Here is a 56,077-nt window from a genome sequence, read left to right on the forward strand (position 1 = left end):
ATGCCCGCTGGTTTTCCACAGGTCGAGGCGAGCGGTATGGGGTGAGTACACCAAGTCGTACCCATCGCGAATATGCTGCTCTCGCCAAAAGTTTTCAATCAACAAACGCACGGCTGCGCCCTTGGGATGCCAGAGCACTAACCCTGGGCCGATGTCGTCCTGAATGCTGATCAAGTCCAATTCTTTTCCCACTTTTCTGTGGTCGCGCCCTTGATCTCCTCCAGCCTCGCGAGGTAGGCATCCACCTCAGCCTTGGTTGGGAAGGAGGTCCCATAGATGCGCTGCAACATGGGGTTGCGTTCATCGCCGCGCCAGTAGGCTCCGGCGGTGTTGAGCAGTTTAATTGCACCGACCGACCCGGTGGTGGGCAGGTGAGGCCCACGGCAGAGGTCCACGAAATCACCCTGAGAATAGGCAGTGATCGGTTCTCCATCGGGAAAACCTTGAATCAATTCAACCTTATACTGTTCGCCTCTGGCCTGAAAAAAATCGATGGCCTCTTGTTTGGAAAGTTCTCTGCGCGTAATCGTGAGATTCCGTGCGATGATCTCAGAGGCACGTGCTTCGATCTTCTCAAGGTCCTCAGGTGTAAAGGGGCGGTCGTAAGCGAAGTCATAGTAAAAACTATCTTCAAGCGCCGGACCGATCGTGAGCTGTGCAGTCGGAAACAGTTCCTTGACGGCTTGGGCCATGATATGCGTGCTGCTGTGGCGGTAGACCTCTCGACCTTCGGCGCTATTAAACCGAAGTGGTTCGACGGTTGAACTACCGGATAGAGGCCGTGACAGATCAACGACCGCTCCATCAACTTTGGCTGCCAAGACATCGTGGTCGGCAAGTCCCAGAGCGGACAGAGCAGCTTCTACCGTTTTCCCAACCGGCACATCGGCTGTTGGGCCGTCTTTGACCGAGATCTTCATCGCTGTTACGAGACTACGTCCACTGCACCAAAAACAAGAAAGGCACCGCGCCTCCGAGAGGCAAGCCAGTGCCTCGGATTCGATGGTAGGCGCGGACGGTCTTGAACCGTCGACCTCTACCGTGTCAAGGTAGCGCTCTCCCCCTGAGCTACGCGCCTATACGCAAGAGTGGCATGCTAATATAGCCTCAGGGACACTGTCAAGAAAGCGAAAGAGAAGACAGCGCTCCCTCAGTGAGCTGAAAGAGCGATGCTTCTTCCTTTGTTGCAGGCACTCGTGCAGTAGAAGACGACTACTTCACGGCAGAACGAAGTTCTTTCCCGGCTGAGAACTTGGGTACCTTGGCAGCCGGAATTCTGAGCGATTGGCCTGTTCTTGGGTTTCTTCCCATCCGGGCTTTCCGCTTAGAGATCGTAAACGTGCCGAAATTGACAAGGGAGACTCGTTGCCCCTTCTTGAGGGAGGACGTCACCGCTCCGGTAAACGCTTCAAGCGCAGTTCCTGCCGCGACCTTGGTGATTCCTGCCGAAGCGGCCATCTTCGCAATCAACTCTTCCTTGGTCATAATATCCCTCCTCCTTGAGTGTTGAGAGAAATGTGAACGGTGAGTTCAGTGGCACTTCGCGACACAAGAACCTACGCACTAGGACCCGCCTTTAGTTTTGGTGAGTTTTAAGGGAATGTGTAGGTCGACGATCTTTTTTCTCAGAGTGTTTCGGTTCAGCCCAAGAAGTTCAGCCGCCCGTATTTGGTTCCCTCGTGTCTCCTTTAATGCTGATGTGATGAGAGGGCGTTCGACTGCGGCAAGGAGGATCGAATGCAGATTCCTTGCCGATCCGTTCCTCATGCCTTTCACAAATTCTCCCATCTTAACCTCTAAGTAACTCTCCAGCGAGCCATCACGGCCTTTATTCGGATCGAGGAGGCTCTGTATATTCATCGCCTGAATCATCTTCAGTGTCTTCCTCAAGACAGCGCGTGAACCTTTGATGAACAATGTGCGAGATGGAACCAGATAGTGTTCAGGTCGGCCCCTCCTGCTCCCGGCTTATCCGTGATTCCACGACCACAATATCAAAATGCTGCTTGGACGATTCTTTTTGAAGGGCTGTCGTATCGTGAGCGATCGTAATCGAAGCATCCCCAAAGATCTGCCTAACGCGTTTCCGTATCGCTGTATCGGCTGTAAGCAAAAGAATACTGTATGCGGATGACGGCGCTGGCATGAATGCACCACAGGAAGAAGAGCTCGGATTATTGCTTAGGGCATACGCGATGTCAATCGGAATTATGCATCTAGTTAGCTGTCAAACAGCTCCATGTACCGATCGCATATGGGCATACAACGCCGAGTCAGCGGAGGGATTTCCTGGTGTAGTGCTCTGGCAATTGGGATCGATTGTCATGACCGCCGGCAAGATGAAGATTTTGGGAGCCAAATCTGGATAGCTCAAGTGAACGCCCATCAAACTTGACAGAAGGCACAAGAGGCGGTTATAGGTATTAACGTAATTCCTACCGGAATAATAAAGAATGAAAGTATCGAAGAGGGTAACCTACGGGGTCATGGCGGTTGTGGATCTCGCGATCAATGCGGCGGAGCTCCCTATTCAGGCGAGAGCCATCGCGAAGAGGCAAGGCATTCCGATTCGTTTTCTTGAGCAGGTTCTCCATGCGCTCAAGAATGCGGATTTGGTCGAAAGCCACCGAGGGGCACAAGGTGGGTATCTTCTATCACGCGAATCGTCACGTATCTCCCTTGCGGACATACTTGAAGCGCTGGAGGGGCCGCTCTTCCATCGTACCGCCCTTCAACTGGGAACCCGCGATCGGCTTCCAGCCAAGCCCGATCTGCTTCTCAGTGAGGTTTGGGAGCAAGTGCAACAAGCAGAACGGAAAGTGCTCGAAGGCATTACGGTCGAACAGTTAGCGATTCAGCAACGGACGTTTGAAGCCCAACGAAACCCGATGTACCACATCTGACGAGAGCGTTGCTTTCCCGAAGAGAGAAGGAGTTAGCGATGAGCCAGGTCGAATCCACTACGATTCGGAAAATCGTGACCAATCCGATCCCGCCCGACATCCAGGAGGAAATCGAAACGTTTGAAACTGAGGCGCTCCGGACTTTGGCTGGGGAAATCTCGACTGATCTCTTCAAGCCGTTCCGTCTGCAGTACGGCATTTATGGTCAGCGGCAACCAGGTGTGCAGATGGTTCGTGTCAAGATTCCATTCGGCGGCATCACGGCAAATCAGCTTCGCCGCCTGGCGGAACTTGCCGATCGTTATGCGACCGGCGTCGGCCATGTCACGACAAGGCAAGACATTCAGATGCATTTTGTTGAATTAAAGGATGTGCCGACCATTATGCGGGGATTGGCGGACGTCGGCCTGACCACCAGGGAGGCATGCGCCAACACCGTTCGAAATGTGACGGCCTGCCATTTAGCGGGCGTATGCCAAGGCGAAGTGTTCGATGTCACCCCCTATGCGAAGACGGTGGCCTATCATCTCCTACGGAATCCCTTGAACCAAAGTCTGCCTCGGAAATTCAAGATCGCGTTTTCTGGCTGCGCGCACGACTGCGCGCTGACGCCGATCCATGATATCGGGCTCCTAGCCGTGAAACGGGCCGACGGCGTGATCGGATTCCGCATGGTGGCGGGTGGTGGATTGGGCTCGGCTCCACGCGTCGCACAACTTCTTCGGGAATTCACTCCGATGGAAGAACTGATCCCCAGTATCGAGGCGGTGATCAAGGTCTTCGATACCCTTGGGAACAGAAAGAATCGTAACAAGGCCCGCATGAAGTTCGTGATCGACAAGCTTGGGTTTGACGAATTCAAACGTCGGTGGGAAGCCGCCTACGTGGCGATGGGTCATGCCCTTCCACAAGAACGGGCCGTTGACACTCCTCCAGCATCAAGATGAACCCACACCACTGATCATGCCGAAGCGGAACGATGCCGCACATGGAAACGGGAACGGCAATGGCGTGTCCGTCGTTGGTCGCGAAACGCCGTATGAGATGTGGAAACGAACGAATGTGGTGAAACAAAAGCAGGAAGGCTATGTGACGGCCGCCATCAAGCTGTTCATGGGAGATATTACTCGTGAGCAGATGTTGTTTGTGGCAGATCTTGCCGAGCGCTATTCGAACGGGAATCTTCGCACCACCATCAACCAGAACATAGTGATCCGGTGGATTCCCGCCGATCAGGTTCCCCAGCTTTATGAGGATCTGGCCTCACAGGGGTTGGCCGATCCTGGGGCGGAACTGGTCGAGGATATTATCGCCTGCCCAGGCACCGATACCTGCGGCTTGGGTATCACGTCATCAAAGGGGCTCGCGCGGGCCTTGGCCGAAGTCTTTCCTGCTGGGCGGGTGCCTGACGACCTGGCCGGGGTCGATGTCAAAATCAGCGGGTGTCATAACTCTTGCGCACAACACCATATCTCGACGATCGGGTTGCACGGGGTTGGAAAGCGCCTGGGTGAGCATGTCGCGCCACACTACGAACTGCATCTCGGTGGGTCGGTCAACGGCACGGCCAAGATTGGGCAGATGACGGTGAAGTTGCCTGCGAAAGCGGTTCCGGCGGCGATCTCCCATTTGATCGATGTATACCGGCGTGATCGTCAACCGAACGAAAACCTCTCGAAGTTCATCGCCAGAATGGGCAAGAGTAAACTGAAAGATGAACTGATCCCCTACACGATCGTGCCGTCGTTTCAAGAGGACTCGACGTTCTACTACGACTGGGAAGGCGAAGAAGAGTTCATTCTTGAAGATCTCGGTCCCGGCGAATGCGCCGGCGGTGCGCTCGAGATGATCGAAAATGGCATTCTTGAGGCAGACCAAGAGCTCTATCAAGCCAGGTTGCTGGTTGAGAAGCATCAATACTCCGTATCGGTGAACAAATCCTATCGCGCCGTTTTGGCCGCGGCCAAGGCATTGTTAGTGACCGAAGGGCTGGAGCCGTCGACGGACTCCGAGACGTTTCTTGAGTTCGACAGCCGGATCGCTCAGAAGGGAATCGTGCCGCCTCTTTATCAGGACCTCAACGCAATGGTCGGCGATCTGGGCCCCAAGAAACATCAGCCGAATCAGCACGTGAGAAGATGGCCTTTGCCAAAGGATTTGTCGACGCTTGCCGGACGGCAACGGACCAGATGGGGAAGGATCTCAAGCTCTCGGCGGTAAAGGAAGAACCACTGCCGGTCGTGCCTGCACCAGTCGAACCCAAACCGGCCGCACCAGCTCCGACTGGAGCTCCAGTCTATGATCTGCGAGGCGTGGCCTGTCCCATGAACTATGTGAAGACGAAGTTGAAGCTGGAAATGATGGACGCCGGTGAGAAGCTGGAAGTCTGGCTGGATGCGGGCGAGCCGATCAAGAATGTGCCCATGAGTCTGAAGAATGATGGGCATAAGTTGCTGATCCAAGAAGCGCTTGAGCCGGAAGCGACCCATTATCGGATACTGGTGGAAAAGGTCGAAGGGTAAGGAAAGCGTAGTTGCTATGACGGTAGAAGACCGATCGGGACTCATTCAGGAGCTTAAATCCTGGGGTGAATCTTTTGAAACGAAGCAGCCTCAGGATATGGTGTACGGCGGCCATTGAGCGCTATCGAGGAAAGATCGTGTTGGCCTGCAGTTTTGGAGCGGAGGATGTCGTCTTGGTCGACATGGTGCATCGCGTCGATCCGTCTGTGCCGTTGTTCTATCTCGACACGAGTTTTTATTTCCTGAAACCTATGCCACGCGGGATCGAGTGATTGAGCGGTATGGCCTCAAGCCGGCCCAGGTCATCAAGTGAAATCAATGCTCACCGCGCAGCAACAGGCTGAGGAGCATGGCGATGCCTTGTGGTCGCGGGAGCCGGATCGGTGCTGCCAGCTGCGCAAGGTTGAGCCATTAACGCGGGTGTTGCGAGGATACGAGGCGTGGATCACAGGAATCAGGCGCGATCAGGCACCGTCACGCGCGAATGCCGGGATCGTGGAATGGGATCAGAAATTCGACCTGGTGAAAATCAATCCCCTGGCTCGATGGACGTGGACCGACGTTTGGACCTACATGAAGGTCTACGAGGTTCCCTACAACCCTCTGCACGATCAGAATTATCCGAGCATTGGATGCATACACTGCACCGCTCCCGTGGTACCTGGTGAGGATCCTCGAGCTGGTCGCTGGAAGAATTTTGCCAAGACCGAGTGCGGACTCCATAAGTCATAACATGCCGATTCACGATATTCTTGCAAAGATTGCGAAAGGGCCAAAGGCCTCCAAGGACCTCACCTGGGATGAGTGTAAGCAGGCCATGAAGGCTCTGATTGAAGGTGAAGCCAGTCCGGCACAGGTCGGCGCCTTTCTCATCGCCATGCGATTCAAGACTGAGTCAGTGACGGAATTGGCTGGGCTCACGGCTGCGGCACGGCAGTATGTCCCTCCACTTGCCGTCTCGCGGGGCTTGGCTTTGGTCGATGTGCCCAGCTATGCCGGGAAACAGGATACGTTTCACGCAATCGTTGCGGCGTCCATTGTCGCCGTGGCGGCTGGGGCTGCGGTCTTGATGCATGGCTACGATGGCATTCCGGGTCGGCCCGGCAGCGCCGGGGTTTTGAAAGCGTTGAGCATCCCGGTCGATGCCGATCCCAAAATGGTCGCAGAGGACGTGAATCAGAAGGGGTTCGGGTATTTGGATATCGGGCTGTATCATCCCCCTGTCTTCCGATTTTTGGAGATGCGGCAAGCGTTTGGTGTCAGAAACGTCTTTCATCCCATCGCCAGACTGCTCAACCCGGCTCGGGCCTCAGTGCAAGTCGTCGGGTTGTCGCACCCTCCGCACTTCGAAAAAACCGCAGAGGCCTTACGCATCCTAGGTTGTCCACGGGCGCTCGTGATTCGCGGGGTCGAAGGCGATCCGGAGCTTTCTGCCTCGATGGAAACTCGAGTGCTCGAATTGCGAGATGAACGCATTACGCCGCTCGGAGTGTCGCCAAAAGATTTTAAGCTGGCGTTCGTTTCCTTCACGTGAGATGGCCGGATTTCCGCCCGATCAGCGAGACAAGAGGCCGACCTGTTACGCCGGATTCTACAGAATCGGGCGCAAGGTGGTCCAAAAGAATGGGTACTCATGAATGCGGCGATGTTGCTCTATGCCGCCGGCAAAGGGTCGTCGTTGGCTGCAAGTTTCCCGGCTGTACGTGCGGCGCTTGAGGGAGCGGCGGCGCGAAAACTGGACGAATTGGTGCGAACCTCGGTAGCGGCCTAGGTCTAAGAGGATGACGAGTCATGAAACACCTTCGGCAACTTGAAGATCAAAGCGTCTATATCTTTCGAGAAGCGTATAAGCATTTCGATAATCTCGCCATGCTCTGGTCGATGGGGAAAGATTCGACGGTGTTGCTTTGGTTGGCCCGCAAGGCGTTCTTTGGGCATGTGCCCTTTCCGCTCCTGCACGTCGATACCAGCTATAAGATCCCGGCCATGATCGAGTACCGCGATCGGCTGGCGCGAGAATGGCGGTTGAATCTGGTCGTCGGCCAGAACAAGGAAGCCTTGGCTGCCGGCATGAATCACGAGATGGGCCGCGTGGTGTGTTGTACCGCTTTGAAGACGAACGGCCTCAAGCAATTGCTGGAAACCAAAGGGTATACCGGCGTCATCCTTGGCGTCCGGGCGGACGAAGAGGGGACTAGGGCCAAGGAGCGCTATTTTTCTCCGCGAGATAAACACGGTGACTGGGATTTCCGGGATCAGCCGCCTGAGCTGTGGGATCAGTACAAGACGACGTTCCCTCCCGGGACACATATTCGCATTCACCCGCTGTTGGATTGGACCGAGATCAACATTTGGGAGTACATCAAGCTCGAGAATATTCCGTTCATCGACTTGTATCTCGACAAGGGCGAAGGGACGCGCTACCGCAGCCTGGGCTGTGCGCCTTGCACGACACCGATTCAATCAACCGCGAAGAACGTGGATGACATCATTGAAGAACTCCGCCATACCACGGTAGCTGAACGGTCAGGCCGTGCGCAGGACGAAGGGCGTGGGATGGAGTTGCTGCGTAAAGACGGGTACATGTAAGCAGAATGCTGACAATCTCCTCGTGCGAGCATTCTGTGGGATGAATGAAAATGACACAGACCGATACCAAGCCTTCTGAGAATTTGAACATCGTGATCGTTGGGCATGTGGATCATGGCAAGTCCACCCTGCTGGGAAGACTCTATGCCGATACGGGGTCACTGCCGGACGGGAAACTGGAAAAAGTCCAGGCGATCTGCAAACAGCAGGGGAAAGAATTCGAATACGCATTCCTCTTTGATGCGTTTCTTGAGGAACAGGAGCAGGGAATTACGATCGATACGGCCCGCACGTTTTTCATGTGGAAAGGCCGTCAATATATCATCATCGATGCGCCGGGCCACAAAGAATTTCTCAAGAATATGATCTCCGGAGCCGCGCGTGCCGAAGCGGCGTTGCTCTTGATCGATGCCTTGGAAGGTGTCAAAGAGCAATCGAAGAAGCATGGCTATCTCTTGTCGCTCCTAGGCGTCAGACAGTTTGCGGTCGTGGTCAACAAGATGGATCTGGTTGGGTACCGCCAGGATGTGTTTGACGGGATAGAAAAAGAGTATCGGGAGTTTCTGGGGCAGTTCAAAGCTGTGCCGTCGCAATTTATTCCGGTCAGCGCCAAGCTCGGCGACAATATTGCGAATCGCAGTGCAACCATGTCGTGGTACAGCGGGCCGACCGTCCTTGAGACGCTCGGTGGGTTTGGCAAAGAAGCGGCTCGCTCGGAACAGCCGCTGCGATTGCCCGTGCAGGACGTCTATAAGTTCGATGCGCGCCGCATCATTACTGGTCGGATTACCGCTGGGCGGCTCAAAGTCGGCGATCACCTGGTCTTTTCCCCGTCCAACAAGCGAGCCAACATCCGGACGGTAGAAGCCTTCAATGTTGAGCCGCAGCCGACGGAAGGTCAGGCGGGACAGTCGATTGGTGTGGCGCTTGATGAGCAGATTTTTGTGGAGCGTGGTGAGATTGCCTCCACACAAGACAATCTTCCTCAGGTTTCTACGGCCTTCCGGGCCAACGTCTTCTGGTTGGGGAAACGACCGTTGGAAAAGGGGCGGAAATATCTTTTACGCGTTGCCACAAAAGAGGTGGACTGCGAAGTCGCTTCGATCCATCGGATCATCGATACGATGGATTTGGCCCAGCAACAAGGCAGTAGCACGGTCAGTAAGAACCAGGTTGCTGAATTGACCTTGCGCACAAAAGTCCCGGTCGCGTTCGATCTCTCGGCCTCGTTCGAGGCGACCGGTCGTTTCGTCCTGGTTGATGAGTATGATATTGCGGGCGGTGGGATTATCACTGAACTGGTCCATGACGACCAGGAGTTTCTCCGCGAAGAAGCCAGACGACGGGATTTTGCGTGGATCAAGGGCGAAGTCACGATTGAAAATCGGGCGCAACAATATGGCCATCGTGCTGCCGTTGTCTTGATTACCGGAGGTCGGCACACCGGGAAATCATTCTTGGCCAGAAAGCTCGAGGGCCGTCTGGTAGCGGATGGGCGTCACGCCTACCTGTTGGATGGAGAAAATCTTCGACGTGGTCTTGATGCGGACCTAAGCGAAGCCGAGCGCGGACAAACGACAGAAATGGCTCGACGCTATGGTGAAGTGGCGCGGCTACTCACCGATACGGGCCTCATTGTGGTCTCCACGACTAATCCCTTCGGCCTGGCCTATCGCGAAGCCTCAGAAGCCATTAGGACACTTGTGCATCCCGTCCCAGTGATCGCCGTGCATATGAGCAAGGCCACTGAAGAGCTGCCGCCGAGCACCGACGTGATCCTCACCGGTCCCACCGATTTCGATGCGGCGACCGCCAGAGTTCTCGACGAACTGAAACGCCGTGGTGTTTTGGCCCAGGCGATCGGTGCGAAGCCGGTCTTCCAGTATTCGATCTAAAATCAAAGGACGACAGGGAAGGTGTGACAATCTCGCGTTCTTGAGCCTACGCAGCCGTCTGGCTGTCTTGGGATCCCCGCAAGATCCGGGTGATTGGTACCCCTTGTCCGTGACCGTGTTAGGCGGGTAAGGGAAAGACAGCAGGCGAGTTAATTCACAAACCGCTGACCATCCTCTAGCGGGACGGGAAACAACGAGACGTCGTGGTGAACGGACACGACGTCAGTGTGGTAACGCGTTCACCATGGTTAGAATTTGAATACCAGCTTCCGCAAGATTACAATTGCCGTCGGAACCGCCGCCCCAAGTCCAGCCCACTGCGCTTTCTCGTTCCACGCCAAGTCTTCTTTCCGCCTCCGCTCAGCGTCAAGCTGCTCTTGGAGCGCCGCGTTCTGTTCTTGCAACAATTCACTCTCCTGCTTCCGGTTCTCGTTCAGCCCCTCCAGCGTTTCCACGTAGGCTTTCTGTTTCTCAAACATCTCTTTGTATTCGGCGAGCAACTTTCCGGATTCACTCAGGAGCTGTTTGTTCTGCTTGACCTCGGCGAGCACCTTGACGAACTGATCACGAGGTACCGCAACGACTTTTTCTTCTGCCTGGGCAACTGCAGGGAATAAGAGCAGGGTAAGCAACAGGTAGATCATGGCCTTCGTTCCTCCACCTTGACATACCAATTCACATTTTCCTGAATTTGGGTCGATGCCTGCAAGCTGAATAGCCTGACGAGTCACGATGTCCGGCGAATGTTCAGTAGGAGGATAGAGTCCGATATCACTCATCGGCATTCCCTCACCTGTATATCGACTCCCAATGTTTCCTTCGCGAGCTTGACCAACCCCGCATCCGTTTCAGCTTGCTTCAGTACCGCCTGCTTAATAATCGGCGTCTGCACTCATCGCCTCCAAGACCTGCTCGTACTCAGCCAATTGCTGGTGCCGCAGCCCCAGCTCGCATCTGAGCGGCAGCCAGCTCATCCTTTTCCTTAATGACCTCTTGGAGCTGGGTGATCTGTTGGCGGAGCTGACCGTTCTGGTGACGAAGCTGACCGTTCTGTTGGCGGAGCTCGCCATTTTGGCCCTGAAGCTGTCCATTCTGTTCGTTGAGCTGGTCATTTTGTGCATAGAGCTCTTGGGTCCTCTGCTCGAGCCCCGAGACCCTTTCTATGGAAGCCCGGTCAACGGCAGCTTCAACCTGCTGTGGCTCGATCAGGTTCGTCTCGCTCTGCCAGGACCATATGACCGCCTGACCGGTGAAGAACATGACCACCACGCCGGCGAGGCTATAGGCCACGACATGGGATTTGAGATGGTTCAGCATGGATTAACCTCTTCGCCGCAAATTCCATCACATATAGGGCCGCGAAAAATTACTCATACATTGAATATGTTCTATCCAGCTTCAAGATCTTCACAAAGCGCAATTTCTGAATCATTTCTTGAATTGCGATCCTCCTCATCCTTCTCCTATCGTGGCCTAGTGAAGCGTAAAATGCAAGCGCTTCTGCATGAGAGTACGGTCAGCCGAATTCTACCTAGTACCCATGTCAACCTAATGGGACCAACGGATCGTGGTGATGCTATAAGTGGTATCATCAGGGACTTGTGGTGTCGTGCCTTTCTGGTCCACGCCATCGGAGTCAACCCGGTTTTCCAGTGCTCCGGTTCAATCTCATCGATCGATCAACTAAACCGAGCCTCAAGGTCCCTCACCTTTCAGAGGACGGGACAAAGGCCAACCCCTTGACGGATTTCTTCCACAGCAATATTCTGTTGTACCGTGCTCCGTTGCGTTCCTAAGCAGGGTGACCGTCATGCAGGGAAAAGACCCGTTCTTGGTACTTCTCGGGGTATTCATTCTGAGTATGACGTGGTTTTTCTGTGGCAAGGGGTCGGTGACGTCATCTTCTCCGGTTGCATTGGAACACCCGGCTGACATTCCTCCATCGGCTCAAAAAATCACGGCCCCACCGACATTGACTCCACCAGTACCGCTGGTGTCCGCACCGGCAGTATTGAAAAAAAAGATCGATGATCTGTTGAGAGAAGATACGATTCAATTCCGAATCAACAGCGCGACCCTTCTGCCGGATGGTAAAGCCGTGCTAAACCGTGTGGCTACCGTGTTACACGAGGACCCAACTGTGGCCTTTGAAGTCGGCGGTCATACAGACAACATTGGGCTGGAGCAGGCGAATTGGGTGCTTTCGGAACAGCGTGCCGAAACCGTCGTCGAGTATCTGATTGCGCAAGGAATCGCCGCTGAACGACTGACCCCGAAAGGGTATGGAGCGTCGCGCCCACTCGTTGAAAGTGCCGCTGCTGAGGGGCACTGGCAAAACCGTAGAATCGAATTTTCCGTCGGAGTAAGGGAGCGCAGCCATGATGTCTGCGCACTGGACCTGCTGGCTCTGGACGGTGTTGGGAGCCGGACTTCTTGGGTGGGGGATCAAGGGAGTGGTGCTGGGAACGGTGATCGACGACAAGCGTCGTGAGATGGAACGCCTCACGAGTAAGGTTGCCATGCTCACCAAGCTTGCCAATCAACCTCCGGAGGTTCGTACGGTTGAGAAGCGGGTAGAGGTGCCGGTCGAACGGGTGGTGATGAAGCGAGTGGAAGTCCCGGTGGAGAGGGTCGTGGATCGGCCGGTCGATAATCCGGAGCATCTCGCTCGGATCAAGGCATTGGAAGGCGAGGTTGCCATGATCGCCGGGTTGCTGGGGCAGATCGCTCAGCTCCAAACCACTTCTTCGCAGGCCGGGGGGGAGAAGAGAATTGAAGGGCGAGTCGTGGTGCCGGTCGACAATCCGGAGCACCTCGCCCGGATCAAGGCGTTAGAAGGCGAAGTGGCCGTCATCGATGATCTTCGTACGCAGATTGCTGAGATCCGGGCCGTGTCGTTGCAGGTCGGTGAGAAGATCGTCGAAAAGCCGATCGAGCCTTCCGCTGAAAAGATCGCCGAAAAGAATGGGCAAGTGTTGGTTAAGAAGATGAAGGAGCACACGGGGAACCTTGACCAAGCTGGTGTCGTGGAGCCGTCGGGTGAGGGAGAAGCCGTCGGTGAGTCGCCCGATGACCTGAAACTCATACGTGGGGTCGGGCCGGCGCTGGAGCGTTTCCTGCGCAAACGGGGCGTCCTCTGGTTCCGTCAGGTGGCGACCTGGAGCCAGGCGGATATCGACAAATTCGAGTTTCTGTTGCCCAACTTTGGGGGACGCATCCAACGAGAAAACTGGGTGCGGAGCGCGCAGGTTGCGCACTACAAGAAGTATAAGCAGTGGCTGGGTGACGGTGAACCCCGAATGAGAGCCTTGAGCCTTCTAGGCAGATCGCTGAGCTTCGGGCCGCATCTTCACCGGCCGGGAGGGGTCGCCAAGACGGGGACCGAGACTCTCACTGAGACGAATGGGGAAGAGTCAATTGAAATGATCAGCCAACCAGCCGGAAATCTTGACCAAGCTGATGTCGTGGAGCCGTCGGGTGAGGAGAAGCCGTCGGTGAGTCGCCTGATGACCTGAAACACATACGTGGGGTCGGGCCGGGATTAGAGCGGTTCTTGCACAAACGAGGCGTCTTCTGGTTCAGTCAGGTGGCGACCTGGAGCCAAGCGGACATCGACAAATTCGAGTTTCTGTTGCCCAACTTTGGGGGCCGCATCCAACGAGAAAACTGGGTGCATAGTGCCAGGGTCGAGTACTACAAGAAGTATCAGCAGTGGCTCGGCGACGGCGAGCCCCCGAGTGCAACGCCGGAGGCACAGTAGGTTTACCCGCCAATCCAAGCAAGTGGAAGAGGCTCAGCCTCCACCGCGAGTCTCGAGTCACTCCTCGACGAATTGAACGCCTGGGGGGTTCTGGGCCAGGCCATCGAGGCGAAGTCGGCCTTTCAGTACTCGGTCTAGGCACATATCTGCCTGAATATCATCCCGCCTGATATTCAGGTCTGCCAGGCTCCTATCTTCGTGCCTCTCTTGTGTCATTTCACAATCAAGCATTTGGTACGGCGTGATCTGTGGCAATGGTAAAATGCACTGAGCCAGGCTAACTCTCTCTTCTCATGGGCTGAGGGCGTCAGGATGAACATCCCAACAATCTGATCCAAAGTATTCATGAAAAATGCAAAGTTAAGCAACGACCTCAAATGATAAATAGGAGTGACCGCCCTTGACGCAGTCAAGTTGGCAGGATGTCCTCTCTCGAGGACTTGGCGAGGCTCTACTTACGCTGACCGTTCTGTTAATTGCATTTCTTGTCTGGCTGCTCCTGAAAAAACTTGGATTCATCGGTGAGTCTATTGTTGATGCGTGGTCACACTGGGATCGGTGGTCGCAGTCCTTATCGCATGGTGTCTTAATCTGGTTGTTAGCCGTAGTGGTCTTAGGTCTATTTGTAATTTTAGACTCTCGCTAAGTTAGTAAGGACCGATATAAAGATGGGAGAGCCAAAAGTAATGGCTTACTTACGATCACAATCGATCACAATGTGCCTGTCCATCAAATGGTGCTACATCCGTTGTTCAATCATGTCAGTTCCGTGAAACTAGGATGGGCAGATCTCTTCAATTTTCTATCCTCATGCCCGTTTGACTCCCTGAAAATCCTTGTGATAGCGTAGCTTATCGAAAATCTTGCGGAGCGACCGGAACAGGAGTCTTTATGAAATTTGTCTGTCTCAATTGCGAAACATACATGAGCCTCGAAAAGGTCGAAAAGCCGGAGGAGGGTTCGCTGGGGGTTTTCTTTGCTTGCCCATCCTGTAGCGCGAAGTTTTCGATGGTGACGAATGCCGGCGAAACGAACATGATGAATTCCTTGGGGTTGAAGCTGAGTCCGAAGGCCGCGCCCGCCGCCTCCATGGAAGGCTTGCAGGCCTGGGAGGAAACGGCCAAAGTGCTTCCACTCCGAAGCCAAGCCCTGCTTCGCCAGCGGTTGCTGCCACCGCGGCCTCACCGGCCAAGGCGCCTGAAAAGGCGAGTGGCTGTCCCTTTTCCGCCATGGTGGCTGAGATGGGCTTGACCAACTCGGGGAAGCCAACCAATGGTGGACCTGCTGAGTTCAGCTGGACTCCCGATGCCAAAGAAAAGCTTGATCGCCTTCCGGCCTTCGTGAAACCGATGGTCCAAAGTAGCGTGGAGGGGTACGCGCGGAAGCAAGGGTTTACCACGATCACCCTGCAAGTGATGGATGATTCCAAAAACTATTCGCCCGAAGGCATGAGCTGGTCACAGGAGGCGGAACAGCGGTTGGAAAATATTCCTGACTTCATCCGCCCGATGGCCCGGAAAGAGGTTGAACGTATGGCCAAGGAACGTGGCGCCTCGACGATTACAGCGCAGGTGATGGACGAGGCCAAAGACAAGTTCATGAAGTTCATGTGATTGCTACATCTTGCTAACGGAAATACACAAGGCCCATCCGGCTGTCTGGATGGGCCTTTCTTCTGTCTGCCCCATCCATGGTTCGTTGGTATGAAGCGGTGGAGTCTTCTGCTCGTTCTATCAATGTTCTCCGTAGCGCTGGTCACTGGGCCGTCCTATGTCGGTGCGCAACCACCCTCGGAACAGCCTCACGTCTTGGTCCCCCCCCCCACGACCGCGACGCATAATGAGCATGGTGAACGTGGTCGCGATGGATGGGAGGGATCAGCTGAAGGGAAGGCCTATTCGGAGTTTAATCATCATCTCGCTGGTATCTTCGACACCTTCTTGGGGCTCGCCGAGTTAGGCAATGCGCTCCAGTACCCGCTTCCCTTCTGGACTAGACTCGTTCTGCCTGCTGCCCTTGGGACCATGGGGGTGTATCTGTTCATCTGGAGCGACCACGATGCATGGCCGATCGGTACCCTCAGCTTTGCAGAATCATTTGGGGGGCAAGATCTGGAGATTATTCAGCACAAATTCTACGGGGTACTTGCGCTGCTCATGGCCGTCGTCGAAGCACTTCGTCGGACGGGCAGGCTTCAGCACCCGGCCTGGGCGGCTCCGTTGATTTTCTCAATTCTCATTGCCGCGCTGCTGTTATTTGTTCATTCGCATGGCGATCATCCAGGCACAGCGAAGATCGAGTTCCATCATGCTGTGTTAGGGACAGTCAGCATGGCTGCGGCATTATCGAAGGGGATGGCCTCCTGGTTCCCAGGTGCTTCCCCACGTACGGTCAAACGATGGGAGGTTGCCTGGGCGGCCTCGGTGACTCTCTTCGGTCTTCTGCTTCTCGTCTATTCTGAATAACGGTTGGTTCCCGTGCACGGGTGTCATTTGACACCTTTCCGAGGCCTGTGCTAGGTCTACCTCATCACGGTTATTACTGCTCTATTTCGCATCTCTAACCAGCCAGGAAAACCAGGTTGGGATAGAGGAGGGACGCATGGGTGGACATAGTCATTGGGCGACAATCAAACGGCACAAAGGGGCCCAAGATGCCAAGCGGGGGAAGATTTTTACCCGCATCATCAGAGAGCTGACGATCGCAGCTCGTGGAGGCGGTGATCCAGACGGCAATCCCCGGCTGCGCCTGGCCATCGCCAAGGCTAAGGAAGCCAATATGCCTGGCGATACGATGAAGAAAGCCATCCAGCGAGGCACAGGGGAACTGCCCGGCGTGGCCTATGAAGAGTTTTCCTTGGAAGGCTATGGCCCAGGAGGGACAGCCGTGCTACTCGAAATCACCAGTGATAACCGGAATCGGACGGTTGCGGAGATCCGAAGTCTGTTCACCAAGAACCATGGGAACATGGCTGAAGCCGGTGCCGTCGCGTGGCAGTTTCAGAAGAAGGGGCTTGTGACGATTGAAACGGGGAAGGTCGAGGAAGATGCCCTACTTTCACTCGCGCTCGACGCCGGAGCGGAAGACGTAAAGGTCGGTGAAAAGAGTTACGAGGTGCTCACGGGTCCGCAAGATTTTGAGGCGGTGAAGAAGGCCCTGGCAGATGCCAATATCGAGACGACGCTTGCTGAAATCACGTATGTCCCACAAAATACCATTCGGTTAGAAGAAAAATCCGCTGAGCAAATGTTGAAGTTGATGGAAATCATGGACGAACATGACGACGTGCAAAAAGTGCATGCCAATTTTGACATTCCAGATGACGTCATGGAAAAAGTCGCTGCGACCGCAGCAGGCTGATCCGCAATTGACTCTTACGATGAGATTTGTCCTCAGATAACGAGACAAGATGATCGCCTTTCTCACGGGGCGGTTGGCATTCAAAGCACCCACCCACCTCACGCTCGATGTGCAGGGGGTCGGGTATGAAGTCCATATTCCACTCAGCACCTATTACGCCCTGCCGAACCTCGGCGATGTCACCGCCCTAAACATTCATACGCATCTTCGTGAGGATGCAATCCAGCTGTTCGGGTTTCTCTCGCAAAGTGAAAAGGAATCGTTTTTGTTGCTGACGAGTGTGTCGGGCATCGGGCCAAAGCTCGCCCTGAGCGTGCTGTCCAGCCTGTCGATGATGGATTTGGTTCATGCCATTCGAACGGAGGATGTCGACAAGCTAGCCACTGTACCCGGTATCGGAAAGAAATCAGCCGGTCGGATTGCGCTGGAATTGAAGGACAAGGTTGACAAGATTCACGGTGCCTACCCCCAGTCTACCGCTGCAGACGCATCAGATGCGGAGGGACCCTATCAGGACGCGTTTTCCGCTCTGATAAACTTAGGCTATCGCGCCCAGGACGTCAAAGATGCCTTGAAGCGTGTGAGGAAGGCCACCGAAGGCCCTCTGGCGTTGAAAGAGCTCATACGCGAAGGCCTCAAGGAACTTTCAAGGGGGTAAGCATGATGCCATTGAACGTAGGAACTATCGCCAAACCTTTCATGTGTGTTCTGGTTGTCGGAGTGACGATCGTGATCACAGCTCCAGAAGGGAGTCTTGCGGAGGAGACTCCGCAACCCAAAAGCATCAGAATGACGTGCGGGAAGTGCCCGGATGGGTATGCGACTACCGGTGTCACGCAGTCTCCCGAGGTTTGCAAAGACGAAGATCCGACGTTGGTGCAATGTGTGCCCTTGGGAGCCAATATGTTGGCGGTCTGCGGGTCGTGCCCGGAGGGGTATGCGGAAATCGGCGGTTCATCAGTTCCTGCGCGCTGTGGAAGCCATGATGGCGGTCGGCTGAGTCAATGTCAGTCTCGTCAGATGGAAAGCAGTTTGCCCGATCCCAATCAAGGGTTTAAGACCTGTCCTCCGGATTGTGGTAGTACGGCTAAGCCTGGACAGGGTGCACTGCCACCTCCCCCAAAGTATCAGCAGATTCAAGAGACCAAAGAATGATGGGTGTGTGATGTCATGACCGATCGACTGGTGACCAGCCGTGCCACTGATGAAGAACGAGGCTTGGAGAATGTGCTCAGGCCTCAGACTCTCGATGAGTATGTGGGCCAAGAAAAAATGAAGGAGTCGCTTCGGATTTGTATCGAAGCAGCTACACAACGGGGCGAGGCGCTCGACCATGCGATCTTTTACGGCCCCCCCGGCCTTGGGAAGACGACCATCGCACACATTATTGCCCGGGAGATGGGAGCCACCTTACGGTCGACCTCCGGGTTGGTCCTCGCCCATGCAGGTGATCTCGCCGCAATTCTGACTAATCTCCAAGCGCATGATGTGCTCTTTATCGATGAGATTCACCGGTTGCCCGCGTCGGTTGAAGAAGCGTTGTATCCGGCGATGGAAGACTTTCAACTGGATTTGGTCATAGGTCAAGGTCCTGCCGCGAGGACGGTGAAGCTCGACCTTCCCCCTTTTACGCTGGTGGGAGCGACGACGCGGGCTGGGTCGCTCACCTCGCCTCTCCGAGATCGATTTGGGTTGGTGTATCGACTGGAATTTTATGAGCCGGCTGAGTTAGAGGCAATCGTCGTAAGATCTGCCGGTGTGCTTGGGGTGAGAATCAATCGCGACGGGGCGGCAGAGATCGCACATCGTGCACGGGGAACCCCACGGATCGTCAATCGGTTGATCAAGCGTATCCGAGACTATGCTCAGGTCAAGGCGGATGGACAGATTACCAAGCAGGTCGCGCAAGAAGGGCTGGCCTGGTTGGGGATCGATGAAGCCGGGTTTGATGACATGGATCGCAAAATTCTCCTGACGATCATAGAGAAGTTCAACGGGGGTCCGGTCGGTGTCGATTCTCTGGCAGCGACGGTCCAGGAAGATAAGGGCACGATCGAGGACGTCTACGAACCCTATCTGATCCAAGCTGGTTTCCTCGATCGGACTGGTCGTGGCCGTCAAGTTACTCGACTCGCCTATGACCATTTCAAACGGTCCTCTCCGTTCCTGATGTAAGCAGGTAGACGAACCGTTTGAACACTTCTCCTACCTAACCTCATCCTTGCCATTGGTTCCGTCGTTCCTGTAGAATTCACCACTTGTCCGTGCGGGACTCCCTTCTCTCGCGAGGGTGAAACTCATCCTCCCGGATCCGGTGCCCGAGTCTAGGATCACCATGCCAAGAGACATGTTGGAATACCGTAAGGAAATCGATAGGATCGATGATGAGATCCTTCGTTTGCTCAATGAGCGGTCAAAGAGTGTCATTGAGATCGGCAAGATCAAGAAAGAAAAGGATGCCGATGCCAATCTCCACATCGCCGGGCGAGAGGCCGAAATCGTTGACCGATTGACCAAACACAATACCGGGCCGTTCCCGAGTGAAGCTATTCGGTCGGTGTATCGAGAAATCATGTCGGCTTCTCTCTCACTGGAGTCGCCACAGAAGGTGGCTTACTTGGGGCCTCGAGCGACGTTTACGCACATGGCCGGCATGCAGAAGTTCGGTTCATCGGTTCAATACGTCCCGGTTCACAGCATCAAAGAAGTGTTCAGCGAGGTCGAGCGAGGTCGAGCCAACTTCGGAGTCGTACCGATCGAAAACACGACGGAAGGTGTCGTCAATCACACGCTCGACATGTTCGTTGATTCTAATTTGTTGATCTATGGTGAAATTCTTCAGGAGGTCTCCCATCACCTTTTGTCCAAGTCTGGGTTGATGGAGGACGTGAAGAAAATCTATTCTCATTCGCATGCCCTTGCCCAATGCCGGAATTGGCTTGAGACAAATCTTCGGCATGTGCCGGCGGTCGAAGTCGCCAGCACGGCACGGGCGGCCGAACTCTGCACCGATGAGCCTGCTTCGGCAGCCATTGCATCGGAATTGGCCGGGCAGCTGTATGGGCTCAAAGTGATTAAATCTCGCATCGAAGATAATCTCAATAATTTCACGCGCTTCCTCATCCTGTCGACGAAGCCTTCGGAACGGACCGGCAAGGATAAAACGTCGTTAATGTTATCGGTCAAGGATAAAGTGGGGGCGCTGTATGACTTACTTCGACCCTTTGCCTCGCATGGAATTAGCATGACCAAGATTGAATCCAGGCCGTCTCAACGAAAGGCATGGGAATACATTTTCTTCGTGGATGTCGAGGGTCATATCAATGAGGAGCGGGTCGGCAGGGCCGTGGAAGAAGTCAAGGGGCGCTGTCTGTTCATGAAAACACTCGGGTCGTACCCCGTTCACACCTGATTATGGGATTAGAGGTCCATCCAGACATCCAGTCGCTCAGTCCGTACGTTCCGGGAAAACCCGTCGAAGAGCTTCAACGGGAACTCGGTCTTACCCGCGTCATCAAGCTGGCCTCAAATGAGAATCCCTTGGGACCTTCACCAAAGGCGATGGCGGCGTTGGACGGTGCTCAAACTACGCTGCATCGATATCCCGACGGCGGGGGAACGCAACTGCGTCAGGCGATTGCCGACCGTTGGAAGGTGGCTGTCGACCAAATCATTTTAGGAAATGGGTCCGATGAGATTCTTGGCCTTTTAGCCAGAACATTTTTGACTCCCGGTGATGAAGCTATCATGGCTGATCACACCTTTGTGATCTACAAGATGGAAGTCACTGCCGTACACGGTAAGCCGGTGGTCGTGCCTCTTGTTGAGTGGACGCACGACCTTGAGTCGATGGCACGAGCCATCACACCTCGAACAAAGCTCCTGTTTCTCTGTAATCCCAACAATCCTACTGGGACGATGATCACGACCGAAGCCGTGGATCGGCTTATGGCTCGAGTGCCGGAGGATGTCATCGTCGTGTTCGATGAAGCCTACTTCGAGTATGTCCGCAATCCCCAATTTCCCGATGCGATGGCGTACGTGAAGCAGGGGCGGAACGTGATCGTGTTGCGGACGTTCTCCAAAATCTATGGGCTTGCAGGATTACGAATCGGCTATGGGGTCGGTACCCCGGAGATCATCGGCTTTCTAAATCGAGTTCGCCCACCGTTTAACGCCAACAGTTTGGCCCAGAAAGCGGCTCTGGCTGCCTTGGGTGATGATGGACATGTGGCCAAGAGCCGAATGGTCAATGCTGCGGGTATGGAGCAGCTGGAACAGGGATTGCGGGCATTGGGAATGACTCCGATTCCGAGCGAGACCAATTTTCTCTATTTTGACGCTCAACGGGACGGCCGATCGGTATTTGACGCCCTGCTTCGGGAAGGGATTATTGTGCGGCACATTGGAGGAACCATGATCCGTGTCACCATCGGTCTGGCTGACGAAAACGATGCCTTTCTCCAAGCATTCAGGAAAGTCTTGAACGGAGCAAGGTAAGCAATAGTGAGGGAATTATGATCATCGTGTTGAAACCGGAAGCCTCGGAAAGCGAGGTCGATCATATTATCGATCGGCTGCGCGATTTAGGGCTGAAATCGCAAATCTCCACTGGTCAGGAACGCACCATCATCGGTGTGATCGGAGACGATCGAATCCTGCACAACCAACCTTTGACCGCACTGCCCGGCGTAGAAAGTGTCCTGCCGATTCTCGCCCCATGGAAACTGGTGAGCCGCGAGTTTAAGAAAGAAGGAACCACGATCGATGTCGGTGGGGTTAAGATCGGAGGCAAGAAAATAGCCATCATGGCAGGGCCTTGTGCGGTCGAGCGTCTTGAGCTCACGGTGGGGATTGCCCACGAAGTGAAAGCTTCCGGAGCCACGATTCTTCGCGGCGGAGCGTATAAGCCCAGAACGTCCCCGTATTCGTTCCAAGGCTTGGGTCGTGAGGGACTCGACTATTTGGTCGAAGCGAAGAAACAGACCGGATTGCCGGTGGTGAGCGAGATTTTGGATACCAGGGACATCGAGCTCTTTCTCGAGAAGGCGGACATCATCCAGGTCGGCGCTCGAAACATGCAGAACTTCGAACTCCTCAAGGAAGTCGGGGCCTATGACAAGCCGGTCCTCCTGAAGCGTGGCCTATCGGCGACCATCAAGGAGTTTCTCCTGTCCGCTGAGTACATCATGTCGCGCGGAAACCAGAACGTCATGTTGTGCGAACGAGGCATCCGCACATTTGAAACGCAATATCGCAATACCCTGGATCTCGCCGCCATTCCGACCCTGAAAGAGCTCTCGCATCTTCCCGTCATCGTTGACCCGAGTCATGCCACCGGGAAGTGGGATCTTGTCGCACCGATGTCCAAAGCTGCGGTCGCGGCTGGGGCTGATGGGCTTCTGATCGAGGTACATTCCAATCCCGAATGTGCGTTGTGCGACGGTGAAGAGTCGATCAAGCCTTCCAAATTCAAAACTCTCATGGGTGACCTCAGAAATATAGCAAAGGCTGTGGGGAGAGAGCTCTAAAAGACGATGGCCGTTCATTTCAGACAGGTCGTGATCATCGGCGTGGGGTTGATCGGTGGATCGCTCGGCATGATCATCCGGCGACAAGGGCTGGCCGATCAGGTCGTCGGCGTCGGTCGGCGTGTTGAAAATTTGAAGACGGCCGTTGGGTTAGGTGCCATCGATCGATATACGGCCGATCCTCAAGAGGCGGTGCGCGGGGCGGATTTGGTCGTCTTAGCGACTCCGGTTGATACGTATGAGCGTCACCTCCAGCAGTGGGCACATTGTCTGAGCGCTGGCGCGATAGTCAGTGATGTTGGGAGCGTGAAGGGCACGCTGGTCGAACGGTCGGAGTCGGTGATGCCGTCGGGGGTGCACTTTGTCGGCGCCCATCCGATTGCTGGAAAAGAAAAGACCGGGGTTGCAGCTGGCTCAGATCAATTGTTCAGAGGCGCACGGTGCATCCTGACCCCCACGAAACGGACCGATCAGAACGCCTTAAGTTGCGTGAGGCAATTGTGGGAAGAGGCCGGCTCTATCGTCTTAACGATGGATCCCTATGTGCACGACCAAATTCTTGGAGCGGTCAGTCACTTGCCGCATGTGGCGGCATTTGCATTGATCAACACCTTGTCTACCCTACGTGATCAGCAGGTTCCTTCTCTGGACCTTGCTGGGCATTCCGGTGGGGGATTACGGGACACCACCAGGATTGCTGCCAGTTCTCCGGAAATGTGGCGAGACATTTTTCTGTGGAATCGAGACAATGTGGTGTCCTATATCGACCGATACACCAGAGCCTTGGAAGAGTTGAAACAACTGATCAAGGCTGGAGATGCAGCCGGGATCGAGAAGCTGCTCGAACGGGCGAAAGGCGAGCGTGAGAAATTGAACACCGCTTCACTGAGTCCTTCATGACATCTTTGACGATTACGCCGGGCAGACCGCTCAAAGGGACGATTTCGGTTCCCGGCGACAAGTCGCTGACCCATCGAGCCATTATGCTCACGGCGCTGGCAGAAGGGACGAGTACGATCTCGGGCTATTGTCAGGGTGAAGATTGTCTCAATACGATGCGGGCCTTTCAGAGTCTTGGGATTCCCATCACCCATACCCCAATGCAATTGACGATCCACGGGAAGGGATTCTGGGGGCTAGCCGAACCCAGCGCCCCGATCGATTGTGGGAATTCGGGAACTGGTATTCGGCTATTGACCGGTCTCTTGGCTGGGCAGGACTTTTTTTCAGTTCTTACAGGTGATGAGTCGATCAGACGGCGTCCGATGGGAAGGGTTGTCAAGCCGCTGCGTGAAATGGGAGCGGTCATTGGGGGCCGCAAGGGTGGGGAGCTGGCTCCGCTGGCCATTACCGGCTCGGGACTTCACGGGATCGACTACACGTCGGCGGTGGCGAGCGCACAGATGAAGTCGTCGATCCTTCTTGCCGGGCTTTATGCGGACGGGAAGACCCGCTACATGGAGCCGAGTTTGTCGAGAGATCATACGGAACGGATGTTCCAGTTCTTTGGGATTCCCCTCAGGAGAGAAGAAGAGACGTTGGTTCTGCAAGGGCGACCATCCGTCGGATGGCATGGTGTCGATATTACGATCCCTGGAGATTTTTCTGCCGCGGCCTTTTTCATCGTCGGCGCGACGATCGTGCCGGGTTCGGATGTCACTATTCGCCATGTTGGGATGAATCCCACTCGGACTGGATTGATGGACGTTATGAAAAAGATGGGCGCTGATATTGAGGTGCTGGCCCTGCGAGAAGAGGCAGGTGAGCCCGTCGGAGATCTTCGTATAAAATCTGCTCCGCTGAAGGGGGTGGTCATCGGGTCCGAACTGATTCCAAAAGCGATCGATGAATTTCCCGTGCTATGTGTGGCGGCAGCGGTGGCGGATGGAGAGACGGTGATTTCCGGAGCCGAAGAACTACGGGTGAAAGAGAGTGATCGGATCGCAACGATGAGCAGCGAACTGCGAGCCATGGGGGCTCAGATAGAAGAGCGTCCGGATGGCATGTTCATCCGAGGGGTGGGGCAAGGTGGAGAAAATGGCTGCCTCATGGCTACGAGCTCAGCGCAGAGCCATGGAGACCATCGAGTGGCCATGTCTCTTGCGATCGGCGGTCTTACAGCGGAGCGAAGCATGATGATTGACGACGCGGGTTGTGTGAACACGTCGTTTCCCAACTTTGAAGAGACTCTTGCTCAACTCGTGAGTGTGCGGTGACCGGTTGGTGTAGTGCGGACAAACGGGTGGTTTGTGATCGTCGCAATTGATGGACCAGCTGGGGTGGGTAAGAGTACGGTGGCCAAACTATTGGCGGCTCGTTTAGGGTGTCTCTATCTTGATACAGGGGCATTGTACCGTGCAGTCGCATGGAAAGTGTTGCAATCAGGCATCCACCCGACGGACCATGAACAGGTGGTGAAGCTCTTGCCGTCGACCTCGCTTCACATGGAATTCCAAGGGGGAATGGTGTACGTGCTGATCGATGGTAATCAGGTTGCGGAGGATCTCCGTACCCCAGGAGTGACCGCAGCGGCCTCTCTCGTATCCGCCATTCCGGGAGTCCGCGAGTGGTTGTTGCCGATTCAGCGCCAAATCGGTGAGCGAGGTTCCGTGGTTGCCGAGGGGCGCGATGTCGGTACGAGAGTATTCCCGACTGCGCCGTATAAGTTTTTCTTGGATGCGGATGCCACTGTTCGAGTGGAGAGACGGCATCGTGAACTTGTGGCTGCGGGTCGAGGAGGGGCGATTGAAACGACGCATCAGGATCTATCGGCCCGTGATCAGCGAGACCGGACTCGTCCGATTGACCCGCTCGTTCCAGCACCTGACGCACGCCTGATCGATACCTCTTTGCTGAGCCCTGAACAGGTTGTGGAGGAAATGATGGCAGTCGTGTCGACCGAGTTGTGAGCGGGATCATCTACGGATTCTTGTGGGTGTTGGTCAGGGTCATCGGATGGTTGTGCTTCCGGTATCGAGTTGAAGGGCAGGTTCCTCGCACCGGAGGGTTGCTGATCGCCGCGAATCATGCCAGCTACCTCGATATCCCCCTACTTGGATGTGGGTTGAATCGAAGAGCCTGGTACTTGGGACGGAATGATTTGTTTCCGATCCCAGTGTTGAACGGCGTAGTGCAGGCATTGGGATGGATTCCGGTTCGGCTCGGTCGTCTTGATCGAGAGGCGTTTGGCAAGGCGATTAACCTCATTCGGGCGGGAAAAGTCGTGGTCATTTTTCCTGAAGGTCGGCGTAGTCATGATGGTCACCTGCGAGAGCCAAAGGCGGGTATTGGAGTCATTGTGTCGCAGACCGGCTGCCCGGTCGTGCCGGTGTACCTGAAGGGGACGTTTGACGTTCTTCCGCCTGGTGCGTTCTGGCCGCGGTTACGTCCAGTGACGGTACGATTTGGAGATCCCATTCAGTTCAACGTGGAGAAACCACAAGAGAGGGCAGCCACTAAACAGTTTTATCAACAGGTCAGCCGGACGGTGATCGAACAGATTGCAGCCCTAGGTCAGGTTCCCGTTCCTAAAGGCAAGGACAATCTTGATGTCGGTCCGTCAGATAGGCAGACTGCCGAGGCTCACAATGCTGAGTGAGGTCGGCACTTTCACCATCAGCACCCGACAACAGTCGGAAGAGTAGGACGTTCATATGGGGACGGTATCCAACAGCAGTGACGCTCAGTTAGACCGTGACGCATTGGCCGCATTGTACGAGGAAACCTTCCGGAACTTAGAGGAAGGTACGATTACCGAGGGGCGTGTGGTAGCCCAGACCAAGGATAAGGTCGTCGTCGATATCGGCTACAAATCCGAGGGTATGATCCCTCGTGATCATTTTTCGTCTGAGGAACTTGAAAACCTTAAGATCGGTGATCGCCTGCAGGTCTATATCGAGGAATGTGAAGATGCGGACGGCAATCTCGTCCTTTCCAAAGAAAAAGCGGACAAGATGAAGATTTGGGAAGAACTCGAGACGCTCTATAAAGATGAAAAGAGCATCGAGGGAAAGATTGTGTCACGTATCAAGGGCGGCATGATGGTCGATATCGGTGTCAAAGCGTTCCTGCCGGGATCACAGATCGATTTGCATCCGGTGCGAGACTTAGATGGCCTTGTCGGAAAGGTCTTTCCCTTAAAGATTATCAAGATCAACCATCGGCGAGGAAATGTCGTGGTCTCGCGTCGGGTACTCCTTGAGGAAACAAGGGATAAAAAGCGGCAGACGACGTTGGCGACCCTGAAAGAAGGCCAGTTGATTCAAGGGACGGTCAAGAACATTACCGATTATGGGTCATTCATTGACCTGGGTGGGATCGACGGATTGCTGCACATCACCGACATGTCCTGGGGTCGAGTGGGCCATCCCTCAGAACTGTTTACGGTGGGAGACAAGGTTGAGGTAGCCGTCTTGAAGTACGATCGAGAAACAGGTCGAATTTCTCTAGGCCTCAAGCAAAAGACCGCAGATCCTTGGACAAATGTGGCCGGTAAATATCCTATAGGTACAAGGGTTCGCGGGCGTGTGGTCAGCTTGACGGATTATGGGGCATTTGTGGAGCTCGAACCAGGCGTCGAGGGGTTAGTGCATGTCTCGGAAATGTCATGGACACACGAGGTTCGACACCCGTCGAGAGTGGTGTCGGTTGGTGATCAGGTCGAAGCGGCGGTATTGAATGTCGATCCGGCCAGCCGGAAAATTTCATTGGGTATGAAACAAACGGCCCCCAATCCGTGGGATATGATCGAGAGCAAATATCCAACCGGAACGCGTATCGAAGGCAAGGTGAAGAGCTTGACGGACTTCGGTGCCTTTATAGGACTCGAAGAAGGCATCGACGGTCTTATCCATATCTCCGACATGTCCTGGACGAAGCACATCAAACATCCTTCGGAGCTCTTTAAAAAAGGGCAAAAAGTGGAAGCGATGGTGTTACGGATCGACAAAGAGAAAGAACGGCTGTCGCTCGGCTACAAGCAATTGGTGCGTGACCCATGGGATGAAGCGATTCCATCGCGATATCATATTGGCGATTCAGTGGTCGGCAAGGTGGCAAAGGTTGCCGATTTTGGGATTTTCATCGAGCTGGAAGGCGGAGTTGAGGGGTTGATTCATACGAGCGAATCCGGCCTGGAACCTTCCGCGAAGCTCGAAGAAAAGTTTAAGTTGCAAGACGATGTCACGGCGAAGATAATCAAAGTCGATCGAGAAGAACGCAAGATCGCCCTCAGTCTTCGGGATCATCAGCTTGATTCGGAGCGCAAGCAGGTCGAGGACTATCATTCATCTCAAGGGGAGCTTGATCAAAGCCTCGGCCGTGCCGTAAGGGAGAGTCGAAAACGAGCACAAGCGGAAGATCAAGACTAGCCGGGACCTGTCAGCCCAAACTGGTTGTGTGTCATGGTGGATAACGTAGCACAGGCCGAACGTCCTCAAAAACGCCACGTGTTTCGTAAGGTGCTGTGGCTGGTGGCAGGGATCATGGGGACTGTCATGTTGGTGAATCTCTTTTTCCCGGACGTCGATCTGTCCACGGAGGATCGGATCGCGTTGATTCGGATTGAGGGCGTGATTGTGGATTCACAGGCTACGGTCGGGGAGCTCAAGAAATTTGGTGAGAACCCTTCGATCAAGGCGATCGTCCTCCGTATCGATAGTCCGGGAGGCGGCGTGGTTCCGTCGCAAGAGATTCACGATGCGGTCAAGCGAGTACGGAACAAGAGCAATAAGGCGGTGATTGCCTCCATGGGGAGTGTCGCCGCCTCGGGAGGATATTATATTGCGGCCGCCACGGATCGAATCGTGGCGAATCCAGGAACCCTCACGGGGAGTATCGGGGTCATCATGGAAACGGCCAACCTGGAAGGTTTACTACAGAAAATCGGCGTCGAGGGTGTCATCATCAAAAGTGGGAAGTACAAGGATGTGGGCTCTCCTCTTCGAAAGATGAACGCGGAAGAAAGAGGGCTGCTACAAGCCGTGATGGATGACGTTCATAAACAGTTTATCGAGGCTGTGGCTGAAGGCCGCTCGATGGAACTTCGGGCGGCTCAAGTATTGGCTGATGGCCGTATCTTCACCGGTCGCCAAGCGAAGGAAGCGAAGTTGGTCGACGAATTGGGGGACTTGGAGGATGCCATTCAGTTGGCCGCGGAGGTAGTCGGAATTGAGGGAGAACCGAAAGTCGTCGAACCTCGGCGACGATTTTCTCTTCGGGAACTCCTCGATTCCAAGCTCAGCATGGTGTGGCCTAAGTTGGATGTGCAGCCGGGTGTGAATTTGAAATACCTCATGGCGTTTTAGTCGCGCGGAGACGGGGCAGTTTCACCCTAGCGGAGGGAGAGTGGATATGACCAAGGCGCAGATTATCGAGCGAGTCTCTGAGCAAGTCACCACTTTGACAAAGCGGCAGGCGGAAGTGGTCGTCAACACGATTTTTGATTGCGTGCGGGACTCGCTGAAAAACGGGGACAAGACCGAAATTCGAGGGTTCGGCAGTTTTCGTCTCCGGGCGCGGCGAATGAAAGAGGGACGAAACCCCAAGACCGGAGAGACGGTAGCAGTGCCGGCCAAGCGGGTCCCATTTTTTAAGGCCGGTAAAGAGTTGAAAGAATTACTCAATCAATAACGAGAGTAACTCATTGGAAAAGGGTTCACGCTGATGTCGGATGGACAGGAGTCTGCGGCTACAGAAATTCGCTGGACTGAAGGTGCGCTCAAGCGGATGGAACGCGCTCCGATCTTTCTGCGCAGCATGGTGCGCCGTCTGGCTGAGAAAAAAGCGCGAGAACTTGGCTATGAGGCGATCACGGAAGAAATTCTGGAACAGTTTAAAGACCAAATGATGGGGCGTATGGGAGGGGAAGCGGGTATGGCATTGGCCGTCGAAGAGATGGCTGATGGTCGCCTTCCATGGACCGCAGCGGCCAAGGAACGGTTGGCCACAGTCCCTGAATTCATGCGCGCAATGATCAAACAGATTACAGAGGAGATTGCGAAAGAGCGGGGCCATCTCGAGGTGAACGTCGAATTGTTTGAGAAGGTTGAAGCGCTGGGAGATCTTCATGACGATGGCGGGCCCGCAATGGAATGGACTGAGGGTGCCCTTGTATTGCTCGAAGAGAAAGTGAGGGAATCACCTCCCATTGCCTTAGAATTTGTGACAGATATGCTCAGGCGTGACACCGAGGATCTTGCCAGGGAACGGCACCTGACACGCATTGACGAATCGGCCTTGCGGGACTTATGGGATGCGCCTCAAACACGAGTTGCCTGGTCCGATGAAGCGTGGAAGCGGCTCCAGACCTCTCCGGATTTTGTGCGAAGTGGAATCAGAAAAGCCGCTGAGCGGAGAGCCCGAAAACTTGGATTGCAGGAAATTGACGCCGATCATCTGACCACTTTTCGAAACCAGGCCATGATGAAAGCCGTCAAGCGTATCCGCTCCTTCGGCTATCAGGAGTTGACCTTCGATGCCTTTCAGACAGCTCTCCAGAAAACAAAGCGCCTACAGGGAAATGATCAGGCGGAAAAGCGTCTCCAGGAAATCCGAAGCCACTTTGCCGACCCTTCGACCAAGAAGCCAGACGGGGGGACGTTGGGAGCTGAACTCATGGATCGATTTCGCAAGTACCTCAAAGGCGAAGGAACCCTCTAATCGGTCGATCCTGTACTGAGACTTCGCCCATCAAGTCCTGTATTGAGAACAACGCCCCAACGTTGAACTGAGTGTTAGTGGCTGGCAACCTGCTGTGGCCAGAATTTGTGCCGAATCTGAGGAAGCGGATCGTTGTCAAAGTTTGGAATATCGTAGAGACAACGATCAATTGTGGCGACCTCATCCTCGGTCAATCCGACCGTCACCTTCTTTTTCCAGAACTGATCGAGTGTAAAGTAGTCACCCGACTTTGGTTTTTCGGCTAATAGCTCCTGCATCTTCTTGAAACCCGGCGTGTCGACGCCAGGTACTCGCCCCTTATTCCTCTCGAGGCACCAGTAAAGGACTTCTGCGATTCCATACATGGTAATGTCGACGTTCAGGATATTGCTCATGATTTTCCTCCAGAAAATAACATGCCATCATAGCGCAAGCGTGGACCGAAATTCAAAGCCTGATATCACATCCTCATCCGTTGCGAGGGGGAAGGGTGTATTTGTATACTGTGCACCTCATTTGAATTGCTCGTAGTCTCGACATCATAAGGAATTAGGAATGGCGAATAAGTGCAACAATTCGTGAAAATACGATTCAGTTCGGTCGGTATCCTAGCCCGTGTTGCGTCACTCTGTCTTCTATTCGGTAGTAGCCCTTGGGCTTGCTCCAAGTCCGAACCCTACAACCCTCCAGACCCCTTTTATTATTTTGCAAGCTACAAGGTCGGCAAGAATCCAACCAGCGTGACAACTGGGGACTTCAACCAAGACTCATTCACGGATCTCGTCACCACGAACATCTCCAGCAATACCATATCGATATTGCTCGGCAATGGTGACGGTACGTTTAAAGATCAAATTCAGGTTCATGTTTGCCAGGAGCCACGTGCCCTTGCGATGGGTGACTTCAACGAAGATGCGCATGACGATGTCGCCCTGGCGTGCTCAGGTGGCGATGAAATTACGCTGCTCTTGGGTCACGGGAACGGGAGATTCGAAGAAGGTCAACGGTATCCAGTCCATCGAACGCCGATTGCTCTGGCAACGGGCGACATTAACGGGGATGGGCATGCCGATCTTGTGGTGGCGTTACGCAACGACAAGGTCAAAGTGTTTCTCGGGAGCGGAACCGGTGAATTTCGTCACGGTGTTCAGTACGAACATGGAGATACCCCGACATCTGTGGCGCTGGCAGATCTCAATGCCGATGGGAAGCAGGATTTGGTTGTGACAAATGGTGGACCCATGTCGAATGCCGTTTCCATTTGGGTCGGCAACGGGGATGGCTCCTTTAGAGACCCCAAGGATTACCGGACCGGGCATCGTCCCCTCGGCGTGAGCTTAGCGGACTTTAATAACGATCATCATGGCGATCTCCTTGTGATTAATGGGGAAAAGGACTGCTTTACGACGTTCCTTGGCAATGGCAATGCAACCTTTCGACCAGGTAAAGATTCCGGTGCGGATGCGGGTCCAAATTTCGGCCTCGCTCGGGACTTCAATGGCGATCATTTAGTGGACGTGGCGATTGTGAATCTTCAGTCCAATGATCTCTCCATTGTGTTTGGGAAAGGCGATGGTACCTTTCACTACCCGCCACGAAATTACCGAACCAAGGCTGGCCCGTTTGCCCTGTCCTTCTTTCGTGTGACAACCGCCGGCGAGGAGGAGCCAGGTCTGGCCATCGCCGACAATGGGAGTGGAAGCGTCTCAATTTTTCTCCACAAAGGGATCAGAGCGGTGGTAAAGGCGCAGGCTCAAGACTAGGCAGGGAGGGATCGCCGACTATTCTTGACAGCCTCTGGGGCCTTCGCTAGATTTGCTGTGTGCATACGTGAGCAGAGAGATAGGCTCAAAGATGGCGCTTCGTTCATTTGCATGGTGGTTCATGATTGGGGCCCTAATGACCCTTTCCGTTCTGATGGTCCAAGGCGGGGTACGCGATTTATGGGAAGGGACCCAACCTGCTGGAGGGACGAATGTCTTTGTGTATTTCGGCACCACGTTGATTGGAGGAGGCTTACTGGCCGGGTGTGTTGCATTAATCATGAACCGTCTGCGATAGCCTAACGAGAGTGAGACATGTATGCAGTGTTTGAAGTGCAGAGGCTTCATGATGGTGGAACGCCACTATACCCTCATCAACAAGAGAATCTACGCTCGCTGCCTCAATTGTGGATTTTGGATTGACCTCGCAGACCTCCTTCGGTTTTTTCACAAGGTTATCGATAGCGGACGAAAAGGCGATAAGGTAGGGGAGTCCTTTACCTTCTAAGCGATAGGTGGTTGGTCGTGGGATGGAAGGACTACCGGTCTTGTCGTCGGCTGCCACGGTGCCGATTCGGTGTCCACCTCGGTCTGCTTACCATCTTCTCCATCACGCTGTGTGGTCTGTCTGTCTTTCCCGCCTTGGGGAAAGAGATCACTTCAAAGAGAGTGACCAGTCCATCCGGCTCCCATGTCCCCAAAGCGCTTCATTGGAAACGGATCCCGGCTCACAGCATTCTCCTGAAAGAGTTGAACTCTGGACGGGTTCTCTATCAACACGCCATCGGAAAACGTCTCTCCCCTGCCAGCTTGACCAAGATCATGTCGGCCCTCATTATTCTTGAAAATGGGCGGCTTGATGATCTGGTTACGGTCAGCAAGAATGCGGCCCGTGCTCCTAAGACTCGCCTTCGCTTGAAAGTTGGAGAGGTGTATCGACTGAAGGATTTACTGAAGGCCATGATGATGGTGTCTGCCAATGATGCCTGTCTGGCGGCGATAGAGCATGTGGGTGGCAACGAGGAGCAATTCGTGAAGTTGATGAACGCCAAGGCAACCACGCTTGGACTCGGCGATACGCATTTTAGCAATGGCTGTGGTTTTGATGGGGCGACTCACTACTCGACGGCCGAGGATCTTGCAACGCTAAGCGAAGTCGCGATGCGGAACGCCGTGTTTCGTGAGCTGGTGCGAGAAGAGCGTGGGCTTATCACAGCGGTGAATGGATACCGTGCTTATGTTCTCCACAATACCAATCGCCTTCTTGGCCGTATTCCAGGCGTCGAAGGGGTGAAAACTGGATTTACGGCGAAGGCCGGACGATGCTTAATCGCCAGGGTATCTCAAAATGACCGTGATCTGCTTCTCGTCATCCTCAATTCTAACCGCAGATGGAATACCGCCAAGAGCTTGATAGATTACGGCTTCCACTTCACCGAAGCCAATCCCTAAGCATCGTTGTTTGGTTATGTAGGGTCATCGAGGATGTTCATCCAGGATAAACGATTCTGGAAGAGATGGGCAGAAAACAGACAGGATGCCGGGTATGGTGCTCTCCCCACCGGCATTCGTGTCGTGGATGAAAATCTACAGCGGGGGGTTAACGGGGTTGGGCGAACTCGATGTTGACATCCTTGCCGAGATAATTTACTTGGAACCCCTGCTTGTCATAAGCCAGGATCGCACCCATCACGTTCTCATCGCCGTACTCTTCTTTCCCTAACAATTTTCGGATCTCTTCTGGGTTTTCGCTATTTAGCACGTGCCGGAACACCCCTCTGGTTTTGAAAGCAAATCGATTGTTGATGAAGAGGAGATCAACCTTGCCGTCCTGGATTCGCACTCCGGCCATCGGCCCGGTTGGTTTCCGTTGGTCAAGCAGGAAAATAAACGTGGCTTCCTGTTCCGCCCGAATCCCAGAAATTGGTTCATTCACGAGGGAATCGACCGCCTTGCTTTCCGGATCGCCGAGCCTGACGCCAAAAAGGGAGACCTCGGCGCTAGAAATACTCTGTGGTTCGGTGACCTCAGTTTGGCTCAATTCATATGGTTCGGCGTAAACCGAAGACCATAAGATGAGAAGGCCTATGAAGGCGACGACTACCATCCTGGACAAATTCTTTTTCATAACATGTCCGTTGTTCTATTCGATAGGATCAAAAAATCTATTCGAATTGCCATGAGTGGGATAGGCATGCAAAGCGAACGTTATTCTAGCGAATCAAGTCCAGAATCCGCAAGGAACGGCCGCAGTCGGAGGAATCCCGTCGAGCATGTTGAGGCAGATTGAAGGGACTGGCGGCTCATGGTGAGGATGATCTGTTCAGCAACAGTTCACCTAACGCGCGAAGACGATAAAAGTAAGGCAAGCAATCAGTCTCAAGCTCCGCCGTCAAATCATCGAGATCGTGTAAGCAATCCTTCACGATGCCGAGCCGCTGATCGTCAAGACCATCAGCGCTCTCTAGGTAATACACGACACAGCCGCTGATGACGGTATCAAGTGTCATCAATTCCCCTTCATGTGGACTTGAGAGCCGTGGCCAGTCGGTTGAGCGGTGTTGTTCCCACGCGGTTTCGATCGCCCGTCGTGTCATATGAAGCTCCTTCGGCCTCCCGCCAACCCTCACCCTAACGTACAAATGAGCTGTGAGGCAAGAATCAGAGGCATCCGTTAAGATCGAGTGGGCTCCGAACGGAAGGGCAAGTTATGGGTACAATCCGCGCTGTAGATGGGCTTGCGCGACCTGGTCAATCCCACTCATGAGCGCCGCCATGCGCATTGAAACCTGGTGTTCTGTTGAAAAGTGAAGGGTGCGGTCAAAGGCGGAGGTGATGATCGCCTGCAGCCGATTCTGAATATCGGTTGCGCTCCAGAAAAAACGTTGAAGATCCTGAACCCATTCAAAATAGGAAACAATAACCCCGCCTGAATTTGCCAAGATATCCGGGATCACAAATACCCCTTTCTCTGCCAGAATGTGATCGGCCTCCAGTGTCGTTGGTCCGTTGGCTCCTTCGGAGAGGATTCGGCACCTCAGGGCATTCGCGTTGCGATCCGTGATCTGTTCGGATAGGGCAGCGGGAACCAGCACGGTGCACTCCAATTGCAGGAGTTCGTCGTTCGTGATTCTGTCCCCAAGTCTCGTTTCATGGAGAGGCTGATGGGGATCGCGGCGGAGAAGACGCGCAATGTCCAACCCTTGCTCGTTGTAGATCCCGCCATGCACATCGCTCACGGCAATCACGCGTGCGCCTTGCTCGTGCATGATACGCGCGGTATGCGAGCCCACGTTCCCGAACCCTTGAATGGCCACGGTCGCGTTTTCCAGCGACAGCTTCAAATGACGGAGGGCTTCCAACGTGACATAGACGACTCCGCGTCCTGTTGCTTCTTCACGACCCAGACTGCCACCGAGAGCGAGCGGTTTCCCGGTGACGACACCGGGCACGGCATAGCCGACTTGCTGGCTGTAGGTGTCCATCATCCAGGCCATCACTTGGGCATCGGTACCCACATCCGGGGCCGGCACGTCCTTATCCGGCCCGATCAGGGGGAAAATTTCTGCGATATAGCGTCTGGTCAACCGCTGCAGTTCACCGGAGGATAGACTCTTGGGTGCGACTTGGATTCCGCCTTTCGCTCCGCCATACGGTAAGCCGGCGAGCGCACATTTCCATGTCATCCACATGGCCAGGGCCGCCACTTCGCCAAGATTGACATCAGGGTGATACCGTACTCCACCCTTCGAAGGGCCGCGTGATGAATCATGTTGTACACGGTACCCCGTAAAGACCTCGACATGCCCATCGTCCATAAGGACGGGAAGACTGACGGCGAGGGAGCGCTGTGGGAGCTTCAGGCGTTCGCGGAGATTGGGGTCCAGGTGCATCGCCTCCGCGGCTTGATCGAATTGCGAGACGGCTAAGCGAAACGTCGGCGTCAATAGTTCCCGCATAGAGCTCCTTTAGGACTGGGTTGGACGTATTAATGTTCCTTCATGTCCGGACGTGGTGATCGCGCGTTGGAAGAAAGTACTGCCGCAAACGTCTGGGCAAGTTGCTGCTTGATCATGTCGACGGGGATGGGTCTTTGAGACACCGCAGCCATAGAGGTCACGGAGCAATCGGTCAATCCACATGGGTGAATACGGAGAAACGGCGACACGTCCAGATCAACGTTGAGCGCGACTCCATGAAGTGTCACGCCTCGTTGGATTCGAACACCAACAAAGCCGATCTTCTGCAGCTGAGGCACCAGGACCCATACGCCAGGCCTACCAGCGACGCGAACGCCGGCAAGACCCCAGCATGTAAGTACTCGAATGAGCACCTCTTCGAGCAGCCAAACCAATTGCCTGGCACCTGTGGCATATTGAACCACTTTCAGGATCGGATACAGCACGATCTGTCCTGGGCCATGGAAGGTGATGGACCCGCCGCGGTTCACATGGAGGAGTTCCGCCCCGTTCTCACACAGGGCTGCTGTGTTCCCTCCCCAGTCTGCTGGCCGAGTCCTACGCCCTAACGTATAAACAGGCGAATGCTCAAGAATCAGCAGCGTGTCCGGCTGGCGATCGAGGAGGCGTTCGCTGTGTAGGCGCGACTGTAGGTCCCACGCTGTAAGGTAGGGAACAGGGTCAGGAAATACATGCGCGACAGCCTCCTGGAAGTGAACAGTCTCAAAGGACGAGGGCGTCGTGATCTTGGGACCAATCGGGAAGTGTCTGGAGACAGGTTGATCCATCGGAGATAGGAGTCAGCTGGAAACGCCCACTGTCCTTAATCGCAGATGCGAAATGGCGCTACTGGCGTCGGACAAGAGATACCATTGTTACACAACTTGAGGAATGGAGGAAAGACGAGGTCCGAGGGCACGCAACTTCCCTCGGACCCTGTAGAACGAAGGTGGCTATTTGATAGCGGCAAACAGCTCTTTGATGGCAGGAGTCTTGAGTTTTTTGAGTGCTTTCGCTTCAATCTGGCGGATGCGCTCACGTGTAACGGACAAGTTTTGGCCGACCTGCTCAAGCGTGCTGGCCTCATCATAGCCGATTCCAAATCGGAGCCTGATAACCATTTGCTCTCGAGGCGTCAGGTTGCTAAGGATGTGGTCGAGCTGTTGAGTCAGTTCACCACGGTGCACATGGGCGTCGGGTGGCACAGCCTGCTGATCCGGAATCATATCTCCGAACTGAGTGTCCCCATCACCGATGGGGGTCTCCAATGCGACCGGTTCTTGGAACGCTTGGACCGTTTCGCGGAGCCGTTCCGGCCTCATGCGTAACACATGAGCCACTTCGTCGAGCCGGGCCGGTCGTCCAAACTGTTGGCCCAATCTCCGCGTCACGCGGAGGATTCGATGCGAGGCTTCGGTTTGGTGGACCGGAATGCGAATTGTTCTTGCTTGATCTGCGAGCGCCCGTGTGATCCCTTGGCGTATCCACCACGTCGCATAGGTGCTGAACTTGAATCCTTTCCGATACTGATATCGCTCGGCAGCTTTGATGAGTCCAATATTGCCCTCTTGTACGAGGTCCAACAGGGTCAACCCCCTTCCGGTGTAGCGTTTGGCAACATCGACCACTAGACGAAGATTGCATCGCACGAGTTCGTCTTTGCCCTGCTCCAGCATAACTCTGGCCGACCGAATGTCGTGCAGCAATTCTTTCAGCTGCCTCGCCGTGCCGGTTGGAAGCTTTAAGTCAGGGCTTGCTGACTCCATAACCATCAGCAGCAGTTTCTCGGCGTGGTCTAGGGCCGTAGCTGAAAGCCCGCTTAAGCGTTTGACCGTTTGCAGAGCCTTCACCGTTTCTATGAGCGGTGACGTCCGTTTGGACTTGAGAATGGCCAGCGTGGCCTGACGCAATGCTGTACGGATACGACGTGTTCCCTGATCGACCCGCTTCGCGATGGCGGTCTCTTCTTCTCGAGTCAGGAGACCTCGATCACCAAACGAACGAAAATACAGACCTTCAAGAAGAAACGGGTTCGATCCCTGGCCGGCCCGCATGGCAGCCTGATTCTTCTCGTCTGCGATCGACTCTTCAGCTTCTGTACGCCCAATAATACCGAGCATCCCGCTTGCCTTGGCGTCATCCGCATCCACATCGGCAATGAACGTTTTCTGCATTTCTATTTCGTCAGCGACCCGAAGTTCTTCTTTCATCGTGTCACCCTTTGTATGTAGGTTGAACAGTGCCCTTTGCTATAAGAGCCCATTTCGACCGAAAAGATTCTATTTAGTCCGACTGTTATTGATGATTGTACAAAGCAAAACGGATGCTCAGCTAAAGATGAGAAACAGCAAGCAGGATCATCTCGAAAAATCAGAAAGATTAGACAAGACTAATGAGAAAGTTTAGGGAAGACTGTCGCACTTATGCGGCATCTCTGTGTGATTGACGCAAGCGGTTCAACAGAAATACTACACTACTTGGAAAAGAGTCCCTTTATGAAAGGGCCAAGTGTATCAACCGGGATGGGGAAGATCGTGGTCGAGTTCTTCTCTCCCGCAATCTCGACAAGTGTTTGGAGATATCGTAATTGAAGTGCCGCAGGATTTTGACTAATGACGTCTGCCGCTTCAGCAAGTTTCTGGGCCGCTTGAAACTCACCTTCGGCATGAATGATTTTTGCCCGCCGTTCTCGCTCTGCTTCAGCTTGCCGAGCGATCGCTCGTTGCATGTCCTGAGGAATATCCACATTTTTGACCTCGACCGCGGCGACCTTGACTCCCCAGGGCTCGGTCTGCTGGTCGATGATGCGCTGGAGCTCCGCGTTGATATCGTCACGTTTTGCCAGCAAGTCATCAAGTTGGCTTTGACCCAAGACACTGCGAAGAGTCGTCTGGGCTACCTGTGAGGTGGAATAGAGATAATCCTGTACGGCAAGGACGGCTCGCTGGGGGTCAACCACTCTGAGGAAAATGACGGCGTTGACCTTGACGGAGATGTTGTCTCGTGTGATGACGTCCTGCGACGGAACCTCCATCGTAACGGTTTGGAGATTTACGCGGACCATTTGTTGAAGACCTGGGATTACCAGTCTGATTCCCGGCCCTTTCACTGTTTGAAACTTTCCGAGGACGAACACCACAAGACGTTCGTATTCCATCACCCGTTTGAAGCTCGCATACAGCAGCATACCCAATAGGACTATTGGCAACAGGAGTGACATGATGGCTCCTTCGCTCGGTCAGTGTGATTTGTGAGTGGGCGCTACATGAAGTGTCAGCCCTTCGATCGACATCACTTCTGCAGCCTCGCCTTGACGAATAGGATTTTGGCTGACTGCTTCCCAGATCTCTCCCTGTACGGTTATCTGGCCATGTGGATTCAGATCTGTCTTCGCGATTCCGATTGCCCCGATCATTCCCTCCGCCCCGGTGATCGGCTTCCCGCGGGTGCCCTTGATGGCTATCCAAGCCACGACCCCGACCAGGGCGCCGACTGCCATCACAGTGGGCAACAAGAATGAAAGGGATATCTGCAGAAAAGGAGCGTCGCTCTTGATGAGGAACAGACCGCCCAGCGTCATGGCCGTTACGCCTCCCAAAGCGAGCAACCCGTAGCTTGTGACGGTGATTTCAAGCAGAAGAAACACGACACCGAGTATCACCAGGAGTGCGCCGGCATAGTTCACGGGCAGCGATTGCAGAGAATAGAAAGCCAGAATCAAGCTGATGGCTCCAATGATGCCGGGTAGGATTGCTCCGGGGCTGTAAAGCTCCGCCATAATTCCGATCGTCCCAATGGACATCAGTAGGTAGGCGATATTTGGATCACTCAGTGTCTTGAGCAGCTCAAGACGCGTTCCCATTGGAAACTCTTTGAGGGTCGGAGGATCGCCTGATAGCGTGACTGGTCCATGAGGGAGAACAATCCTTCTGCCCTGCAGATGTTTCAGCAGGCTGGGAATATCCTCGGCGACCAGGTCGATGATGTTGAGTTTCAAGGCTTCTTGTTCCGTCACTGACACACTCTTCCGGACTGCATCCTCAGCCCATGATACATTGCGGCCGCGCTGTTCCGCGAGGCTCTTGAGGTAGGCGACCGAGTCGTTTTCGACTTTTTCCTTCATGGTGTTGTCCAGCTCGCCGCCGCCCATCGCGACTGGATGCGCCGCTCCAATATTGGTGCCCGGTGCCATGGCGGCGACATGAGCGGCCATGGTGAGAAAAACACCTGCTGAGGCAGCACGACCTCCCGAAGGTGAGACGAACACAATGACTGGAAGAGGCGAACCTGTAATATCCTTGATCATCAGCCGCATGGAGGTATCCAACCCTCCGGGGGTGTCGAGTTTCAGGATCAAGGCTTCAGCCCCCGGACGATTGCGCGAAATCGAGCGCATCATGCAGGTATTCCGCTGCAACGGGGTTAATGACCCCTTCGTAGTTCGCGATGACCAGTTCTTTGGCGTGAACAGAGTAGCTAGCGAAGGTTGAGCAAACCACCAAGGCTAGTCCTACGACCGTCTTGGGGAGGACAGAAACTAACGATGTGCTTGATTCTTGATCATCACCAGTCATCGTGAAAAACTTCAATGATGATAGGACGTTAGCGTCCATCAATTACCCTATCAAGGAATGGCACTTGGTTGCAAACTGAGGAACGAACCTCCTAGAATGCCGGTCATGTCGAAACTATCCAGCGGCGACCGGATTCATCTCGTTGATCACAAAAGACGGCAATACGCCCTTACGCTCAAAGCAGGGGAGACCTACCAGTTTAGCGGGCAAAAAATTGCGCATGATGTCCTCATCGGTCGTCCTGATGGCTCCATCGTCACACTGTCTGGCGGGAAGAAGATGGTGGCGCTTCGCCCAACGTTCGGCGACTATGTACTCAAAATGCCGCGCGGGGCACAGGTCCTCTATCCCAAGGATCTTGCGATCATACCCATGTGGGCTGATATCTATCCGGGAGCTCGGGTGTTCGAGGCCGGGACTGGCTCAGGAGCGCTGACCATGGCGCTCTTGCGTGCAGTGGGTCAGGACGGCGTGGTGGTGACCTATGAAGTCAGGGACGACTTCGCGAGCACGGCAGCGGCCAATATCTCGCGGTACATCAACCCAGCGAACTTGATGTCGTTCAGGAAAAGCGCCTATGAGGGCATCGACCTCCTTGATGACCAAATTCCTTTTGACCGAGTGGTCCTCGACCTCCCTGAGCCGTGGCAGGTTGTTCCCCATGCGTCCGGGGTGCTTCGTTCCGGCGGTATCTATCTGAGCTTTGTGCCCACGGTGCCTCAAGTCATGCGAACCGTAGAGGCGCTTGAGCGAGCGACTGTGTTCGGCATGATCGAAACGTTCGAAACGTTGTTGAGAACGTGGGCAGTACAGGGTCGTAGCGTGCGGCCTGATCATCGTATGGTGGCACATTCCGGTTTCATTACGGTCGCGCGGAAGATAGAGCCGGGAGTTCTTGGACCAAAACTTGAGTTAGAAGATTGTGGTGATGAGGGTGTGAATAGGACTGAGGGCACAGAAGAGGATCGGCACATATGAAACGACTAGAGGGGAAGGTTGCTGTAGTGACGGGAGGAAATGCGGGAATCGGTGAAGCGATTGCAAAGCGTTTCGCCGATGAGGGTGCATCGGTTGTGATTACCGGGCGTCGGCAACAGGAATTAGACCATGTTGTGAATGTTATCCGGCTCCACAAGGGAACCGTACTTGGTGTTGCCGGCTCAGTGACGGATGAAGCTCATGTGCAGGATATTATCCGTCGCACGCTCGATAGTTTTGGAAAAATTGATGTGCTCGTCAATAATGCCGGTATCGGGGCCTTTGGAAAGCGGACCCATGAAACCGATGATACCACGTGGGCGAATGTGATCGATGTCAACGTGACAGGTGTGTTCCGGATGACAAGAGCCGTCCTCCCTCAGATGCAGAAGCAGGGGCGCGGGGCCATCATCAATATTTCCTCAGTTGCCAGTTTAGTGGGCCTGTCCGGTTTAGCCGCCTATACGGCATCCAAGGGTGCCCTGGACGCCTTCACCCGGGCGGTGGCAGTCGAATATGCTCAGGAAGGGATTCGATGTAATGTGGTAAATCCTGGCCTCATCGATACACCCATGGCCGCTTCCCTGATGGCAAACCCGGACATGCTCCAGTCCATCCTTGCGCAATACGCGATCCGGCGTCCGGGGAAGCCGGAGGAGGTGGCGAACCTGATTCTCTATCTTGCCTCGGATGAATCGACGTGGGTGACCGGAACGACGTTCCCTATTGATGGAGGTATGACCGTCTGCAAGGGCTAACGGTTTATCCGATCCATCGAGTTGTCTGCATACAACGATGAATATCGATACACAGACGAAATTTTGCGGGGTGATTGGAAATCCGGTCGGGCATTCTCTTTCGCCTGCTATTCACAACGAAGCGTTTCGCAAACTGGGGCTCAATTTTGTCTATCTGGCCTGGCAGGTAGAAGCAATCGGTGATGCGCTGAAGGGACTTCGCGCGTTAGGGAACTTCCGCGGAGCGAGCGTGACGATTCCTCACAAGGTGGCCGCGATACCGTTTCTTGAACATGTGGAAGAGACGGCCCGGCGGATTGGGGCGATCAACACCATCGTTTCCGACAACGGCACCCTCACGGGATATAATACGGACGCCACAGGCGCTCTGCGAGCATTAAGAGAAGGGGGAGCAGTACTCAACGGTCAGAGCGTGATGCTGATCGGATCTGGCGGAGCGGCACGCGCCATCGCATTTGCACTCACGGCGGACTCATCCCTAGCCAAGTTGACAGTATTGGGAATTGACGATGGTGAACGGACGTCGTTGGCTCATGAGCTTCGCTCTCAGGCAGCTGTGACCGTCGAAGATCTTCATCTTGATGAGTCTTCACTTCGCAAGAGCTTGCCTGACACGAACGTGTTGATCCATTCCACCCCTGTCGGGATGTCTCCGAAAGTCGATGCCAGCTGTGTTCCTGCTTCACTTCTGCATCGTGCGCTCACCGTTATGGATATTGTCTACAACCCACTCGAAACTAAACTGTTGAGAGATGCCAAAGCCGTGGGTTGCAAAACGATTCCTGGATTAGAGATGTTTCTCCATCAAGCGGTTGCGCAGTTTGAACTGTGGACCAATCAGAAGGCCCCGGTTGATATCATGCGCGGAGTATTGGAATCTCATTTCCGATGAATGTGGTGCTGATCGGGTATCGAGGGACGGGAAAGAGTAGTGTGGGGAAGGTTTTGGCGGCACGGCTTGATCGTCCTGTTCTGTCGACGGATGCCGAGGTCGTGAGATTGGCGGGCCACACCATTCCTGCAATCGTTGAGCAACACGGATGGGAATATTTTCGCGATCTGGAGTCCAAAGTCTGTCAGGAATTGGCAGGGCAGGACGGACTGATCATCGACACAGGCGGTGGCGCAATCCTTCGATCGCAGAACGTTGACGTGTTAAAGCAGACCGGGAAGTTGTTCTGGCTGACTGCCTCGGTCGAAACCATTGCCAAGCGAATCGGGTCGGATACGCAAAGACCCTCACTCACCGGAACCAAGTCGTTTGTCGATGAAATTCAAGATGTCCTGCGGGACCGCCAGCCAAAGTATCAAGCGGCGGGGGACTATGTCATCGAGACAGACGGACGATCTTTCTCGGAAGTCGCTGATGAGATTCTCGAGAGGCTGTAGCCGTTCCGATTCCCCTCCCCCCTCTCAACCTTGACAAGACTCGCCCTAACATGATCATGTAACTCCGCTGCGCCCGTAGCTCAGTTGGATAGAGCGCCGGGCTTCGAACCCGTAGGTCGCAGGTTCAATTCCTGCCGGGCGCACCATAGATTCAATGGTTTGCAACGGTACAGCCGGTGTCTTTTCGACCGGCGCTGCTAATGTTGTGCTAAAACTCTGCGAAAGTGACCGTACTCGACAGAATCAATCGAATCAGTAGAAACCCATCAACGCCTTGATTTGCATGATAAACGAGGAAACCGTCACAATTTCAAGCCATTGTTCTTAGTAGGTTGTTTCGAAATTTTAAGGCAAGGGCCGTTCATACGCCTCCTTCGGTAAGAAATTGGCGAATCCTATCCGCAATTTCATCTCGGGTTTTGCGAAAGACAATTAATTTCTGTTTGTACGTTCCTATCGCGTGTGCCGGGTCGTCAAAATTCCAATGCAGCATGTTCCTGGCGCCGGGAAACACCGGACAAGTTTCCTGTGCCCGGTCACAGACCGTAATCACATAGTGGAAGGGTTGATCCACATAGGAATCCACCCGTTCGGACACATGCTTGGAAATATCGACGCCAGCCTCGCCCATGACCGTCACGGCATAGGGATTCAGGCCGACAGGATGCGTTCCGGCACTCGCAACATAAAATCGATCTCCAGCCAAGTGGCGCAGCCAGCCCTCTGCCATTTGGCTGCGGCAGGAATTACCCGTACAGAGAAAGAGAACATTCTGTTTCATCGCGCAGCCTCTGCTGGAAACCAGTCTCGTGTCCGGTTGCAGGCCGCGCAGACAGACAGCATCACCGGGACTTCCACCAGCACCCCGACTACAGTAACGAGGGCGGCACCAGATTCCGCACCGTAAAGCGCGATCGCAGTAGCGACCGCAAGCTCAAAGAAGTTGCTGGCTCCGATAAGGGCACCGGGTGCGGCGACCGCATACGGTACCTTCAGCCATTTCATCAGGCCGTAGGTCAGCGAGGCATTGAAATACACCTGTAGGAGCAGCGGAACGGCAATCAACGCCACATGCCACCCTTTGCCGCTGATATTGTCGGCCTGAAACGCGAAGATCAGCACCAGCGTGGCCAGCAGCGCCGCGATTGTCAGGGGAGCAAAACGAGGTAGCAGCGTCTGGTCAAACCATGCCTGACCGTGCTTCCGGATACACCACTGCCGCAGCAGCACTCCGATGGTTAAGGGAATGACGATAAAGGCCAGCACGGAGTACAGCAACACCTCATAGGGAACATGAAGTGATGAGGCTCCGCTCACCAGAAATCCCACCAGCGGCGCAAACAGCACCAGCATGATGAGGTCGTTCACCGAGACTTGCACCAGCGTATAGGCTGGATCGCCGTCCGTCAGATAGCTCCAGACGAAGACCATCGCCGTACAGGGTGCCGCCGCAAGGATGATCGCCCCGGCAATATATTGGTCGGCATCATCGGCCGTCATCCACGGCGAAAACACGAACCGGAAGAACAGCCACGCGAAGAAGGCCATCGAAAAGGGCTTCACCACCCAGTTCACAAATAGCGTCACCAGCACGCCGCGTGGCCGTTTGCCGACATCGCGCACCGCGGCAAAATCGACCTTCATCATCATCGGGATAATCATCAGCCAGATCAGGACGGCGATAGGAACATTGACGTGGCCGCCTTGCCCGAACTCCATACTACGCAGCAGTTGCACCGCAGCCGGAGACGAGTGGCCGAGGAGAAGCCCCGCTCCCATGCACAGACCAACCCACACGGTGAGATTCCGTTCAAACAGGTTCAGCCGTTTCTCATTCGCCTTGATGGGAAGAACTGGCGCAACAGCGGCATCCATAGAATAGCGCTCGCTCCTTAACCACAGCAGCCAGCGGTTTTCTCTGAGGGTTCGCAGCACGCAGGCGTTCCCATCGTCTGCGGAGTGCAACAGGCACTGTCCGCAGTGGGGGACTTGCCTGAGAAGAGCTCGGCATCCTCCATCGTGCGATAGGCTTCCCAGGCAATGCCCGCCGGGTCTTGCACCCACGATTTGTCAGACTTGGCATAACAGCAGACCGTTTCACCCTCATCGATGGCAGGTAGCTCGGCGGCCTCGATCTGTTCCCGCAGCGCGGTTAATTCCGCCTCGTCATCCACCTGAATGCCGAGATGGTCAATGCCCCTCGTCTTGGCACGGGTCGACACCGCAAAATTCACGTGCGGGTCATTGAGCAGCCATTTGGCATAATCTGCTTTGGTTTTCACCGGAGCGGCGCCAAAGAGAGCACTATAAAAGCGGACGGACTCTTCAATGTTGTCAACCCCTATATGAATGTGCAGACGTTTCATGAGCGTTTCTCCTTTCCCTTCGGTGGACAGCACGTAGGCAGTTCGATCACCGAACAGCCGCGCTGTGTATCCTCGCGAATGCTGGCGAACTCCATGCGGCAACAATCCTTCACCATATAGCGGATGAGGTCGGTGAAGAACTCAAAATTGGCTGTGTAAATAATAGAGCGACTTTCACGGCGCGACTGGACAAGCCCGGCATGGCTCATCTGCGACAGATGGAATGACATCGTGTTATGCGGGATGCCGAGCGTCTCGCTCAACGTTCCGGCTGGTGTCCCATCCTGTCCGTATTCGACGAGCAAGCGGAACACGCGCAGGCGAGTATCCTGTGAAAGAGCGGCAAATGCGGTCGTGGCTTGCCTAGAATCCATGTGTCCAGACTAATGGACATATTAGCGGTTGTCAAGTATTCTGCCGGAACAGTGTGATGAATTTTACGAAACAATATACAGGAATGAAGGGGAAGCACGGGAACATCTAGAACCAGTGAGAGGCTGTAATTAGTTCATGCTGCATTCAATATTGAGAAAGCCATTGCAATAGTGACCTTCCCTGAAAACCGTAAGTTTTACTTTTTTAGGCGAAGACCCCTGTGCCCCCTGTACAGTTCTAGAGTTCTGGTCGCCACCGGCCACAGTCGACCAACTGACACCGGCGAGGCGCACCGGATGCGCCAGTAGGCTGTCACTCCTGCTGTGTGAGCCTCTCCGGTCCGCCGCTTCCGGCCCCTGCCTGCTGTTTCCTCTATGAATTGTGCGGTGCCTCTCCTCCTCCCGTGAGAGAGTCACCTGCAGTTCAACAACAGGGAGGAAACGCCATGGCCATAACGCTGCGATGTGGCAACATCAAAGCGACGATCTGGCGGAATGTGAGCGAGAAAGTGCCGTTCTTCGCCACGACCTTTTCGCGGCCGTTCAAGGATCAGTCCGGTGCCTGGCGCAACGGCACCTCGTTCGGCCTCAACGACCTGGAGGCGCTCATGCATGTCGCCATCGAGGCGAAGGAGTAAATGACCGCTCACACATTGAAGCGCTGATCGGTTTTTCTTGGAAGCCTCCGGCCTTCCGGAGACTTCCTTAGTTCGCATATGATTTCGAAGACCGAGTGGAATGAGTGCGGAGAGAATTGCCAGGCGTCCAAGACGGATGGTCCACTCTCAGGTAATCACCAGCGCTTCGCATCTGTTCATTCAACGGGCCTGCGATGTGGTATTTTTATGTCTTAAACTATTGAACAGGGCTGAACCCAATAGAATTAACTCGACTAGTGCGGACTATGTTAAGTCACTTGTAAGAGGGGGCTCCGGAAATTCGGACAGTGTGCTAAGTGGTAGCCTGGCTTCACCAAGGCCATCGAGTGGTGGCAACACAAAGGAGCGAGGCGATGAAAAGAACCCGACGGAATCATGGAGCGACCTTTAAGGTCCAGGTGGCGTTGGCCGCTGTCAAAGGAGAGAAGACGGTGGCGGAATTGGCTGAGCAATTCAGGTCCATCCCACCCAGATCACCGAGTGGAAGCAGCAGCTCCTGGCCCGGGCGGCGGACGTGTTTGGCGGGTCGAAACCACCGGCAGAGGCGCCGGACCTCAAGACCTTGCACGCAAAGATCGGACAACTGACGCTGGAGAATGATTTTTAGAAGGCGCGCTCACCAAGGCGGGCTTGCTGAGCGCAAAGCGATGATCGATCGCACCCATCCATTACCGATCGGGCGACAATGCCAGGTGCTGCGGCTGGCTCGGTCCACCGCCTACCAGCCGAGGTCCGTTCCTGATACGACACTGGCACTGATGCGTCGGATTGACGAGTTGCATCTGCAGTATCCCTTTGCCGGCGCCCGCATGCTGCGTGATCTCCTCCGGCAAGAGGGCCACGCTATTGGGAGACGACAGGTCGCGACGTTGATGCGACGGATGGGCATCACGGCGATCTATCGGAAGCCGAGGACCAGCCAGCGGCATCCCGCTCACCGGACTTATCCGTACTTACTACGACAGCTGACCATCACGCGCCCAAATCATGTGTGGGCCGCCGATATCACGACATTCCGATGCGCCGGGGTTTTGTGCATCTCTTCGCAGTGCTCGACTGGGCGAGTCGCCGGGTACTGGCCTGGCGGCTCTCCAATACGCTAACCACGGACTTCGTCTCGACGCCGTGCGGGAGGCGATCACGCAGTATGGCTGTCCCGAGATCTTCAACACCGACCAAGGGTGTCAGTTCACCAGCCAGGAGTTCACGGGGCTCTTGAAAGGCCAGGGGATTCAGATCAGCATGGACGGCAAAGGGTGCTGGCGGGATAACGTGTTCGTGGAGCGACTCTGGAAGAGCCTGAAATATGAGGAGGTGTATTTGCACGCGTATGACACCATCAGCGCGGCCCAGCAGGGGTTGGAGCGCTATCTGCGGTTCTATAACCAGACCCGACCGCATCAGGCGCTTGCTGGCCAGACGCCGGACCAGGTCTATGATGACAATCTGACCACACGGCAGACCACCGCGTAGTCAGCCATCAGCCAGGCACCACTTAAGGAATGGCCTGCGCTGTCCAAACAACCGGAGCCACCTCTGTATTTTGAGAAAAAGCGGTTGAGCGGACAAAAATCAAGGGTTTTTAAGTGCTATCACTTTCAGCCTTCGAACCCGTAGGTCGCAGGTTCAATTCCTGCCGGGCGCACCATGTTTCAGGGACTTGTGAGTAGAATAGGTTGGGGTTCGGCTTTCAAGGTATCCCTCCCGATTTGACAAACTCGACCGACCGGAATAACGGCTCATTGCCTTCCTGGTTCCATCCAGATCCGTCAGCCACAACCAATACCTTCTAAAGCACAAAAAATGAAGTTGAGAGACTTCATGGACATGGAGTAAAGTCCAATTAGCACTAGCGGTGGAGACATTTGGACCCAGGTTGTACCAGGGAAGAAGTTCCTGGCAATTTGAATCCGCAGGTGGTTGGTTAAATTCCTGTCTGGCTGACAATAAGAGCCAGTGGGTTTTCCCATGTGCTTACGGCAACTTAGAACAAGCTGGTGCGGCTGAGGTCGTGCTAAAGCTGGGTATTCTGGCTATGAAGAGTGATCTAGACTACGAGCCGAACCCAAAAGAGGTTATCCCGTGCGGTGGTTGTACCGATATACAAAGCGAGTACCGTTTGGAGGTGTATACTTTGAAGGGCTGAGGCGATCTGTGTGGACCAGACAATGTCCCTGTTGTGGTCGAGCACTTCAGAAAGCTGATCCTATGAGCCCTTGGGTTTGTGAATGCGGATGGCGCAGTTAACCAATCGAGCAAGAGGAGGGTGCTACCATGATCCCCGTTTTGCACGACGTACGAGCCGCATTTTTCCTTGCTATTGCATTAGCGATGCTGGTGCTGATTTGTGCACTAGCGGGTCTTGGAACTGTGCTACGGCCAGTTCGCTGGGCTGATAGACAAGGGTATCGATAAGTAAGAGAGGGCGATAGCCGTTGCTTCTTGTGCCCTGGTCCATGGCCTTGAGGTTCTTCCTCTGCTTTCCACCCGCATCCTGATATTCCCATAGCGAATACAAGGTCCCTTCCTGCTTTTTCTCTCTCGGGCATCACGCGAAATAGCCAAAAGTATTAGGACTCCTTTCATTTATGAAGTAACATACTGTTGCCAATGCCATTTTCGCTGCAAGTGCTATATTTGTTTGGACAGAGAATGGCGGGTACCGGTAGGGACTTCACCACGCCACCTGATTAGAACATCACACAACCTGGCGCAACGCCACGATGGAGGGGATAGGTCATGAACCGAGCGATAGCTAAATCTGTAACCGTGATCGCAGTAGCGGCAGTCGTGTTGTCGACCCAAGGGTGTGGAAAGAAATGGGTGCAGTCTGACAATGGAAGTGGATCGGGGAGCGCAAGCTCGAAGAAGCTGCCGGAGATTTCAAGTAGCAGTTCAAGTGGAGATCTGAGCGGATTTTCTCGGAATCCGGCTGAGGAACGCCTTGGACAGGAGGCATATTCTACCGCTCTGAATCCATCAGGGACGACCTCTCGCCAACGTGCCGAGTTAACGAAGGAAGAAAAGGCGGCGGTGGAAGCGGGATTGCGGGACGTCTTCTTTGGTTATGACCAATGGACCTTGTCTGATGAAGGAATGGAAGCGCTCAATCATGATGCGACCTACTTGAAGGATCACCCAGGGGCGGTGCTGAGAATTGAGGGCCATTGTGATGAGCGAGGGACCAGTGATTACAATATGGTGTTGGGGGATAAGCGTGCGAAGGCCGCGCGCAACTATCTCACGGCCGCTGGAGTGAGCCCGAAGCAGATCGCAATCGTCTCGTATGGCAAAGAGCGACCTTTCTGCTTTGATCGGGATGAAACCTGCTACCAGCAGAATCGTCGGGATCATATGCTCCTCTCGCCGCGTTAGTTCGAACACGACCATCACCCAAAGGTGGTGAATGGGTGACAGACTCAGAGTAAGGGGGCAACGTTGAAGAAATTGGGTTCTTTCTTTAAGCGTGAGGCTTCCGAACCCATTCCAGCCCAGGTTCGACCGGATGAGCGACGAGTTCAACCGAGATTCACCACGCAGTTTCGCAGTACCTTTTCAGGCAACAGGCAGGAGGGGCAAGGTCGGACTCTGGATATCTCTGCCGGCGGATGTAAGATCGAAAGTGATATGAAGGTCGAGCCCGGATCAAAGTTTGAGTGCCGACTTCATGTACCCGGACTGGATTGGCCGCTGCGCATTGACGAAGCCACGGTGCGCTGGGTGGATGCTAACAGTTTTGGAATCGCCTTTTCGCGTATTGCTCCAGAAGAGTTTGCAAAGCTCAAAACAGTTCTCTCCGATCTCGAGGCTGAAGGCTAGCTCCCCCTCCATCCTGATTCTTTGCAAGTCCTCCTTCCCATCATGACCGTTCGGCTTATGGATTCTTGATTCTGGACAAACGCCCTCCGTCCGTCTCACCATCGACATCTTGAACCGATATTGAGTCAAACACGGTTGACACGGCGACCACAACTGTCACAAAGTACGAACTGGGTGCTCAGCTGAAGCATAGATATGTGAAGAGACTACAGAGAAAGGAGTCAGGGGGTGGAACAGAGGTACGCGATCACTGTGAAGTTCTTGGTCGATGCTGATTCTGCAGAGGATGCAGAAGAGATGGTGGAGACGGCCTGTGAAAAGGCATCAGCGTCATTTCCGGAGATGAGCTACGAAGGAATTGAAGACATCGAAGAGGAGGAAGAGGATTAGCCGGTTTCGTCCACTGAAAGCGACATGTCTGTTCATCCGATACGCCGCACTATGGGAGAGCACTCACCAACAGCAGCATCTGAGAAGGAAGTTGCCATTCTCGCCGGAGGCTGCTTCTGGTGCCTTGAAGCGGTTTATGACCAAGTCATTGGTGTGGAATCCGTTGAGTCCGGTTATATCGGGGGCACTTTGGAAAACCCTACATATGACGCGGTGTGTGGAGGCCAGACCGAGCATGCTGAAGCAGTGCGAATGACCTTCGATCCACGGGTGATTTCATACCAAGCGCTCCTCGAGATCTTTTTCGCCGTTCACGATCCCACCACGCTGAATCGTCAGGGAAACGATAGGGGGACTCAATACCGCTCCGCGATCTTCTACAGTAGCCAGGCCCAGCGCCAAACGGCCGAGGCGATGATCAAGACCCTCACCGACGAAAAGCTGTACAATGCACCTATCGTCACGCAAGTTGCCCCGGCCTCGAGGTGGTACCAGGCGGAGTCCTATCATCAGGAGTACTTTTCACGGAATCCGCGGCAAGGCTATTGCCAGGCCGTTGTCAGCCCGAAGGTCGCGAAGTTTAGAAAACAATTTGCGGCGCGCCTGAAGGCGTAGTACTTTCCCGAGTCATGGGCCGAACCATCGAATCAGTAGACTCTGTATTCCGCTGAACAGGCCGGGCTTTTGGAATACTTGAAAGGGTTTTACTACTATCTCAATGAGAGCGGGGCAAAACGGCCACTCATGTGATGGATTCCCTTGGACTTGGGCAATAAACGAGTCGTTCGCCTCCATCTCTGAGAGGTGCATGATTATCAGGGGACTGTCTGGATCCAATACACAGGTCTCATCCGTCTGGCCTATTGTGGCACGAGCGAGCGTACCGATCCGTACCTGCTGCTCTCCGTTAGAAAATACGGTGTCCCCCTCACGCAGTGGCCCGGTCGGCGCGAGTGAGTACAACACGAGAGGGGCAATTAAAATAATGGCCGCAGCGATACCGATCGACCATAGCGGAGGCTCGGTCTGGTTCTGGTCTGGAATGGAATCGGCCTCTTAGTGTGATTCGTGAATTGTGTCCAGCGTGTCCGATACCAGCTGCTTAAAGAGCACGGCGATCTCACGCCGCTTGGCGCGGAACGGATTCTTTAATGCCCCTTGCTCAGATGGGACTAGCGCTGTTGCCGGGCTGAAGGTCAGCGAAGCTTCTTGGGGCACAAGGGGTTGCATGGGCGTCGAGCGACCATCAAGGGATCGTATGGTCTCCGCATCAGGCGGGTAGCGAGTAGGCGAACGATAGTTGCCGAGTATGAAATGCAGTTCCTCACCCTCGAGAAAGATTCCGCCAGACGTCACCTGGTCGATCGGTGGCGGCTGTTGAGTGATCCAATAAAACGTGACGATTTCTTCGGGCTTGGCAGTCTTCAACCCTTTAACTAATAAGGGAGCCAGGAGCTCGATCTCTGCCGTGGTAAATACTGGGTGCCGTGGAGGCTCGTTCCTCTGGTCCGGCAGCGGTAGGGGAGGTACGAGACCAGTCGGCTCCTCAATGATCACACCGGAAAGGATGGATGACATCCCTTCTACCTCAACAGTGGCAGGGTGAGAATGACCACCACCGACAGTCCGGTCCACTGCGAGCCGAACAATCAACGATTGATCCTCGTAAATGGATTCGGTGAGAACCGGTCGACCCTGACAGGCACTAAGACCAAGTAGTATCGCAATTCCAAAAAGAACGACAACACCAGAATGTCTCATAATGTGATGTCCATCAGCTGTTAGATGTGTGGTGTGATCACTACGTTACCGCTCTCAGATGATAAGAGTAAAGCAACTTGTGCGGTTCTGTTATGAAGGTCAACTTTTGTCTCGAAATCGATCACCCACAAATTAACAGTTCTGTAACAACTCCGTAGCACCATCTTAACGCTCGTCTTCTATATCTCCTCCCGTTTTCGTGACAGGACTAACTAAAGGGAGGTACTAGATGAGGCGATTGTGGTTGGCAATGGTTATGGGGGTGATCGGGTTAGGGCTGGTCCTCGGCGCCAGCAGTGCCCAAGCCGCTCATGATCTGGCGGACATTCTGTATGAAAAGGGACAGATCACGAAGGAAGAGTGGTTGCGGGCCAAAGCTGACGCAGAGAAAGCTGAAGAAGAGCAGCGCAAGGCAAGAGACGCGGAATTTCCGATTTCCGTCCGCTACAAAAATGGGTTCGATATTCAAACCCGCGACGGAAAGTTTGAAATGCTGATCCAAAATCGGCTCCAGTTCCGATTCTCCTATCCACAGGAAGGCGACTCTCTCGCACCGGCCAATGCTGCAGCTGCGGACGACAAGGACCATAGTTCGTTCCGTGTCCGACGTGCTCGTATCAAAATCGGTGGTCACGGCTTCGTGCCCTGGCTGAAGTACTACGTTGAGTACGACTGGTTGAGCAATACCATGCTCGATTATCGGCTGGATATTGCGAAGTTCAAGTGGGCGACGCTGCGCGTGGGGCAGTGGAAAATCGATTACAACCGGGAACGGGTGGATTCGTCTGGCACCCAGACGTTTGTGGAACGATCGATCGTCAATGCACCCTTTACCCTTGATCGACAGATCGGGGTTCGGTTAGGTGGGCATCTCTTTGAAAAGACCCATGCCTATTTGGTCTACAACATCGGAGTCTTCACCGGCACGGGAATCAATAATGCCCGCAATGACGACAAGAAGATGCTCTGGATGGGAAGAATTCAATGGAACTTTTTAGGGCGTGATGTGCCGTTTTCACAGTCTGATGTGGAATACTCGCCCTTGCCGATCGGGAGTATCGCGTTCGCCGGGGCCCATAACCGAACCGATCGGATTGTCTTTCCTGGTAGCAGAAACAATACAGTGGTAGATGGTCAATTCGAGGTCGATCAGGGAGTGCAGGAGTTCGCCTTTAAGTGGAACGGACTTTCGATCCAGGAAGAGTTTCACGTCAAACATGTGACCAATGAGACCAACCAGCAAAAGACCACCAGTTATGGAGCCTATGCCCAGGTCGGGTATTTCCCGCATGCCTTGATCGACATGATTCCGAAGGAGCTCGAAATTGCGTACCGTTACGCCTTCGTCGACCCAAACGAAGCGCTTCGTAGCGATGTGCTCAGGGAACATACGGTCGCGGCCAACTGGTTCTTCGCGATGCATCGCAATAAGCTCACACTGGACTATTCTCACTTGACCCAGCCTGGCTTCACGCCGGAAGATCGGGTCAGGCTGCAATGGGATGTGTCCTTCTAGGGGGTAGGGCAGGTCGACCAATTGAAAATATTGGTCGGTCATAGGAAGTTAACAGACCCGTAACACGACAGTAACATAGGGCGAACGGCACCATGATACATAATGGTTGTCAGTCGTTCACAAAGAAGGGACCGGATATGACAAATCGTACGAACGTGCCTTTCAAGCGGTTAGGATTGGTATCCGCACTTGTGTTCGGTATTAGCGGTCTCCTCATGTCGACACAGGTGATGGCCGACGAGGTTGCCCAGTTGGACCCCGCGCTGAAGGGATATGTTAAGGTCACCGGGGTTTCCGGGAATCTCAATAGTATCGGCTCTGACACGCTTAACAACCTCATGACATTGTGGGCCGAGGGTTTTCGCAAGCAATACCCTGGGGTTAAGATCCAAATTGAGGGGAAGGGCTCCAGCACGGCACCACCGGCATTGATTGAAGGAACTGCGCAACTTGGGCCAATGTCCCGCCCCATGAAATCCACAGAGATCGATTCGTTTGAGCGCAGGTACAAGTACAAGCCGACAGCGTTCCCAGTCGCCATCGACGCGTTAGCGGTCTATGTGCATAGGGATAATCCTATTCCAGGGATGACTATGGCTCAGGTCGATGCAGTCTTCTCAAAGAGTCGTCGATGGGGCGCCAGAGAGAACATCGACCGATGGGGCCAGTTGGGCATCACAGATGACTTGGCTGCCTCGCCAATCAGCATCTATGGCCGGAATTCCGCATCCGGGACCTACGGATTCTTCAAAGAACACGCACTGAAAAACGGTGACTACAAAGATGAAGTCAAAGAGCAGCCGGGATCGGCTTCCGTGGTGCAGGGCGTGACGGAAGATCCTGCAGGGATTGGATACAGTGGCATCGGCTATTTGACGTCCGGCATACGAGCGCTTCCTTTAGCTGAGAAGGAAGGTGGATCCTTTGCGGCTCCGACACAAGAAAATGCGATGAACGGCTCCTATCCGCTCTGGCGCCATCTATTGGTCTATGTCAATAAAGCGCCGAACAAGCCACTCGATCCGCTGGTGAAAGAATTCATCAAGTTTATCTACAGCAAGGAAGGGCAAGCCGTCGTCACCAAAGATGGGTTTTTCCCCCTTTCGCAGACGTTGATAGAAAAGGAATTGGCGAAGGTCGAATAGATGTAAAGCAGGTTGTCCAGAATGAGTCGAGCGCCAAGCGTGAATGGCTCCTCACAACCTGGTGAGAAGCGTAGAGCTGAGACGTTGAAACGGAGATTGCAAGTCGAAGTATGAGCCTACCGCCTCTTACTCCCATATCGGTGCTTCAAGGAGATCCCTCCCCAGGCCGGGGTTCAATTCCGACCCCGGCCCTTGTGGGTGGGCTATTCAGCCGACGCCAAATCAGATCCATTACCGATGGGTTGACCCGATTTGTCATCAAGGCAGGTGGGATCAGCATTATTCTATGCATTCTGGGGATGTGTGTCTTTCTCGTCAAGGAAGTTATCCCGCTCTTTCTCCCGGCCCAAGCGACGCCGGTTGAGCCGATCACACTGTCTCCACTCGAACGCCCGGCAACCTCAACA

At 54.3% G+C, this 56,077-nt stretch carries 61 protein-coding genes, 2 tRNA genes and 3 pseudogenes (2 of these 66 running past the window's edge); 47 read left to right on the forward strand and 19 right to left on the reverse strand.

Going from position 1 to position 56,077, the window contains the following annotated elements:
• The 4 genes and pseudogenes from thrS to IPM58_11105 form a co-directional block, all read right to left on the reverse strand.
• Positions 1-920: pseudogene (gene thrS, locus IPM58_11090) on the reverse strand (threonine--tRNA ligase) (it extends 1,008 nt beyond the left edge of the window).
• 83 nt (positions 921-1,003) lie between these two features.
• Positions 1,004-1,078: transfer RNA gene (locus IPM58_11095), tRNA-Val, on the reverse strand.
• A gap of 134 nt (positions 1,079-1,212) precedes the next feature.
• The gene (locus IPM58_11100; GenBank protein ID MBK9307607.1) at positions 1,213-1,485 is read right to left on the reverse strand and encodes an HU family DNA-binding protein; all 273 of its coding nucleotides are present in this window, start codon (positions 1,483-1,485) and stop codon (positions 1,213-1,215) included.
• A gap of 78 nt (positions 1,486-1,563) precedes the next feature.
• Positions 1,564-1,872, reverse strand: coding sequence for a hypothetical protein (locus IPM58_11105; protein MBK9307608.1), 309 nt, complete (start codon positions 1,870-1,872; stop codon positions 1,564-1,566).
• A gap of 581 nt (positions 1,873-2,453) precedes the next feature.
• Here IPM58_11105 and IPM58_11110 point away from each other — a divergent pair.
• The 9 genes and pseudogenes from IPM58_11110 to IPM58_11150 all read left to right on the forward strand — a co-directional run bounded on the left by IPM58_11110 (position 2,454) and on the right by IPM58_11150 (position 9,909).
• Entirely contained in the window at positions 2,454-2,903 is a 450-nt protein-coding gene (locus tag IPM58_11110) for an Rrf2 family transcriptional regulator (GenBank protein MBK9307609.1), read from the forward strand.
• A gap of 38 nt (positions 2,904-2,941) precedes the next feature.
• The gene (locus tag IPM58_11115; protein MBK9307610.1) at positions 2,942-3,850 is read left to right on the forward strand and encodes a nitrite/sulfite reductase; all 909 of its coding nucleotides are present in this window, start codon (positions 2,942-2,944) and stop codon (positions 3,848-3,850) included.
• Positions 3,801-5,123, forward strand: coding sequence for a HEPN domain-containing protein (locus IPM58_11120; GenBank protein MBK9307611.1), 1,323 nt, complete (start codon positions 3,801-3,803; stop codon positions 5,121-5,123). Before IPM58_11115 ends, IPM58_11120 begins: the two co-directional genes overlap by 50 nt.
• Positions 5,093-5,425, forward strand: a complete 333-nt coding sequence (locus tag IPM58_11125; protein MBK9307612.1) for a sulfurtransferase TusA family protein — start codon at positions 5,093-5,095, stop codon at positions 5,423-5,425. Before IPM58_11120 ends, IPM58_11125 begins: the two co-directional genes overlap by 31 nt.
• Before the next feature lie 182 nt (positions 5,426-5,607).
• Positions 5,608-6,157, forward strand: a pseudogene (locus IPM58_11130) (phosphoadenylyl-sulfate reductase).
• Position 6,158: 1 nt separating this feature from the next.
• Positions 6,159-6,959, forward strand: a complete 801-nt coding sequence (locus IPM58_11135) for a hypothetical protein (protein MBK9307613.1) — start codon at positions 6,159-6,161, stop codon at positions 6,957-6,959.
• Between the two features lie 9 nt (positions 6,960-6,968).
• Complete coding sequence (locus tag IPM58_11140) at positions 6,969-7,196, forward strand: hypothetical protein (GenBank protein ID MBK9307614.1); 228 nt, start codon at positions 6,969-6,971, stop codon at positions 7,194-7,196.
• Positions 7,197-7,216: 20 nt separating this feature from the next.
• On the forward strand, positions 7,217-8,014 hold the full coding sequence (locus IPM58_11145; protein ID MBK9307615.1) for a sulfate adenylyltransferase subunit 2: 798 nt from the start codon (positions 7,217-7,219) through the stop codon (positions 8,012-8,014).
• 44 nt (positions 8,015-8,058) lie between these two features.
• A complete protein-coding gene (locus IPM58_11150; GenBank protein MBK9307616.1) occupies positions 8,059-9,909 on the forward strand; it encodes an adenylyl-sulfate kinase in 1,851 nt (616 codons plus the stop codon).
• A 248-nt stretch (positions 9,910-10,157) separates the two neighbouring features.
• Here IPM58_11150 and IPM58_11155 read toward each other — a convergent pair whose 3' ends face one another.
• Complete coding sequence (locus IPM58_11155; GenBank protein MBK9307617.1) at positions 10,158-10,688, reverse strand: hypothetical protein; 531 nt, start codon at positions 10,686-10,688, stop codon at positions 10,158-10,160.
• 139 nt (positions 10,689-10,827) lie between these two features.
• Positions 10,828-11,226, reverse strand: a complete 399-nt coding sequence (locus tag IPM58_11160; protein ID MBK9307618.1) for a hypothetical protein — start codon at positions 11,224-11,226, stop codon at positions 10,828-10,830.
• 493 nt (positions 11,227-11,719) lie between these two features.
• Here IPM58_11160 and IPM58_11165 point away from each other — a divergent pair, with 493 nt between their 5' ends.
• From IPM58_11165 to IPM58_11265, 21 genes are all read left to right on the forward strand, one after another.
• The gene (locus IPM58_11165; protein ID MBK9307619.1) at positions 11,720-12,400 is read left to right on the forward strand and encodes an OmpA family protein; all 681 of its coding nucleotides are present in this window, start codon (positions 11,720-11,722) and stop codon (positions 12,398-12,400) included.
• Positions 12,288-13,424: a hypothetical protein gene (locus IPM58_11170; GenBank protein ID MBK9307620.1), complete on the forward strand. Its 1,137-nt coding sequence runs from the start codon at positions 12,288-12,290 to the stop codon at positions 13,422-13,424. Before IPM58_11165 ends, IPM58_11170 begins: the two co-directional genes overlap by 113 nt.
• Positions 13,425-13,462: 38 nt before the next feature.
• On the forward strand, positions 13,463-13,669 hold the full coding sequence (locus IPM58_11175) for a hypothetical protein (protein ID MBK9307621.1): 207 nt from the start codon (positions 13,463-13,465) through the stop codon (positions 13,667-13,669).
• Between the two features lie 891 nt (positions 13,670-14,560).
• Positions 14,561-14,920 carry a hypothetical protein gene (locus IPM58_11180; GenBank protein MBK9307622.1) on the forward strand — a complete coding sequence of 120 codons (360 nt, stop codon included), beginning with the start codon at positions 14,561-14,563 and terminating at the stop codon, positions 14,918-14,920.
• On the forward strand, positions 14,911-15,282 hold the full coding sequence (locus IPM58_11185) for a PCP reductase family protein (protein ID MBK9307623.1): 372 nt from the start codon (positions 14,911-14,913) through the stop codon (positions 15,280-15,282). Before IPM58_11180 ends, IPM58_11185 begins: the two co-directional genes overlap by 10 nt.
• Positions 15,283-15,372: 90 nt before the next feature.
• Entirely contained in the window at positions 15,373-16,134 is a 762-nt protein-coding gene (locus IPM58_11190; protein MBK9307624.1) for a hypothetical protein, read from the forward strand.
• A 136-nt stretch (positions 16,135-16,270) separates the two neighbouring features.
• Positions 16,271-17,029: a YebC/PmpR family DNA-binding transcriptional regulator gene (locus IPM58_11195; GenBank protein ID MBK9307625.1), complete on the forward strand. Its 759-nt coding sequence runs from the start codon at positions 16,271-16,273 to the stop codon at positions 17,027-17,029.
• Positions 17,030-17,078: 49 nt separating this feature from the next.
• The gene (gene ruvA, locus IPM58_11200) at positions 17,079-17,687 is read left to right on the forward strand and encodes a Holliday junction branch migration protein RuvA (GenBank protein MBK9307626.1); all 609 of its coding nucleotides are present in this window, start codon (positions 17,079-17,081) and stop codon (positions 17,685-17,687) included.
• A gap of 2 nt (positions 17,688-17,689) precedes the next feature.
• Positions 17,690-18,184, forward strand: coding sequence for a hypothetical protein (locus IPM58_11205; protein MBK9307627.1), 495 nt, complete (start codon positions 17,690-17,692; stop codon positions 18,182-18,184).
• A 15-nt stretch (positions 18,185-18,199) separates the two neighbouring features.
• A complete protein-coding gene (gene ruvB / locus IPM58_11210) occupies positions 18,200-19,204 on the forward strand; it encodes a Holliday junction branch migration DNA helicase RuvB (protein ID MBK9307628.1) in 1,005 nt (334 codons plus the stop codon).
• A gap of 160 nt (positions 19,205-19,364) precedes the next feature.
• Entirely contained in the window at positions 19,365-20,441 is a 1,077-nt protein-coding gene (gene pheA / locus IPM58_11215; GenBank protein MBK9307629.1) for a prephenate dehydratase, read from the forward strand.
• A gap of 2 nt (positions 20,442-20,443) precedes the next feature.
• Positions 20,444-21,529: a histidinol-phosphate transaminase gene (locus tag IPM58_11220; protein MBK9307630.1), complete on the forward strand. Its 1,086-nt coding sequence runs from the start codon at positions 20,444-20,446 to the stop codon at positions 21,527-21,529.
• 17 nt (positions 21,530-21,546) lie between these two features.
• Positions 21,547-22,560 (forward strand): 3-deoxy-7-phosphoheptulonate synthase, encoded by a 1,014-nt coding sequence (gene aroF / locus IPM58_11225; GenBank protein MBK9307631.1) that lies wholly within the window; start codon positions 21,547-21,549, stop codon positions 22,558-22,560.
• A 6-nt stretch (positions 22,561-22,566) separates the two neighbouring features.
• A complete protein-coding gene (locus tag IPM58_11230; protein MBK9307632.1) occupies positions 22,567-23,460 on the forward strand; it encodes a prephenate dehydrogenase/arogenate dehydrogenase family protein in 894 nt (297 codons plus the stop codon).
• A complete protein-coding gene (gene aroA, locus IPM58_11235) occupies positions 23,457-24,776 on the forward strand; it encodes a 3-phosphoshikimate 1-carboxyvinyltransferase (GenBank protein MBK9307633.1) in 1,320 nt (439 codons plus the stop codon). The genes IPM58_11230 and aroA overlap by 4 nt, the downstream gene beginning before the upstream one ends.
• Positions 24,777-24,839: 63 nt before the next feature.
• Complete coding sequence (locus IPM58_11240) at positions 24,840-25,469, forward strand: (d)CMP kinase (GenBank protein MBK9307634.1); 630 nt, start codon at positions 24,840-24,842, stop codon at positions 25,467-25,469.
• Positions 25,466-26,158 carry a 1-acyl-sn-glycerol-3-phosphate acyltransferase gene (locus IPM58_11245; GenBank protein ID MBK9307635.1) on the forward strand — a complete coding sequence of 231 codons (693 nt, stop codon included), beginning with the start codon at positions 25,466-25,468 and terminating at the stop codon, positions 26,156-26,158. The genes IPM58_11240 and IPM58_11245 overlap by 4 nt, the downstream gene beginning before the upstream one ends.
• Before the next feature lie 55 nt (positions 26,159-26,213).
• Positions 26,214-27,929, forward strand: a complete 1,716-nt coding sequence (locus IPM58_11250; GenBank protein MBK9307636.1) for a 30S ribosomal protein S1 — start codon at positions 26,214-26,216, stop codon at positions 27,927-27,929.
• A 33-nt stretch (positions 27,930-27,962) separates the two neighbouring features.
• On the forward strand, positions 27,963-28,865 hold the full coding sequence (sppA, locus tag IPM58_11255; protein ID MBK9307637.1) for a signal peptide peptidase SppA: 903 nt from the start codon (positions 27,963-27,965) through the stop codon (positions 28,863-28,865).
• A gap of 46 nt (positions 28,866-28,911) precedes the next feature.
• Positions 28,912-29,190 (forward strand): integration host factor subunit beta, encoded by a 279-nt coding sequence (locus tag IPM58_11260; GenBank protein MBK9307638.1) that lies wholly within the window; start codon positions 28,912-28,914, stop codon positions 29,188-29,190.
• A gap of 33 nt (positions 29,191-29,223) precedes the next feature.
• Positions 29,224-30,219 (forward strand): PCP reductase family protein, encoded by a 996-nt coding sequence (locus IPM58_11265; GenBank protein MBK9307639.1) that lies wholly within the window; start codon positions 29,224-29,226, stop codon positions 30,217-30,219.
• 74 nt (positions 30,220-30,293) lie between these two features.
• Here IPM58_11265 and IPM58_11270 read toward each other — a convergent pair whose 3' ends face one another.
• Entirely contained in the window at positions 30,294-30,614 is a 321-nt protein-coding gene (locus IPM58_11270) for a hypothetical protein (GenBank protein MBK9307640.1), read from the reverse strand.
• 171 nt (positions 30,615-30,785) lie between these two features.
• Between IPM58_11270 and IPM58_11275 the strand changes: the two genes are divergently transcribed.
• The 3 genes from IPM58_11275 (at position 30,786) to IPM58_11285 (ending at position 33,434) form a co-directional block, all read left to right on the forward strand.
• Entirely contained in the window at positions 30,786-31,982 is a 1,197-nt protein-coding gene (locus IPM58_11275) for a VCBS repeat-containing protein (protein ID MBK9307641.1), read from the forward strand.
• A 136-nt stretch (positions 31,983-32,118) separates the two neighbouring features.
• Positions 32,119-32,280: a hypothetical protein gene (locus IPM58_11280; GenBank protein MBK9307642.1), complete on the forward strand. Its 162-nt coding sequence runs from the start codon at positions 32,119-32,121 to the stop codon at positions 32,278-32,280.
• Positions 32,281-32,507: 227 nt separating this feature from the next.
• Positions 32,508-33,434, forward strand: coding sequence for a D-alanyl-D-alanine carboxypeptidase (locus IPM58_11285; protein ID MBK9307643.1), 927 nt, complete (start codon positions 32,508-32,510; stop codon positions 33,432-33,434).
• Positions 33,435-33,582: 148 nt separating this feature from the next.
• Here the strand turns inward: IPM58_11285 and IPM58_11290 are convergent, their stop codons facing one another.
• From IPM58_11290 to IPM58_11320, 7 genes are all read right to left on the reverse strand, one after another.
• Positions 33,583-34,110: a hypothetical protein gene (locus IPM58_11290; GenBank protein MBK9307644.1), complete on the reverse strand. Its 528-nt coding sequence runs from the start codon at positions 34,108-34,110 to the stop codon at positions 33,583-33,585.
• Between the two features lie 175 nt (positions 34,111-34,285).
• On the reverse strand, positions 34,286-34,579 hold the full coding sequence (locus IPM58_11295) for a hypothetical protein (protein ID MBK9307645.1): 294 nt from the start codon (positions 34,577-34,579) through the stop codon (positions 34,286-34,288).
• 111 nt (positions 34,580-34,690) lie between these two features.
• The gene (locus IPM58_11300) at positions 34,691-35,941 is read right to left on the reverse strand and encodes a Glu/Leu/Phe/Val dehydrogenase (protein MBK9307646.1); all 1,251 of its coding nucleotides are present in this window, start codon (positions 35,939-35,941) and stop codon (positions 34,691-34,693) included.
• 29 nt (positions 35,942-35,970) lie between these two features.
• Positions 35,971-36,729, reverse strand: coding sequence for a lipoyl(octanoyl) transferase LipB (gene lipB / locus IPM58_11305; GenBank protein ID MBK9307647.1), 759 nt, complete (start codon positions 36,727-36,729; stop codon positions 35,971-35,973).
• A gap of 165 nt (positions 36,730-36,894) precedes the next feature.
• Complete coding sequence (locus tag IPM58_11310) at positions 36,895-38,151, reverse strand: sigma-70 family RNA polymerase sigma factor (protein MBK9307648.1); 1,257 nt, start codon at positions 38,149-38,151, stop codon at positions 36,895-36,897.
• A 263-nt stretch (positions 38,152-38,414) separates the two neighbouring features.
• On the reverse strand, positions 38,415-39,161 hold the full coding sequence (locus IPM58_11315) for a slipin family protein (GenBank protein ID MBK9307649.1): 747 nt from the start codon (positions 39,159-39,161) through the stop codon (positions 38,415-38,417).
• Positions 39,162-39,179: 18 nt separating this feature from the next.
• Positions 39,180-40,340: a nodulation protein NfeD gene (locus IPM58_11320; protein MBK9307650.1), complete on the reverse strand. Its 1,161-nt coding sequence runs from the start codon at positions 40,338-40,340 to the stop codon at positions 39,180-39,182.
• Between the two features lie 280 nt (positions 40,341-40,620).
• Between IPM58_11320 and IPM58_11325 the strand changes: the two genes are divergently transcribed.
• The 5 genes from IPM58_11325 (at position 40,621) to IPM58_11345 (ending at position 43,786) form a co-directional block, all read left to right on the forward strand.
• Positions 40,621-41,493, forward strand: a complete 873-nt coding sequence (locus tag IPM58_11325) for a tRNA (adenine-N1)-methyltransferase (GenBank protein ID MBK9307651.1) — start codon at positions 40,621-40,623, stop codon at positions 41,491-41,493.
• On the forward strand, positions 41,490-42,251 hold the full coding sequence (locus IPM58_11330; GenBank protein ID MBK9307652.1) for a glucose 1-dehydrogenase: 762 nt from the start codon (positions 41,490-41,492) through the stop codon (positions 42,249-42,251). Before IPM58_11325 ends, IPM58_11330 begins: the two co-directional genes overlap by 4 nt.
• Positions 42,252-42,288: 37 nt before the next feature.
• Positions 42,289-43,143, forward strand: coding sequence for a shikimate dehydrogenase (locus IPM58_11335; protein MBK9307653.1), 855 nt, complete (start codon positions 42,289-42,291; stop codon positions 43,141-43,143).
• Entirely contained in the window at positions 43,140-43,640 is a 501-nt protein-coding gene (locus IPM58_11340) for a shikimate kinase (GenBank protein ID MBK9307654.1), read from the forward strand. Before IPM58_11335 ends, IPM58_11340 begins: the two co-directional genes overlap by 4 nt.
• Before the next feature lie 69 nt (positions 43,641-43,709).
• Positions 43,710-43,786: transfer RNA gene (locus IPM58_11345), tRNA-Arg, on the forward strand.
• A gap of 215 nt (positions 43,787-44,001) precedes the next feature.
• Here IPM58_11345 and IPM58_11350 read toward each other — a convergent pair.
• From IPM58_11350 to IPM58_11365, 4 genes are read right to left on the reverse strand one after another with little or no spacing between them, the layout of a single operon-like run.
• Positions 44,002-44,421: an arsenate reductase ArsC gene (locus IPM58_11350; GenBank protein MBK9307655.1), complete on the reverse strand. Its 420-nt coding sequence runs from the start codon at positions 44,419-44,421 to the stop codon at positions 44,002-44,004.
• Entirely contained in the window at positions 44,418-45,515 is a 1,098-nt protein-coding gene (arsB, locus tag IPM58_11355) for an ACR3 family arsenite efflux transporter (protein ID MBK9307656.1), read from the reverse strand. Before arsB ends, IPM58_11350 begins: the two co-directional genes overlap by 4 nt.
• A 17-nt stretch (positions 45,516-45,532) precedes the next feature.
• Positions 45,533-46,006 (reverse strand): VOC family protein, encoded by a 474-nt coding sequence (locus IPM58_11360; protein MBK9307657.1) that lies wholly within the window; start codon positions 46,004-46,006, stop codon positions 45,533-45,535.
• The gene (locus IPM58_11365; GenBank protein MBK9307658.1) at positions 46,003-46,380 is read right to left on the reverse strand and encodes a helix-turn-helix transcriptional regulator; all 378 of its coding nucleotides are present in this window, start codon (positions 46,378-46,380) and stop codon (positions 46,003-46,005) included. The genes IPM58_11360 and IPM58_11365 overlap by 4 nt, the downstream gene beginning before the upstream one ends.
• 446 nt (positions 46,381-46,826) lie before the next feature.
• Between IPM58_11365 and IPM58_11370 the strand changes: the two genes are divergently transcribed.
• The 6 genes and pseudogenes from IPM58_11370 (at position 46,827) to msrA (ending at position 51,863) form a co-directional block, all read left to right on the forward strand.
• Positions 46,827-47,018, forward strand: coding sequence for a hypothetical protein (locus IPM58_11370; GenBank protein ID MBK9307659.1), 192 nt, complete (start codon positions 46,827-46,829; stop codon positions 47,016-47,018).
• 374 nt (positions 47,019-47,392) lie between these two features.
• A pseudogene (locus IPM58_11375) lies at positions 47,393-48,512 on the forward strand (IS3 family transposase).
• Between the two features lie 1,266 nt (positions 48,513-49,778).
• Entirely contained in the window at positions 49,779-50,414 is a 636-nt protein-coding gene (gene pal / locus IPM58_11380; GenBank protein MBK9307660.1) for a peptidoglycan-associated lipoprotein Pal, read from the forward strand.
• 63 nt (positions 50,415-50,477) lie between these two features.
• On the forward strand, positions 50,478-50,858 hold the full coding sequence (locus IPM58_11385) for a PilZ domain-containing protein (protein MBK9307661.1): 381 nt from the start codon (positions 50,478-50,480) through the stop codon (positions 50,856-50,858).
• A 228-nt stretch (positions 50,859-51,086) separates the two neighbouring features.
• Positions 51,087-51,248 carry a hypothetical protein gene (locus tag IPM58_11390; GenBank protein ID MBK9307662.1) on the forward strand — a complete coding sequence of 54 codons (162 nt, stop codon included), beginning with the start codon at positions 51,087-51,089 and terminating at the stop codon, positions 51,246-51,248.
• A gap of 51 nt (positions 51,249-51,299) precedes the next feature.
• Positions 51,300-51,863, forward strand: coding sequence for a peptide-methionine (S)-S-oxide reductase MsrA (gene msrA, locus IPM58_11395; GenBank protein ID MBK9307663.1), 564 nt, complete (start codon positions 51,300-51,302; stop codon positions 51,861-51,863).
• Between the two features lie 441 nt (positions 51,864-52,304).
• Here msrA and IPM58_11400 read toward each other — a convergent pair whose 3' ends face one another.
• Positions 52,305-53,009, reverse strand: coding sequence for a hypothetical protein (locus tag IPM58_11400; GenBank protein MBK9307664.1), 705 nt, complete (start codon positions 53,007-53,009; stop codon positions 52,305-52,307).
• Positions 53,010-53,238: 229 nt separating this feature from the next.
• Here IPM58_11400 and IPM58_11405 point away from each other — a divergent pair, with 229 nt between their 5' ends.
• The 3 genes from IPM58_11405 to IPM58_11415 form a co-directional block, all read left to right on the forward strand.
• Entirely contained in the window at positions 53,239-54,525 is a 1,287-nt protein-coding gene (locus tag IPM58_11405) for a porin (GenBank protein ID MBK9307665.1), read from the forward strand.
• 137 nt (positions 54,526-54,662) lie between these two features.
• Entirely contained in the window at positions 54,663-55,670 is a 1,008-nt protein-coding gene (locus tag IPM58_11410) for a phosphate ABC transporter substrate-binding protein (protein MBK9307666.1), read from the forward strand.
• Between the two features lie 110 nt (positions 55,671-55,780).
• Positions 55,781-56,077, forward strand: the 5' end (the start) of a protein-coding gene (locus tag IPM58_11415; GenBank protein MBK9307667.1) for an ABC transporter permease subunit. It continues 2,025 nt past the right edge of the window; the window shows 297 of its 2,322 coding nt (coding positions 1-297); its start codon is at positions 55,781-55,783; its stop codon lies off the right edge, out of view.

This window comes from Nitrospira sp. (assembly GCA_016715825.1).
GTDB lineage: Bacteria > Nitrospirota > Nitrospiria > Nitrospirales > Nitrospiraceae > Nitrospira_D.

Excerpts from the sequence above, each read along its gene's own strand:
- IPM58_11100 (MBK9307607.1), bottom strand. The coding sequence starts at position 1,485 with ATGACCAAGGAAGAGTTGATTGCGAAGATGGCCGCTTCGGCAGGAATC.
- IPM58_11105 (MBK9307608.1), bottom strand. The coding sequence starts at position 1,872 with ATGATTCAGGCGATGAATATACAGAGCCTCCTCGATCCGAATAAAGGC.
- IPM58_11110 (MBK9307609.1), top strand. The coding sequence starts at position 2,454 with ATGAAAGTATCGAAGAGGGTAACCTACGGGGTCATGGCGGTTGTGGAT.
- IPM58_11115 (MBK9307610.1), top strand. The coding sequence starts at position 2,942 with ATGAGCCAGGTCGAATCCACTACGATTCGGAAAATCGTGACCAATCCG.
- IPM58_11120 (MBK9307611.1), top strand. The coding sequence starts at position 3,801 with ATGCCCTTCCACAAGAACGGGCCGTTGACACTCCTCCAGCATCAAGAT.
- IPM58_11125 (MBK9307612.1), top strand. The coding sequence starts at position 5,093 with ATGGGGAAGGATCTCAAGCTCTCGGCGGTAAAGGAAGAACCACTGCCG.
- IPM58_11135 (MBK9307613.1), top strand. The coding sequence starts at position 6,159 with ATGCCGATTCACGATATTCTTGCAAAGATTGCGAAAGGGCCAAAGGCC.
- IPM58_11145 (MBK9307615.1), top strand. The coding sequence starts at position 7,217 with ATGAAACACCTTCGGCAACTTGAAGATCAAAGCGTCTATATCTTTCGA.
- IPM58_11150 (MBK9307616.1), top strand. The coding sequence starts at position 8,059 with ATGAAAATGACACAGACCGATACCAAGCCTTCTGAGAATTTGAACATC.
- IPM58_11155 (MBK9307617.1), bottom strand. The coding sequence starts at position 10,688 with ATGAGTGATATCGGACTCTATCCTCCTACTGAACATTCGCCGGACATC.
- IPM58_11160 (MBK9307618.1), bottom strand. The coding sequence starts at position 11,226 with ATGCTGAACCATCTCAAATCCCATGTCGTGGCCTATAGCCTCGCCGGC.
- IPM58_11165 (MBK9307619.1), top strand. The coding sequence starts at position 11,720 with ATGCAGGGAAAAGACCCGTTCTTGGTACTTCTCGGGGTATTCATTCTG.
- IPM58_11170 (MBK9307620.1), top strand. The coding sequence starts at position 12,288 with ATGATGTCTGCGCACTGGACCTGCTGGCTCTGGACGGTGTTGGGAGCC.
- IPM58_11180 (MBK9307622.1), top strand. The coding sequence starts at position 14,561 with ATGAAATTTGTCTGTCTCAATTGCGAAACATACATGAGCCTCGAAAAG.
- IPM58_11185 (MBK9307623.1), top strand. The coding sequence starts at position 14,911 with ATGGGCTTGACCAACTCGGGGAAGCCAACCAATGGTGGACCTGCTGAG.
- IPM58_11190 (MBK9307624.1), top strand. The coding sequence starts at position 15,373 with ATGAAGCGGTGGAGTCTTCTGCTCGTTCTATCAATGTTCTCCGTAGCG.
- IPM58_11195 (MBK9307625.1), top strand. The coding sequence starts at position 16,271 with ATGGGTGGACATAGTCATTGGGCGACAATCAAACGGCACAAAGGGGCC.
- ruvA (MBK9307626.1), top strand. The coding sequence starts at position 17,079 with ATGATCGCCTTTCTCACGGGGCGGTTGGCATTCAAAGCACCCACCCAC.
- IPM58_11205 (MBK9307627.1), top strand. The coding sequence starts at position 17,690 with ATGATGCCATTGAACGTAGGAACTATCGCCAAACCTTTCATGTGTGTT.
- ruvB (MBK9307628.1), top strand. The coding sequence starts at position 18,200 with ATGACCGATCGACTGGTGACCAGCCGTGCCACTGATGAAGAACGAGGC.
- pheA (MBK9307629.1), top strand. The coding sequence starts at position 19,365 with ATGCCAAGAGACATGTTGGAATACCGTAAGGAAATCGATAGGATCGAT.
- IPM58_11220 (MBK9307630.1), top strand. The coding sequence starts at position 20,444 with ATGGGATTAGAGGTCCATCCAGACATCCAGTCGCTCAGTCCGTACGTT.
- aroF (MBK9307631.1), top strand. The coding sequence starts at position 21,547 with ATGATCATCGTGTTGAAACCGGAAGCCTCGGAAAGCGAGGTCGATCAT.
- IPM58_11230 (MBK9307632.1), top strand. The coding sequence starts at position 22,567 with ATGGCCGTTCATTTCAGACAGGTCGTGATCATCGGCGTGGGGTTGATC.
- aroA (MBK9307633.1), top strand. The coding sequence starts at position 23,457 with ATGACATCTTTGACGATTACGCCGGGCAGACCGCTCAAAGGGACGATT.
- IPM58_11250 (MBK9307636.1), top strand. The coding sequence starts at position 26,214 with ATGGGGACGGTATCCAACAGCAGTGACGCTCAGTTAGACCGTGACGCA.
- sppA (MBK9307637.1), top strand. The coding sequence starts at position 27,963 with ATGGTGGATAACGTAGCACAGGCCGAACGTCCTCAAAAACGCCACGTG.
- IPM58_11260 (MBK9307638.1), top strand. The coding sequence starts at position 28,912 with ATGACCAAGGCGCAGATTATCGAGCGAGTCTCTGAGCAAGTCACCACT.
- IPM58_11265 (MBK9307639.1), top strand. The coding sequence starts at position 29,224 with ATGTCGGATGGACAGGAGTCTGCGGCTACAGAAATTCGCTGGACTGAA.
- IPM58_11270 (MBK9307640.1), bottom strand. The coding sequence starts at position 30,614 with ATGAGCAATATCCTGAACGTCGACATTACCATGTATGGAATCGCAGAA.
- IPM58_11280 (MBK9307642.1), top strand. The coding sequence starts at position 32,119 with ATGACCCTTTCCGTTCTGATGGTCCAAGGCGGGGTACGCGATTTATGG.
- IPM58_11290 (MBK9307644.1), bottom strand. The coding sequence starts at position 34,110 with ATGAAAAAGAATTTGTCCAGGATGGTAGTCGTCGCCTTCATAGGCCTT.
- IPM58_11295 (MBK9307645.1), bottom strand. The coding sequence starts at position 34,579 with ATGACACGACGGGCGATCGAAACCGCGTGGGAACAACACCGCTCAACC.
- IPM58_11300 (MBK9307646.1), bottom strand. The coding sequence starts at position 35,941 with ATGCGGGAACTATTGACGCCGACGTTTCGCTTAGCCGTCTCGCAATTC.
- lipB (MBK9307647.1), bottom strand. The coding sequence starts at position 36,729 with ATGGATCAACCTGTCTCCAGACACTTCCCGATTGGTCCCAAGATCACG.
- IPM58_11310 (MBK9307648.1), bottom strand. The coding sequence starts at position 38,151 with ATGAAAGAAGAACTTCGGGTCGCTGACGAAATAGAAATGCAGAAAACG.
- IPM58_11315 (MBK9307649.1), bottom strand. The coding sequence starts at position 39,161 with ATGTCACTCCTGTTGCCAATAGTCCTATTGGGTATGCTGCTGTATGCG.
- IPM58_11320 (MBK9307650.1), bottom strand. The coding sequence starts at position 40,340 with ATGATGCGCTCGATTTCGCGCAATCGTCCGGGGGCTGAAGCCTTGATC.
- IPM58_11325 (MBK9307651.1), top strand. The coding sequence starts at position 40,621 with ATGTCGAAACTATCCAGCGGCGACCGGATTCATCTCGTTGATCACAAA.
- IPM58_11330 (MBK9307652.1), top strand. The coding sequence starts at position 41,490 with ATGAAACGACTAGAGGGGAAGGTTGCTGTAGTGACGGGAGGAAATGCG.
- IPM58_11335 (MBK9307653.1), top strand. The coding sequence starts at position 42,289 with ATGAATATCGATACACAGACGAAATTTTGCGGGGTGATTGGAAATCCG.
- IPM58_11340 (MBK9307654.1), top strand. The coding sequence starts at position 43,140 with ATGAATGTGGTGCTGATCGGGTATCGAGGGACGGGAAAGAGTAGTGTG.
- IPM58_11350 (MBK9307655.1), bottom strand. The coding sequence starts at position 44,421 with ATGAAACAGAATGTTCTCTTTCTCTGTACGGGTAATTCCTGCCGCAGC.
- arsB (MBK9307656.1), bottom strand. The coding sequence starts at position 45,515 with ATGGATGCCGCTGTTGCGCCAGTTCTTCCCATCAAGGCGAATGAGAAA.
- IPM58_11360 (MBK9307657.1), bottom strand. The coding sequence starts at position 46,006 with ATGAAACGTCTGCACATTCATATAGGGGTTGACAACATTGAAGAGTCC.
- IPM58_11365 (MBK9307658.1), bottom strand. The coding sequence starts at position 46,380 with ATGGATTCTAGGCAAGCCACGACCGCATTTGCCGCTCTTTCACAGGAT.
- IPM58_11370 (MBK9307659.1), top strand. The coding sequence starts at position 46,827 with ATGGCCATAACGCTGCGATGTGGCAACATCAAAGCGACGATCTGGCGG.
- pal (MBK9307660.1), top strand. The coding sequence starts at position 49,779 with ATGAACCGAGCGATAGCTAAATCTGTAACCGTGATCGCAGTAGCGGCA.
- msrA (MBK9307663.1), top strand. The coding sequence starts at position 51,300 with ATGGGAGAGCACTCACCAACAGCAGCATCTGAGAAGGAAGTTGCCATT.
- IPM58_11400 (MBK9307664.1), bottom strand. The coding sequence starts at position 53,009 with ATGAGACATTCTGGTGTTGTCGTTCTTTTTGGAATTGCGATACTACTT.
- IPM58_11405 (MBK9307665.1), top strand. The coding sequence starts at position 53,239 with ATGAGGCGATTGTGGTTGGCAATGGTTATGGGGGTGATCGGGTTAGGG.
- IPM58_11410 (MBK9307666.1), top strand. The coding sequence starts at position 54,663 with ATGACAAATCGTACGAACGTGCCTTTCAAGCGGTTAGGATTGGTATCC.